58 protein-coding genes, 1 pseudogene and 2 riboswitches (1 of these 61 running past the window's edge) are annotated in these 57,671 nt (G+C 49.3%); of the genes and pseudogenes, 40 read left to right on the top strand and 19 right to left on the bottom strand.

Going from position 1 to position 57,671, the window contains the following annotated elements; all coding sequences use genetic code 11:
- Positions 1 to 1,340 carry the 3' portion of a M23 family metallopeptidase gene (locus TOCE_RS11305; protein ID WP_013276959.1) on the top strand. The gene continues 16 nt to the left of window position 1, outside the view, so only the last 1,340 of its 1,356 coding nucleotides appear in the window; its start codon lies beyond the left edge, outside the window; its stop codon occupies positions 1,338 to 1,340.
- 101 nt (positions 1,341 to 1,441) lie between these two features.
- Here the strand turns inward: TOCE_RS11305 and TOCE_RS11300 are convergent, their stop codons facing one another.
- Positions 1,442 to 1,891 (bottom strand): DUF441 domain-containing protein, encoded by a 450-nt coding sequence (locus TOCE_RS11300; protein WP_013276958.1) that lies wholly within the window; start codon positions 1,889 to 1,891, stop codon positions 1,442 to 1,444.
- A gap of 124 nt (positions 1,892 to 2,015) precedes the next feature.
- On the opposite strand from TOCE_RS11300, the gene TOCE_RS11295 reads away from it, so the two are divergent.
- The 10 genes from TOCE_RS11295 to TOCE_RS11250 all read left to right on the top strand — a co-directional run bounded on the left by TOCE_RS11295 (position 2,016) and on the right by TOCE_RS11250 (position 11,128).
- The gene (locus tag TOCE_RS11295; RefSeq protein WP_013276957.1) at positions 2,016 to 3,083 is read left to right on the top strand and encodes an ABC transporter substrate-binding protein; all 1,068 of its coding nucleotides are present in this window, start codon (positions 2,016 to 2,018) and stop codon (positions 3,081 to 3,083) included.
- A gap of 10 nt (positions 3,084 to 3,093) precedes the next feature.
- Positions 3,094 to 3,858, top strand: a complete 765-nt coding sequence (locus tag TOCE_RS11290) for an ABC transporter permease (protein WP_013276956.1) — start codon at positions 3,094 to 3,096, stop codon at positions 3,856 to 3,858.
- Between the two features lie 15 nt (positions 3,859 to 3,873).
- Positions 3,874 to 4,695 carry an ABC transporter ATP-binding protein gene (locus TOCE_RS11285; protein ID WP_013276955.1) on the top strand — a complete coding sequence of 274 codons (822 nt, stop codon included), beginning with the start codon at positions 3,874 to 3,876 and terminating at the stop codon, positions 4,693 to 4,695.
- Between the two features lie 93 nt (positions 4,696 to 4,788).
- Positions 4,789 to 5,052, top strand: coding sequence for a YqhV family protein (locus tag TOCE_RS11280; protein WP_013276954.1), 264 nt, complete (start codon positions 4,789 to 4,791; stop codon positions 5,050 to 5,052).
- A gap of 60 nt (positions 5,053 to 5,112) precedes the next feature.
- Positions 5,113 to 5,802 (top strand): response regulator YycF, encoded by a 690-nt coding sequence (yycF, locus tag TOCE_RS11275; protein ID WP_013276953.1) that lies wholly within the window; start codon positions 5,113 to 5,115, stop codon positions 5,800 to 5,802.
- 11 nt (positions 5,803 to 5,813) lie between these two features.
- Positions 5,814 to 7,586: a two-component system histidine kinase PnpS gene (gene pnpS, locus TOCE_RS11270; protein WP_013276952.1), complete on the top strand. Its 1,773-nt coding sequence runs from the start codon at positions 5,814 to 5,816 to the stop codon at positions 7,584 to 7,586.
- An 87-nt stretch (positions 7,587 to 7,673) separates the two neighbouring features.
- Positions 7,674 to 8,072, top strand: a complete 399-nt coding sequence (locus TOCE_RS11265; RefSeq protein WP_013276951.1) for a hypothetical protein — start codon at positions 7,674 to 7,676, stop codon at positions 8,070 to 8,072.
- Positions 8,073 to 8,087: 15 nt separating this feature from the next.
- On the top strand, positions 8,088 to 9,386 hold the full coding sequence (locus tag TOCE_RS11260) for a YycH family regulatory protein (protein WP_013276950.1): 1,299 nt from the start codon (positions 8,088 to 8,090) through the stop codon (positions 9,384 to 9,386).
- A gap of 18 nt (positions 9,387 to 9,404) precedes the next feature.
- Entirely contained in the window at positions 9,405 to 10,253 is an 849-nt protein-coding gene (locus TOCE_RS11255; protein WP_013276949.1) for a two-component system regulatory protein YycI, read from the top strand.
- 101 nt (positions 10,254 to 10,354) lie between these two features.
- Complete coding sequence (locus TOCE_RS11250) at positions 10,355 to 11,128, top strand: copper amine oxidase N-terminal domain-containing protein (protein WP_013276948.1); 774 nt, start codon at positions 10,355 to 10,357, stop codon at positions 11,126 to 11,128.
- Between the two features lie 75 nt (positions 11,129 to 11,203).
- On the opposite strand, the gene TOCE_RS12200 is transcribed toward TOCE_RS11250, so the two are convergent.
- The 6 genes and pseudogenes from TOCE_RS12200 to TOCE_RS12990 form a co-directional block, all read right to left on the bottom strand.
- The gene (locus TOCE_RS12200) at positions 11,204 to 11,836 is read right to left on the bottom strand and encodes a hypothetical protein (RefSeq protein WP_013276947.1); all 633 of its coding nucleotides are present in this window, start codon (positions 11,834 to 11,836) and stop codon (positions 11,204 to 11,206) included.
- Positions 11,837 to 12,471: 635 nt separating this feature from the next.
- On the bottom strand, positions 12,472 to 13,515 hold the full coding sequence (locus TOCE_RS11240; protein WP_049817926.1) for an IS1182 family transposase: 1,044 nt from the start codon (positions 13,513 to 13,515) through the stop codon (positions 12,472 to 12,474).
- A 59-nt stretch (positions 13,516 to 13,574) separates the two neighbouring features.
- A complete protein-coding gene (gene istB, locus TOCE_RS11235; RefSeq protein ID WP_013275115.1) occupies positions 13,575 to 14,306 on the bottom strand; it encodes an IS21-like element helper ATPase IstB in 732 nt (243 codons plus the stop codon).
- Positions 14,300 to 15,814, bottom strand: coding sequence for an IS21 family transposase (gene istA, locus TOCE_RS11230; RefSeq protein WP_083768520.1), 1,515 nt, complete (start codon positions 15,812 to 15,814; stop codon positions 14,300 to 14,302). Before istA ends, istB begins: the two co-directional genes overlap by 7 nt.
- A gap of 163 nt (positions 15,815 to 15,977) precedes the next feature.
- A pseudogene (locus TOCE_RS11225) lies at positions 15,978 to 16,415 on the bottom strand (transposase); the annotation flags it as partial.
- A gap of 250 nt (positions 16,416 to 16,665) precedes the next feature.
- Positions 16,666 to 16,791, bottom strand: a complete 126-nt coding sequence (locus TOCE_RS12990; RefSeq protein ID WP_425358485.1) for a helix-turn-helix domain-containing protein — start codon at positions 16,789 to 16,791, stop codon at positions 16,666 to 16,668.
- 217 nt (positions 16,792 to 17,008) lie between these two features.
- Here TOCE_RS12990 and TOCE_RS11220 point away from each other — a divergent pair, with 217 nt between their 5' ends.
- From TOCE_RS11220 to TOCE_RS11160, 12 genes are all read left to right on the top strand, one after another.
- Complete coding sequence (locus TOCE_RS11220; protein ID WP_013276944.1) at positions 17,009 to 18,304, top strand: nickel-dependent lactate racemase family protein; 1,296 nt, start codon at positions 17,009 to 17,011, stop codon at positions 18,302 to 18,304.
- Positions 18,305 to 18,606: 302 nt separating this feature from the next.
- Positions 18,607 to 19,758, top strand: a complete 1,152-nt coding sequence (locus TOCE_RS11215; protein WP_013276942.1) for a DUF362 domain-containing protein — start codon at positions 18,607 to 18,609, stop codon at positions 19,756 to 19,758.
- A 165-nt stretch (positions 19,759 to 19,923) separates the two neighbouring features.
- The gene (gene rlmH, locus TOCE_RS11210; protein ID WP_013276941.1) at positions 19,924 to 20,403 is read left to right on the top strand and encodes a 23S rRNA (pseudouridine(1915)-N(3))-methyltransferase RlmH; all 480 of its coding nucleotides are present in this window, start codon (positions 19,924 to 19,926) and stop codon (positions 20,401 to 20,403) included.
- A 631-nt stretch (positions 20,404 to 21,034) separates the two neighbouring features.
- Positions 21,035 to 21,676: a DUF4932 domain-containing protein gene (locus TOCE_RS11205; protein WP_041423954.1), complete on the top strand. Its 642-nt coding sequence runs from the start codon at positions 21,035 to 21,037 to the stop codon at positions 21,674 to 21,676.
- Positions 21,677 to 21,714: 38 nt separating this feature from the next.
- On the top strand, positions 21,715 to 22,173 hold the full coding sequence (locus TOCE_RS11200) for a hypothetical protein (protein ID WP_013276939.1): 459 nt from the start codon (positions 21,715 to 21,717) through the stop codon (positions 22,171 to 22,173).
- Positions 22,148 to 22,417: a hypothetical protein gene (locus TOCE_RS12345; protein WP_013276938.1), complete on the top strand. Its 270-nt coding sequence runs from the start codon at positions 22,148 to 22,150 to the stop codon at positions 22,415 to 22,417. The genes TOCE_RS11200 and TOCE_RS12345 overlap by 26 nt, the downstream gene beginning before the upstream one ends.
- Positions 22,418 to 22,553: 136 nt before the next feature.
- Positions 22,554 to 23,105: an RNA polymerase sigma factor gene (locus tag TOCE_RS11190; protein WP_013276937.1), complete on the top strand. Its 552-nt coding sequence runs from the start codon at positions 22,554 to 22,556 to the stop codon at positions 23,103 to 23,105.
- Entirely contained in the window at positions 23,102 to 23,584 is a 483-nt protein-coding gene (locus tag TOCE_RS11185; protein ID WP_013276936.1) for a hypothetical protein, read from the top strand. Before TOCE_RS11190 ends, TOCE_RS11185 begins: the two co-directional genes overlap by 4 nt.
- Entirely contained in the window at positions 23,577 to 24,368 is a 792-nt protein-coding gene (locus TOCE_RS11180) for a hypothetical protein (protein ID WP_013276935.1), read from the top strand. The genes TOCE_RS11185 and TOCE_RS11180 overlap by 8 nt, the downstream gene beginning before the upstream one ends.
- Positions 24,365 to 25,279 (top strand): hypothetical protein, encoded by a 915-nt coding sequence (locus TOCE_RS11175; RefSeq protein WP_013276934.1) that lies wholly within the window; start codon positions 24,365 to 24,367, stop codon positions 25,277 to 25,279. Before TOCE_RS11180 ends, TOCE_RS11175 begins: the two co-directional genes overlap by 4 nt.
- A 30-nt stretch (positions 25,280 to 25,309) precedes the next feature.
- A complete protein-coding gene (locus TOCE_RS11170; RefSeq protein ID WP_013276933.1) occupies positions 25,310 to 27,304 on the top strand; it encodes a molybdopterin-containing oxidoreductase family protein in 1,995 nt (664 codons plus the stop codon).
- A gap of 95 nt (positions 27,305 to 27,399) precedes the next feature.
- A riboswitch (cyclic di-GMP riboswitch) is annotated at positions 27,400 to 27,485 on the top strand.
- Positions 27,486 to 27,771: 286 nt separating this feature from the next.
- A complete protein-coding gene (locus TOCE_RS11160; RefSeq protein ID WP_013276932.1) occupies positions 27,772 to 28,284 on the top strand; it encodes a flavin reductase family protein in 513 nt (170 codons plus the stop codon).
- Here the strand turns inward: TOCE_RS11160 and TOCE_RS11155 are convergent.
- Positions 28,281 to 28,697 (bottom strand): EamA family transporter, encoded by a 417-nt coding sequence (locus tag TOCE_RS11155; RefSeq protein WP_013276931.1) that lies wholly within the window; start codon positions 28,695 to 28,697, stop codon positions 28,281 to 28,283. The genes TOCE_RS11160 and TOCE_RS11155 overlap by 4 nt on opposite strands.
- Positions 28,698 to 28,867: 170 nt before the next feature.
- On the opposite strand from TOCE_RS11155, the gene TOCE_RS11150 reads away from it, so the two are divergent.
- A complete protein-coding gene (locus TOCE_RS11150; protein WP_013276930.1) occupies positions 28,868 to 29,539 on the top strand; it encodes a GntR family transcriptional regulator in 672 nt (223 codons plus the stop codon).
- A gap of 24 nt (positions 29,540 to 29,563) precedes the next feature.
- On the opposite strand, the gene TOCE_RS11145 is transcribed toward TOCE_RS11150, so the two are convergent.
- On the bottom strand, positions 29,564 to 29,911 hold the full coding sequence (locus TOCE_RS11145; protein ID WP_013276929.1) for a MerR family transcriptional regulator: 348 nt from the start codon (positions 29,909 to 29,911) through the stop codon (positions 29,564 to 29,566).
- A 169-nt stretch (positions 29,912 to 30,080) separates the two neighbouring features.
- Between TOCE_RS11145 and glnA the strand changes: the two genes are divergently transcribed.
- Positions 30,081 to 31,415, top strand: a complete 1,335-nt coding sequence (gene glnA, locus TOCE_RS11140) for a type I glutamate--ammonia ligase (RefSeq protein ID WP_013276928.1) — start codon at positions 30,081 to 30,083, stop codon at positions 31,413 to 31,415.
- Here the strand turns inward: glnA and pdxR are convergent.
- Positions 31,412 to 32,935, bottom strand: a complete 1,524-nt coding sequence (gene pdxR, locus TOCE_RS11135; RefSeq protein ID WP_013276927.1) for a MocR-like pyridoxine biosynthesis transcription factor PdxR — start codon at positions 32,933 to 32,935, stop codon at positions 31,412 to 31,414. The genes glnA and pdxR overlap by 4 nt on opposite strands.
- Before the next feature lie 161 nt (positions 32,936 to 33,096).
- Here pdxR and pdxS point away from each other — a divergent pair, with 161 nt between their 5' ends.
- From pdxS to spoIIR, 6 genes are all read left to right on the top strand, one after another.
- Positions 33,097 to 33,966 (top strand): pyridoxal 5'-phosphate synthase lyase subunit PdxS, encoded by an 870-nt coding sequence (pdxS, locus tag TOCE_RS11130; protein ID WP_013276926.1) that lies wholly within the window; start codon positions 33,097 to 33,099, stop codon positions 33,964 to 33,966.
- A 470-nt stretch (positions 33,967 to 34,436) separates the two neighbouring features.
- Positions 34,437 to 34,646: a CLC_0170 family protein gene (locus TOCE_RS11125; protein WP_013276925.1), complete on the top strand. Its 210-nt coding sequence runs from the start codon at positions 34,437 to 34,439 to the stop codon at positions 34,644 to 34,646.
- Positions 34,647 to 34,677: 31 nt separating this feature from the next.
- The gene (locus TOCE_RS11120; protein WP_013276924.1) at positions 34,678 to 36,297 is read left to right on the top strand and encodes a spore germination protein; all 1,620 of its coding nucleotides are present in this window, start codon (positions 34,678 to 34,680) and stop codon (positions 36,295 to 36,297) included.
- Positions 36,272 to 37,375, top strand: a complete 1,104-nt coding sequence (locus TOCE_RS11115; protein ID WP_083768513.1) for a GerAB/ArcD/ProY family transporter — start codon at positions 36,272 to 36,274, stop codon at positions 37,373 to 37,375. Before TOCE_RS11120 ends, TOCE_RS11115 begins: the two co-directional genes overlap by 26 nt.
- Complete coding sequence (locus TOCE_RS11110; RefSeq protein WP_013276922.1) at positions 37,372 to 38,508, top strand: Ger(x)C family spore germination protein; 1,137 nt, start codon at positions 37,372 to 37,374, stop codon at positions 38,506 to 38,508. The genes TOCE_RS11115 and TOCE_RS11110 overlap by 4 nt, the downstream gene beginning before the upstream one ends.
- A 48-nt stretch (positions 38,509 to 38,556) precedes the next feature.
- Positions 38,557 to 39,504 carry a stage II sporulation protein R gene (gene spoIIR / locus TOCE_RS11775; protein WP_013276921.1) on the top strand — a complete coding sequence of 316 codons (948 nt, stop codon included), beginning with the start codon at positions 38,557 to 38,559 and terminating at the stop codon, positions 39,502 to 39,504.
- 34 nt (positions 39,505 to 39,538) lie between these two features.
- Here spoIIR and TOCE_RS12340 read toward each other — a convergent pair whose 3' ends face one another.
- Positions 39,539 to 39,706 (bottom strand): hypothetical protein, encoded by a 168-nt coding sequence (locus tag TOCE_RS12340; protein ID WP_013276920.1) that lies wholly within the window; start codon positions 39,704 to 39,706, stop codon positions 39,539 to 39,541.
- Between the two features lie 114 nt (positions 39,707 to 39,820).
- On the opposite strand from TOCE_RS12340, the gene TOCE_RS11100 reads away from it, so the two are divergent.
- The 6 genes from TOCE_RS11100 to TOCE_RS11075 all read left to right on the top strand — a co-directional run bounded on the left by TOCE_RS11100 (position 39,821) and on the right by TOCE_RS11075 (position 46,463).
- Positions 39,821 to 41,329 carry an aminotransferase class I/II-fold pyridoxal phosphate-dependent enzyme gene (locus TOCE_RS11100; protein ID WP_013276919.1) on the top strand — a complete coding sequence of 503 codons (1,509 nt, stop codon included), beginning with the start codon at positions 39,821 to 39,823 and terminating at the stop codon, positions 41,327 to 41,329.
- A 147-nt stretch (positions 41,330 to 41,476) separates the two neighbouring features.
- Positions 41,477 to 41,671: a small, acid-soluble spore protein, alpha/beta type gene (locus tag TOCE_RS11095; protein WP_013276918.1), complete on the top strand. Its 195-nt coding sequence runs from the start codon at positions 41,477 to 41,479 to the stop codon at positions 41,669 to 41,671.
- 152 nt (positions 41,672 to 41,823) lie between these two features.
- A complete protein-coding gene (locus TOCE_RS11090) occupies positions 41,824 to 43,065 on the top strand; it encodes an outer membrane protein assembly factor BamB family protein (protein ID WP_013276917.1) in 1,242 nt (413 codons plus the stop codon).
- A gap of 60 nt (positions 43,066 to 43,125) precedes the next feature.
- Complete coding sequence (gene murI, locus TOCE_RS11085; protein WP_013276916.1) at positions 43,126 to 43,947, top strand: glutamate racemase; 822 nt, start codon at positions 43,126 to 43,128, stop codon at positions 43,945 to 43,947.
- Between the two features lie 142 nt (positions 43,948 to 44,089).
- Positions 44,090 to 45,340, top strand: a complete 1,251-nt coding sequence (locus TOCE_RS11080) for a dicarboxylate/amino acid:cation symporter (protein WP_013276915.1) — start codon at positions 44,090 to 44,092, stop codon at positions 45,338 to 45,340.
- 112 nt (positions 45,341 to 45,452) lie between these two features.
- Positions 45,453 to 46,463, top strand: coding sequence for an asparaginase (locus TOCE_RS11075; RefSeq protein ID WP_013276914.1), 1,011 nt, complete (start codon positions 45,453 to 45,455; stop codon positions 46,461 to 46,463).
- On the opposite strand, the gene TOCE_RS11070 is transcribed toward TOCE_RS11075, so the two are convergent.
- The 8 genes from TOCE_RS11070 to TOCE_RS11035 all read right to left on the bottom strand — a co-directional run bounded on the left by TOCE_RS11070 (position 46,460) and on the right by TOCE_RS11035 (position 53,377).
- Entirely contained in the window at positions 46,460 to 47,062 is a 603-nt protein-coding gene (locus tag TOCE_RS11070; protein ID WP_083768532.1) for an Asp/Glu racemase, read from the bottom strand. The genes TOCE_RS11075 and TOCE_RS11070 overlap by 4 nt on opposite strands.
- 72 nt (positions 47,063 to 47,134) lie before the next feature.
- Positions 47,135 to 47,971 (bottom strand): MetQ/NlpA family ABC transporter substrate-binding protein, encoded by an 837-nt coding sequence (locus TOCE_RS11065; protein WP_013276912.1) that lies wholly within the window; start codon positions 47,969 to 47,971, stop codon positions 47,135 to 47,137.
- 33 nt (positions 47,972 to 48,004) lie between these two features.
- On the bottom strand, positions 48,005 to 48,658 hold the full coding sequence (locus tag TOCE_RS11060; protein ID WP_013276911.1) for a methionine ABC transporter permease: 654 nt from the start codon (positions 48,656 to 48,658) through the stop codon (positions 48,005 to 48,007).
- Complete coding sequence (locus tag TOCE_RS11055; protein WP_013276910.1) at positions 48,651 to 49,685, bottom strand: methionine ABC transporter ATP-binding protein; 1,035 nt, start codon at positions 49,683 to 49,685, stop codon at positions 48,651 to 48,653. Before TOCE_RS11055 ends, TOCE_RS11060 begins: the two co-directional genes overlap by 8 nt.
- 69 nt (positions 49,686 to 49,754) lie before the next feature.
- A riboswitch (SAM riboswitch) is annotated at positions 49,755 to 49,871 on the bottom strand.
- A 63-nt stretch (positions 49,872 to 49,934) separates the two neighbouring features.
- The gene (locus tag TOCE_RS11050) at positions 49,935 to 50,855 is read right to left on the bottom strand and encodes a glycine betaine ABC transporter substrate-binding protein (protein WP_013276909.1); all 921 of its coding nucleotides are present in this window, start codon (positions 50,853 to 50,855) and stop codon (positions 49,935 to 49,937) included.
- Between the two features lie 37 nt (positions 50,856 to 50,892).
- Positions 50,893 to 51,534, bottom strand: coding sequence for an ABC transporter permease (locus TOCE_RS11045; RefSeq protein WP_013276908.1), 642 nt, complete (start codon positions 51,532 to 51,534; stop codon positions 50,893 to 50,895).
- Between the two features lie 24 nt (positions 51,535 to 51,558).
- A complete protein-coding gene (locus TOCE_RS11040; protein ID WP_013276907.1) occupies positions 51,559 to 52,662 on the bottom strand; it encodes a betaine/proline/choline family ABC transporter ATP-binding protein in 1,104 nt (367 codons plus the stop codon).
- 94 nt (positions 52,663 to 52,756) lie between these two features.
- Complete coding sequence (locus tag TOCE_RS11035) at positions 52,757 to 53,377, bottom strand: GntR family transcriptional regulator (RefSeq protein WP_013276906.1); 621 nt, start codon at positions 53,375 to 53,377, stop codon at positions 52,757 to 52,759.
- Between the two features lie 238 nt (positions 53,378 to 53,615).
- Between TOCE_RS11035 and TOCE_RS11030 the strand changes: the two genes are divergently transcribed.
- The 3 genes from TOCE_RS11030 to TOCE_RS11020 all read left to right on the top strand — a co-directional run bounded on the left by TOCE_RS11030 (position 53,616) and on the right by TOCE_RS11020 (position 57,502).
- Positions 53,616 to 53,963 carry a hypothetical protein gene (locus TOCE_RS11030; protein ID WP_013276905.1) on the top strand — a complete coding sequence of 116 codons (348 nt, stop codon included), beginning with the start codon at positions 53,616 to 53,618 and terminating at the stop codon, positions 53,961 to 53,963.
- Positions 53,964 to 54,067: 104 nt separating this feature from the next.
- Positions 54,068 to 55,774 carry an arginine--tRNA ligase gene (gene argS, locus TOCE_RS11025; RefSeq protein WP_013276904.1) on the top strand — a complete coding sequence of 569 codons (1,707 nt, stop codon included), beginning with the start codon at positions 54,068 to 54,070 and terminating at the stop codon, positions 55,772 to 55,774.
- Between the two features lie 306 nt (positions 55,775 to 56,080).
- On the top strand, positions 56,081 to 57,502 hold the full coding sequence (locus TOCE_RS11020) for a sigma-54 interaction domain-containing protein (protein WP_013276903.1): 1,422 nt from the start codon (positions 56,081 to 56,083) through the stop codon (positions 57,500 to 57,502).
- The last annotated feature ends 169 nt before the right edge of the window (positions 57,503 to 57,671 follow it).

Here is a 57,671-nt window from a genome sequence, read left to right as displayed (position 1 = left end):
TGAAAGGGTTAAAGGGCAAGAAACCGCTGGCCGTTGCCTGCGTCCTTGCTGCGGTGGCCTTAATCATCCTGATCACCTCATTAAACGGCAGGGTTTATGCGGTAACCATCGATGGCAAATTTCTGGGCAACGTAAAGAATAAAAAGGTAGTTGAAAATGTAAAGCAAAAGCTTATAGAAAGCTATCGGGAAAAACTTGGTAGCGAAATCCAGCTGGTCCAAAACATAGAAGTAGCGCCGGGAAAATCGGAAAACGGTGATTTGCTCGGCGAAGAGGAGCTTTTAAATAAACTGCAAGAGTTAATTTCGGTAAGGGTAAAAGCCGTTGTTATAATAATCAACGATAAAGCAGTGGCCGCTGTTAAAGACAAGCAAACCGCTGAAGCGGTCCTGCAGGCCGTAAAGGACCACTACATCAGCCAAGTTCCGGGAGAACTGGTCCGCGTAGAGGTGCCCGACCGGGTTAAATTGGCCGAGAAGTACCTGGAGATAAAGCAGGTTATGACTTTGGAAGAAGCCAAAAACCTGATTTTAAACGGGACTACTGAGACCAGGACCCATACCGTCGGGCAGGGGGAGAACCTCTGGAGCATAGCCCAAAAGAAAGGCATTTCCTTCAACGAACTGATTGAGGCTAATCCCCAACTGAAATCCGCCGATAGCATTTCACCGGGTGACGTGATCTATCTGAAGGAAGCAAAACCCTTATTGAACGTCACCGTTGTAAAAAGGGTTACATTCGAAAAACCGATACCCTATGAGACCCGGATAGTGAAAGATAGCTCGCTCTGGGAAGGGAAGCAGGTTGTAAAGCAACCCGGCAAAAACGGCGTAAAGCAGGTTTCGGCCGAACTTGTCTATAAAAACGGGGTCCGGGTGAGCGAGAAGCCTCTCGAAGTAAAGGTAATAAAGGAGCCGGCAGCCAGGATATTGGCTCGAGGTACCAAGTCCGAAGTGGCTTACCGCGGCAGCGGAAGATTTATCTGGCCCGTAACCGGGAGTATCTCCTCGCGATTTGGTAAAAGAGGGGGCGAGTACCATACCGGCCTTGACATAGCCAACGGTACGGGGACGCCGGTGAGAGCTGCCAACGTCGGAACTGTCACCTTCGCCGGATGGAACGGCGGCTACGGTAAGCTGGTCATAGTAAACCACGGCGGAGGTTTTGAAACCTATTACGCCCATCTGAACACCATATCCGTATCGGTGGGGGAAAGGGTTGAAAAAGGTGAGGTTCTGGGCACCGTCGGCAGCACCGGGAGGACCACCGGGCCGCACCTGCACTTTGAAGTGAGGGTGAACGGAACACCCAAAAACCCGCTACTTTATCTTGGAAAATAGGACATGAAGGGCTGCATAATTGCAGCCCTTTTATTGTTTAACCGCTGAGGCCTTTCACCTCAGCGATTTTTTGTGCCACCACCGCGCAAGGGCGATCCCAGTTACATTCTCCTCAGCAGGTTTATGATGAACGCTGCAAGCCCCGCCGCCACCAGGGGGCCGGTGGGTAGGCCTTTGAAAAAAGCGGTGCCCACGATAGAACCCATGAGAAGGCATATCATTATGCCGGGGTTTTCTTTTAAAAGGTCGACGCCGTCCCGCGCCATCACCGCCGATGCTATGCCCACCAGGAAGATAACCAGCCCTTCAAGGGTAAAAATGCTCCTGTATACATCCTTCGCATAGACCTCCCCGGTGGAAAGGGGCAAGAGGATGCCCATGACCAATAATATCACTCCAAGGTCGAGCATTATGTTCTGGGCCTCGGTGGATTTGGGAAGCAGGCCCAGGTATGAAAACAAAAGCAGCACTCCTGATGACACCAGGATGAGCCGGTTTTTACCCAGGTACCCCAGCGCCAGGATTAAAAAAATTATCGATGATGGTTTCAAACCGAGAGCCTCCCCGACACGATCTCCAATAAAGTATATTTGAAGTGTTGTTAAATAATTCACCAAAAGGGTGCCTGAAAAATATTATGGATATAGATTATTTTTTTGGAGGGGGAATAGGCTGATGAGGCGGAAGGGAATTATAAGAGCCCTGTCACTGCTACTTACGCTGCTACTTTTATCGTCCGCAGGTTTGATGCTATCCGGCTGCGGCGATGGGGCCGGGGATGCTTCCACCGGGAGAACTCAGGATTCCTCCGGTGAGGAAGTTATCCGGGTGGCAAAGCAGTTCGGCCTTGTGTACGCGCCCCTTATGGTGGCTGAAAAGAAGGATTTCTTCTCCAAATACGGCCTGAAAGTTGAGTGGGTTACCTTAGGTTCTGGAGGTGCCGTCAGGGAAGCCATGGCCTCGGGGGAGCTGGACGCAGCGTTCATGGGAATACCGCCCTTTCTCATAGGCTGGGATAAGGGAATGCCCGCTAAAATAGCGGCGGGATACACGGTGAGCCCGGTACAGCTCGTAACCTACGATCCGAACATCAAGAGCATAAAGGATTTCAAGCCACAGCACAAAATAGCAGTACCTTCGCCCGGTAGCGTTCAGCACATATTGCTCGCCATGGCCCTGGAAAAGGAGCTGGGCGATCCAAAGGCCTTAGACGATAACCTGGTGGCACTGCCTCACCCCGACGGGACCCAGGCCATGCTGAGCAAAAAGGATGTGGTGGCCCACTTCACGACACCGCCGTACCTTTTCGAAGAACTGGCCCAACCCGGCTACCACGTGGTGCTGGACGGATTTGAAGCTTTCGGCGGAGAATTCAATTTCAACGTGCTGCTGGTGACGAAAGACTACCACGACAAGCATCCGGCCGGTTATGCAGCCTTCATTATGGGCCTGAACGAAGCCATGAACTGGATCAATGAAAACAAGATGGAAGCCGCCGAATTATTAGCTCCGGAATTTAAAATTGAAAAAGAAAAGCTTTACCAATACCTCACCAGTGAAGGTCTCAACTTCACAACGGCACCCTACGGCCTTTTGGGATTTGCCGAATTCATGAAAAAGGCCGGCTATATTTCGAAAGTGCCCAAGGACCTTTCGGAAATAGCCTGGGAAAACGTGCTGGCCGTTGTGGGCAAGAGAGAAGGGGAGCCGTGCCAGCTTGAAAAAATGCAGCTTGCCAGGTAGGAGGATGATTATGAAGAAACTGCTGTCAAAGGCCGCCTTTCTCTTGTCTCTTGCGGTCCTGTGGGAAGCGGTAAGAATCGCTGGCGGTTACTCCGAGCTTCTCCTGCCGAGCCTTTCAAGCGTAATTTCTTCCTTCTGGGCGGAAAGGGCGGAACTTCTCAAGAACGTCCTCTTTTCCCTCAGGATAATAGGCACCGGCCTTTCCACGGCGGTTGTTCTGGCCATGGTGCTCACACTCCTGTGCATGAACGGGAGGCTTTTTCCTGGGGTAATAACCGATATTATGGCGATAATGCACCCTCTGCCGGGAATAGCCATACTTCCCGTAGCCATTTTATGGTTCGGGATAGGGGTCAAAGCGGTGCTGTTCGTAATAGTTTTTTCAGCAGTATGGCCGCTGACCAATCACTTTTACACCGGCTTCCGGTCCATACCTAAAAACCAGCTGGAGATAGGGAGGAACCTCGGGCTATCCGGAATTAAACTGGTGCTGTCCGTGATGCTTCCAGCCTCCTTCCCCCATATCCTCGGCGGGCTTCGCAGCGGGTGGGCCAGGGCGTGGCAGGCCTCGGTGGCGGCGGAGCTCGTATTCGGTGCCGCCGGAGGCCATGGAGGACTGGGATGGTACCTCTACAAAAAAAGGTTCATGATGGAGACACCGGGAGTATTCGCCGGAATGCTGGTGATCATAGTCATAGGATTGATTGTCGAGTACCTCATATTTACAACGGTCGAAAACCGAACCGTAAGAAAATGGAAGATAGTGGCCGATTGAAGGGGGAAAGCGAAATTGAAACCGCTGATCAGAGTAACGGGCCTTACAAAAATATACGGGACTTCCGGGCAGGCCTTTGCCGGGATAAAAGACGTGAGTTTCTCCGTAAAAGAAGGGGAACTGGTGAGTGTGATAGGACGCTCCGGGTGCGGAAAAACCACCTTGCTCAGGTGCATTGCGGGATTTGAAAAGTACGACTGCGGGAAAATTTGCTTGGACGGTAAAAGAGTTTGCGGTCCCGGCCCCGACAGGTTTATGGTATTCCAGGGCCTTGACCAACTGTTCCCGTGGCTCACTTTAAGGGGCAACATCATCTTCGCCATGAAATCGGTACATAAAGGCATGGCGGCAAAGGAGCTGCGGGATAGGGCCGGTTACTACCTGGAACTGGTGGGGCTGTCCCATTGGGCCGATTGCTACCCCTATCAGCTCTCGGGGGGCATGAAGCAGAGGGCCTTCCTGGCCAGAGCTCTTTCGGTCAATCCCAGGGTGCTACTCATGGACGAACCCTTCGGGAGCCTTGACGCCTTCGGCCGCAGGGCCATGCAGGATCTGCTCCTGAAACTGTGGGAAAAAACCGGGGTAACCATCGTATTTGTGACCCACGACATCGACGAGTGCATTAAGCTTTCGGACAGAATCCTGGTAATGGCCTCCGGAGGCCTCAAGGCCACTATCACCAATCCCCTTCCGAGGCCCAGGCAGTGCGAAGATGCCGATTACAGAAACTTTTTTACTGAGGTCAGCCGGGTGATAGGAGAGGAGGCCGATACCGGAAAGGAGCCCGTGAGGGAGCCCGCCATCAGGCTCAAATGGGCTGATGCCACCCTCCGTTGACCCTTTTTGGGAGTATTTCGGCACGCGGGACGGCATATATTAAAAGTACCCGCGTGCTTTTTATATATTAAACGATAAAGGGGAGTTCAGCCCATGGAAAAACTCCTTTTTGCCATGGCTGTCATGAGGTTTATATCCGCTACCATAGAATTCACAGCCGCAATGATATTTCTCAGGCTCAAGAGCGTGGAGGCTGCCCTCAGAATAAACGCCCTGCTGGGCCTTGTCGGTCCCCTGATTTTTACTGCCGTAAGCCTTATAGGTATTTTCGGAATGGCAGGGAAAGTGTCCACTACAAAGTTGCTGATAATCTTCACGGGTGTGTTGTTAGTGCTCATCGGTACCAGGGCTGGATGATAAATTTGAATGAAGGAAAAATTCTATCGATGGCGTATATAGGAACTTAGAGGTGATATTATGGGTCAAAAGATACTGGTGGTGGACGACGAAAAGCCCATAGTCGATATACTGAAATATAATCTTGCCAAGGAAGGATACGAAGTAATCGCCGCTTACGACGGCGAAGAGGCAATCGAGGTAGCCTTTTCCCAAAACCCGAACCTCATACTGCTGGATGTAATGCTGCCCAAGCAGGACGGATTTCAGGTGTGTAAGAAGTTGAGGGAAAAACTCGCCTGTCCCATCATCATGCTGACAGCTAAGGGTGAGGAAGTGGACAAGGTCCTGGGCCTGGAGCTCGGGGCTGACGATTACGTAACCAAGCCCTTCGGCATGAGGGAGCTCATGGCCCGGATTAAGGCAAACTTGAGGAGGCTGACGCTTTCAAATCCCGTTGAAGAACAAAAGCTATTGAAGGTGAAGGACCTGGAAATAGACCTTGCAAGCTTTCAGGTGAGAAAAAAGGGCAATACCTTGGAGCTCACCTTCAGGGAGTTCGAGCTTTTGAAATTCCTGGCCGCCCAGCCGGGGCAGGTTTTTTCAAGGGAAAAGCTATTAGAAGAAGTCTGGGGATACGAATACTACGGCGATATCCGCACCGTCGACGTAACCATCAGGAGGCTCAGGGAAAAGATAGAAGATGACCCATCCAATCCCTCATATATAAAGACGAAGCGAGGGGTGGGATATTATTTTAACAGAAACTAGGGTGATTTTGGTTGTTCAAGAGCATACAAGGTAAGCTTGTTACAATATACATACTGCTTATCCTGCTCGCCATGGAAGTAGTGGGCTTTTACCTGATGCAGTCTCTGGAGAAGTATCACGACAGGAAACTGACAGAGAGCCTGACAATAAACGCCCAGCTCATATCCGACTTTCTGCTGGTGAGGCACCTTGTTTCGGGAGAAAAACTTTCGGATAACGATTCCACCATAGAGGAGTACATAAAACAGGTGGCCCCCACCATAAAATACATAGTAGTGCTGGACGACAAGGCTTCAGTAATTGCCTCCACCGATAAACAGAAGTTTCGCGAGGGTTCGAGGATCCTTGCTCCGGAAATAATACGGGCTACATTTGGAGAGCAGGCGGAGGACATCCGCCAGGACCCGGATACCAAAAAAAGCTACAAATACCTGGCCTATCCCATAAAAAACAACAGCACTGTTGTAGGAATACTCTACCTCATAACCTCCATGGAGGATATCTACGAAACCCTGAACAATATAAAAGCGATCCTTTTCATAGCCACGGCCATAGCCTTGACAATAACCGGCTTTCTGGGTTACGCTCTTTCCCGGACCATAACCGGCCCCATTCAGGAAGTGACAAAAAGGGCGGCGCTACTGGCTGAAGGCAACTTTGACCAGAAGATTGAGGTAAAATCCGATGATGAAATAGGCAAACTCACCGAAATGTTCAACTTTCTCACCTCACGGCTGAAAGCCACCCTTGAGGTGATATCCGAAGAAAAGGAGAAAATGGAAGCCATACTCACCAATATGGCCGACGGAGTCATAGCATTAAACGGTCGGGGCGAGGTGATACACATCAATCCGGCAGCCAGGCGGATGCTGCAGCTGGAAGAGGACCAGCTGGGCCAGGATTTTGCCGAAAAACTCAGGGAAATTTTCAAAATAAACCCGGAAGACTTCCAAAAGACAGAGCAAACCCAACTGGAGGTCCTGGTCAAGGTGCGGGACGGTACCCTGAAAGCCATTTTTGCGCCTCTCGTCGGGGACGGCAGGGTGACGGGTTACATCCTGCTTTTACAGGACATAACAAAACAGCAGCGGCTGGAAGAAATGAGGAAGGAATTCGTTGCCAACGTGTCCCACGAGCTCAGAACACCCCTCACCACGATCAAGAGCTACGCGGAAACCCTGCTGGATGGAGCCCTTGACGATTCATCGGTGGCCCGGCAGTTTTTGAGCGTGATAAACGACGAGGCGGATAGGATGACCAGGCTCGTGAACGACCTTTTAGAACTTTCCCGGTTGGACAACAGGGAAACCAACTGGGACAAGAAGCCCATCAGGATAGACGGGGTATTGACCGCCGTAATATCCAAAATGATGGTAAGTGTCAGAAAAAAGGGCCTCGAGCTTGAATGCGACCTGCCGGAGGATCTGCCAAAAGTTTTTGCCGACAGTGACAAGATGGAGCAGGTATTTCAGAATATCCTCTCCAACGCCATAAAATACACCCCAGAGGGCGGCAGGATTTTCGTAAAAGCCGAAAACCTGGGGAGTCAGGTGCAGGTTTCCATAAGGGATACAGGTATAGGAATACCTAAGGAAGACCTGCCGCGCATTTTCGAGCGCTTTTACCGGGTTGACAAGACCAGGAGCCGGCAGCTGGGGGGCACAGGCCTGGGACTTTCTATAGCCCGGGAGATCGTTCTGGCCCATGAAGGAGAGATAAAGGTAGAAAGCGAGCTGGGGCAGGGTACCGAAGTCATTATCAAACTCCCGGCCATAGTGGTGTAAATTAAACGTAATTTCCGCGTAATATATTTGTAATATTTATGAGCTACACTATGATTAGGAAGAATATACTGTAAAGAGGGAAAGAACATGAAAAGTCTAATCAGGATTACAGCGGTAGCCATATTGATAACCGTTTTTCTTTTATCTTTCGCCGCCGCCAAGGACACACTCGTCCTCAACCAACCCGGGGAAAACACGATAACCATCCGGGACTTTACGGTCGTATCTGGCGAAGCCCTTGCGGATACATCGGTAATAGTGCTGGTGAACGGTGAAAAGAAGGAGAGCATTGAAGTCGGAGCGTCCGGACTGTTTGTGACCCGGGTGGACCTTAAAACCGGCAAAAATGTGATAACCGTAAAGGCGGTTTTCCCCTCTGGGGAAACGAAGGCGATTTCCCGGATCGTGTACAGGATCGACAGTTCTATGAAGCTGGAAAGTATAGATTCTATAATCCAGGTGCTGAAACTGCTCATCCTCAAATAAAGAGGCGGTGCTGGCGTGAACAACAGGGATTTCCTGCTGGGCGTCCTGCTCATAGGACTGGTTAGCATCAGCCTTTTGCTTTCCAGCCTCACCTGGTGGCGGCTCCCCGAAGGGACGGACGCCATAGAGGCGGAAATCACCGCTCTGAAGGCCGTGGACCTATCAAATGTAGTGGCGCCCGACAGGTTTGTGCTGCATTTTGGTCAGAACACCCACAGCCTGATAAACCAGTCTTCTCCTTATTACGAAAAAATCTGGAGTTTCGTAAGAACGGCCCTTTCTGACGAGTGGCACGAAGAAGCTAAGCAAGCCGGCTTTAGCGCCGAAAAATTTCAGCAGAAAAGAGGGCTCGAGCTTTTTTTTGCAACCCCTCTGCCTGTTAATTTTTTAACAAAAGTTCTGAATATAAAAGGGGATGAACAGGCCATCTCCCAGGACCGCCTGGTAGACACCATTGTAATAGTGGAGGACGATGGCCTTTCCGTATTTTTAAAGGAGGCCGGTGGAGGATTTTTCAGGCTTAAAAAGAAAGCGGACAGCTCCGATCTCAGACAGCTCCTTGATGAATTGAGTGCCGAAAATCCGCCCCTTTATGCTTATCTTCCACCCGCCCGGCTAAACCTGAAGCTTGCTGAAGGCATGTACGTGACGCTTTCAGACACCCAAGACCGGCTGCCCGTATTTACCTTTAAACCTGAAAAAAGGCCGGGGCAAAGCTTCATAGCGGAATTTTTCCCCGACTTTTCAATAACCCGGAGGATCGAGGAAAGGGACGGAGCCGTAATATACACCGACGGGAGTCGAGGCCTCAGGATATATCCGGACGGTGCCGTCGAGTACAGCAGGCCGGTACCGGGCGATCAAAAGCACAGGCTGGGCTTTTACGAAGCCCTGAATTTAGCCGTAGATTTCGTTAACGCCCACGGCGGGTGGCCGAGGAGCGCATACCTCTCCGATTATAAAATCTCGAGTGACCAGGCGCCTATGTATACCTTTAATTTCAGAGTACGGGTGAAAGGTCTTCCCCTGGTAGAGCAAAAGGACTACCTGACCGTGACCGTAGAAGGCAATCAGGTATCCGGGTATTACCGCAGACTCGTCAGGGAAGACGGGGTATTGGAAGAAATCCAACCGATATCGCCGATACAGGCTCTCGATGCCGCCATCGTCGCCGGAGGTCAAAAAGAAATAAAATCCTTGCGACTTGTTTATACCTCAAAAGGAAACATCCTTATTCCGGTATGGATCGTGGACACAAAGGACGGGAAGATTTTTATTGATGCGAGAAACGGGATGATCATGAATCTAAACTGACTCGGAGATGGATTTCGTATGGACTGGAGAAAAGCCGTAAGGATCCTGGTCGTATCTTTTCTTGTGCTAAACGTTATGCTGGCGGTAAGCCTGTATATCAGGGCCGTACCGCGGCGAGCCTTTACCCTTGAAGAAAGCCAGCAGCAGAAAATCAAGACTTTTCTCGAAAGCAAGGGAATAATCCTGAAAACCCAAATTCCCCTAGAGGGGGTACCCGTTTCCTTCCTGGAGATTGGCTATCAGCCGGTCCGGGAAGAAAGCATCATCCGGCAGTTTTTCGGCGGAGAAGTGCCACGGGTCGAGGTGATAAGCGGAGGAAAAAAATTTCTGCTGGATAAGCGGCAGCTGGTGGTGATGGATAATGGCACCGTTACGTACCAAGACAAAAGGTCCGAGCAGATTTTTAAAAACCTGGATGAACAAAAGGCCCTTGAGGTGGCAGAAAGCTTTCTAAAAACCCACGGCGTTTTCCCGGAAGACGCAAGGCTGAACACCGTCACATACGACCCCAAGAGAAAAGGGTATCTGATCGAATACGTGAGGGATTACAAAGGATTTTTTATAGCCAACAGTTACATAGACATCATGGTTACACCCTGCGGCGTCACGAATTTTTCTATGAACTGGCTCAAACCCCTGGAGTTCAGGGGAAAGAAGCGGGAGGTAATACCGCCCATAACGGCAATATTGAGGGTGGATGCCGAAAGAAAATCCGGGGAACCGGTGGTAATAGAAAAGGTGGAACAGGGATTTTACTCGCAATTTTACAACGCCGACCGCTGGCAGGCGGCCCCGGTCTGGAAGGTGGAACTGGAAAACGGCGAGATCTATTACGTAAATGCCTATACCGGAGAAATGGAGAGGTAGAGTTAATCGAGTTTGAATATATTTCGTTCTTTGCCGTCATAGTTATAGTGGTCCCCTTCATCTATACACTTTAGAAAAATTTCTTGAGGGAGGTTCTAAAAGTGAATAAGTGCTTATTATCTTTAGTGTTTGCAATATTTCTTATAGTTAGTTTACCAACTAGTATTATGGCGGCTCAACCAATTGATATAATTCTTAATGGCGAGCATCTTCAATTTGATGTTCCACCGGTTCTTGAAAACGGTCGGGTGCTAGTGCCACTCCGAGCTATCTTTGAGGCTTTAGGAGCAACTGTAGAGTGGGATGGCGTTACTAAATCAGTAATGGCAATTAGAGGTAATGAAGCTGTCAAATTAGCCATTGGTAAAAAGACAGCCTATAAAAACGGGGTATCCGTGGAAATCGACGTTCCAGCTAAAGTAGTTAAAGGTAGAATATTGGTACCTGTAAGGTTCGTTTCAGAAACATTTGGTTCAAGTGTACATTGGGATGCGGAAAAAAATAATGTTACAATTACTCATTTAAAAAGTTTATTAGCAAATTCAGCTTCTAATATAAAGAATTTTATTAAGTGGGTTGACGCAATATATAAAGGTGAGCCAAACCCTGAAGCTGCCAATAAATGGATAGCCGAACGAAATAGACAAGTCGAAGGTTCTTGTAAAGCTATCCAGAATCATTATCAGTTCTTCATAAAAGAGTGGGGTACTCAAATACATAATGACACTTTATTGCAGGCAGTTAACAATAATTATCAGCAAGCTATAAAGTATATGGGGTACCATACAGTAGCTAATGCTATTATTTACGATAATCCTGCTGCTCCTGAAGAACTTCAAAAGATAGCTCAGTCTTTCCAGCTATGGTCAAAATAGGACATAAAATGAACACGGTAAAATGATTCTGCACACTAAAAAGGAGCGCACCGAAAAACGGTGCGCTAGATGTTTTTAACGAATGTCTAGATTTATATTCTCATTATAGTAAGTGTTAAATGTGGTTACAGAAATCCAGGGTTGTCCAGATGGATTTGTTTCATTCGTTGCCGTGCAGTTAGAACTTGTAGCATTAACAAAAGTTGTCGGTGTTCCTACCAATGTGGTTATCCATCGGTTATTATTAACATTTGCTGAACCACCTGAAGGTACTAATAAAGTAGATACCCGACGAACTCTTTGCCCTGAACCATCAAATCTAATTCCACTAACGGTAAAATTGTTGGAGTATAAGAGTGTACCACTTGCATTATAAACGTAACATTTAATGTATCCATTTTCGGCAGCAATTAGAAGTCTATAAGTTGAACCTGGATCAAAGGTATACCCTGGTATCCATTGCCAATCACTTCCACCTACATTAATACTGCGATAGATTCCATATTTTGTGCTATAACCATCAGATGGCGCTAAACCAAAACCAAATTCAAAATCAAATGTTGAACCATCACAACCAAGGTATTCATACAATGCAGCACCACTTTCAATATTTATATCATTTAGAGATGGTAACGTGATCGTTGCTTCAATTTTACGATAACCAGTCGAAGAAGTTTTTATTCTGCGATAAGCAAAATCATAAGCCATAGATATTCACTCCTTTTAATTTGATAGTTTTTGATAGTTTAAGAAGATATCCTCAGAAGAAGATTTAGGGGTCATTATCCGTTCTGGATGAGGCTCTACTTGGCGGTGGGCTCCACCTTGCAAAATGTTTCCGCAATATTTTCAACGCTCGTTCTTTCATCTGGTGTACTGCTAGTTGTGACATCCCAAGTTCTTTAGCCACATCCTGCTCTATGCGTTCCTCAAGGACTGTTGCTGTAATAACTTTCTGTTATTGCGGTGTTAGCAACGAGAGGGTCTCCTGGAGGAAAACCATTTCTTCTACTTCTGCAAGGATGTTATCTGTGGCGGCTACAGTATCCAGCCTTTCAGTTTCATCATTTTTGGCGTCTTGACTGATTAGGTTGTTGAGGATTAGCAGTTCGTGCTCTTTTAGCCGCCTATGCTTCTTCGCTAGCCAGATAGCCTCGTGACGCAAACCGGTAATAAACCAAGCCATAATACGAGCTTTTTTAATATAACTTGTATAGGCGTTAAGTGGAGGGAATCATCATTATCCACCTCCTTCCAGCTTGTATATTTAGCCCTCTCTATATATATAAGAGAAAATAGGGGGTTATTTTAATAACCCCCTCAGCTTGTAGACAAAGCCGCTTTTAGGATGCATAACCTAAAAGCGGCTTTTTGTTGAAGGCGAAGAAAATTTTTAAGAAAAACGAATGTAAAGCGGGGACTGTTGGCGGAAACGTTCCCCGTCTTTTCTTCCATAAAGCCAGCTTTTTTAAATTCATGCATGCGAAAAGAAGCGTGAGGTAATGTCCAACTTTCCTCAAGCCTCGTAGATTTGTATAGCGCATGCCATGCTTTTCCTTCGCATCGGCAAATACCCGCTCGATGGTCTGGCCGCGCATTTTGTATAGTTCTTTACCCCATTGGGTGTGTCTTATATCTTCCGCTATTTCTATGTAATGCTCCCATATATGCCGAGTTATGATTTTTGTGTAATTTTTACTTTTGGTGCACTGTAGGCGCATGGGACATTTACAGCATATTTGGGGGTTGCTCCTATATTCCCGGTATCCCGCCCGGTTGGTGGTGCTGTATTCTAATATTTGGTTGTTGGGGCATATGTAACAATCATAATATTCGTCATAGACGTATTCGCGTTTTTTAAAGTAGCCATCTTTGGTCATCGGCCTCTTGTAGGGCATAACGGGAAGCGCTCCTGCCTCAATGATTTCTCTGCATATCCCGGGGGTTTTGTAGCCTGCATCAACCACTACCGCCTCTATTTTAGAAAATTTATCGTTTACTTCTTGAAATAAATCGGAGAATACCTGGCTGTCATGAACATTTCCAGGTGCTATTTTGACACCAAGGACAAAGTTGTTCCGGTCACAGGCTACAGAAGCTGTGTAGGCAAAGCAGCGCTCTTTTTCCCCTTTTTGAAACATCCCACTTTCAGGATCTGTGGTGCTTACCCTGACTTTTTTAGAGCTATTTTCTCCTTTGTTGTTATCGTCATCATCATCTTCTTCTTCAAAGGGCTTTTTACCGTTTGCTTCCCGTTCGGCGTTGATTTCTTTTAAAAGTTCTTTCTTATATTTTTGAGTCCGTTGCTTAGCGACTTTCTCGATATATTTATTCTTATTGGCACTGGCTTTTATGTGAGTAGCATCGATAAATACTGTTTTTTGCAAGAGGAAATTCCCCATTTTTGCAAAGGTTTTTCCCCAGGCACCGGTGGGGAATTTTTATGTTAACTTAATTGCCTCATGAGTGATTGCCTCATCCGGTAGCTTTGACCATCAAAGATCAATAGGTAACTGTGGTGTATTAGCCGGTCAATCATTGCTGCTGTCATCTGCTCATCGTAGAAAATGCTCGCCCAGCGGCTGAATTCCAGGTTAGTGGTAATTACTACACTGCGACGTTCATAGCAGTCCGAAATCACCTGAAAAAGTAGCTGCGCTCCTTCGCGGTCCAAAGGAACATAGCCCCATTCGTCGCAGATCAGAAGATCTGGTTTGGAAAGCTGTTTCAGTAACCCGGAAAGTTCACCTCCCTTCCGGGCTTCCACCAGCCGGTTTACCAGCGCTGCAGTGCGGAAAAACTTTACGTTGTAGCCTTTTTTACAGGCCTCCACACCGATGGCGGTGGCAAGATGGGTTTTGCCGGTTCCCACGTTGCCGTAAAGGATCAGGTTTTTCTTTTCTTCGAGAAATTTGCAATCTTTTAGGTCCTGCGGTGTAAGCCCCTGCGGGAGTTTGATTTCATCGAATATGTAGCCGGCAAAGGTCTTTATCGTGTAAAAGCCCGCATTTTTCAAAAGCCTGTCCTTTCGACTTGCGTCTCTGTGCTCCAGTTCTAATCTTAGCAGCTTCAGCAGGTATTCTTCATGGCTTTGAGCCTCGATCTTGTCGCAGTTTTCCACTAGATTGCGGCTGAGTTTTAATGCTTTACAGCAGGCGGCGATTTCGTCCTTCAGCATAAATTGGCACCGCCTTTCAGAAAGGCTTTGTCATAGTCTTCTGCATTGAAGCGGAATGCAGTGAGTTCAGGAACCCCTTCCGGAATCTTTACCGGCTCCAACTGCGGGGTTATACCCGTTATCCTGTTATGGATGGCTACGAGGCTGTCTAAATCCTGCACTCCGTAAAGGAGAGCCTCGGCTACAGCGTTCACAGCCTGTTCAAAACTGCTTTTGGTACAAAGCACAGCCAAAGCCTTGAGCGCTTTGCCGCGCTCACTTTTGCTTAAGCCGTCGAGGTATTCCCGGAGTGGGTCCGGCAGCATGCTGTATATTCCCGAATACTTAAGGGCTCCCGGACAGCGGGAAAGCTGGGTAAGATATGGCAGCCAGTCCATGCTTTCTTGCTTGTTGTCCCCGTAAAGCCGCCGGTGGCGCACGATTTCCCGGTGGCTCTCATCCAGCGGTATGACCTCATGGGCTGTTATCTTTACAAGCACCCGGCTGTTGGCGTATTTGGGGGCGGTAGAGTATAGGTGCTTTCCACCGTTCAAGCTGAATTTGGCGTAGGCGTTGGTTTTGACTGTTATGTAACCGGCTACCTCGTAAGGAACGGTAGGCAGCTCAAGCAGAGCCTTACGGTCTTCATTAAAAAGTTCGGCTATGGATGCCTCCTTCCGGTAGTGTTCGCGGTGCATGTCCCGGTCGCACAATCGTAAAAGTTCGCGGTTAAAATCCTCCAGCTTTTCAAACCTGGGGACCGGGACAAGGAAGTTGCGCCGGTGGTATCCCACCTTGTTTTCCACATTACCCTTTTCATGGCCGGAAGCAGGGTTACAGAATACCGCTTCAAAACCATAGTGCTGCTTGAACCTCAGGAAGGCGTCGGTTAGTTTGCGCTCTCCATTTTTCGAGAGTTTCACGATAGTGCTGGCGTTATCAAACCATAGCTTACGGGGTACTCCCCCCAAGTGTTCAAATATGTCCTTAAGTCCCTGAAACAGGCATTCCTGGTTTTCTCCCTTGAAAAGCTGGGTATATCCTACGTTACTGTAGGGAAACGACAGGTTCAGATAAAATCCGTGATGCAGCGTCCCGTTTTCGTAAAAGTCTGCCTCACCGAAATCCACCTGCGCTTCACCCGGGATATGTTCCAGCGGCAGACGACATGAGTTGTCCTGGTACAATTCTTTTTTTCTCATGGCTACGTAGCCTGCTACGGTGCGGTAAGAACAGTTAAACTTATCTTGGTATTTTTCACAGAGCCTGTCATAAATCCTTTTGGCGGTATGCCTCTGCTTTTTGCGAGCTTTTTTATCTTCTTCAAGCCACTGATCTATATCCGCCTTGAAAGGGTCGAGTTTTGGGAAGGTATGTTTAACTTCTTCAACTTTAACCCTGGTGTTCCAGTCTTCTTGATAAATATACTTGCGTATAGTTTTTCGGTCTTTTTGGAATTCCCGGGCTATCTCGCTGATATTTTGCCCTTTCATAAAGAACGCTTTTCTGATATTATCAATATGGGTCATTGTGAGCATCCTCCAATCCTCCCTTGCAGTTAAGATTTCCCTAACTACAAGGGTAAAGGTTTTTAGGGGTGCCTGCAATGACCTTTGCAAATTTGGGGATTTTTGAGTTGCAAAAGTGGGGATTTTATTTTGCAACTCTGTCCATTTTAATTATGCAATAAACAATAAATACTGCATCTGTTTTAACAAACCCGCATTCTATTGCTTCCATCAACACCCGCTCGAATATCTTTTCAAATAGATCACTTTCCTTAAACCGCCGTTCATAGTTTTTTCCAAAAGTTGAAAAGTGAGGTATTTTTTCTTGTAATCCATAGCCTAAAAACCAACGGTAAGCTACATTGACTTCTACTTCTCTGATGGTTTGGCGCATGGAGCGGATTCCATACAATGCTTGGAGCATGAGTAGCTTAATTAACACTACCGGGTCAATACTAGGTCTTCCTGTATTTTCGCTATATAGGTCTTTTACTTCATCATAAATGAAATTAAAGTCGATGCTTTCTTCTACTGCCCTAAGGAGATGGTCTTGAGGTACTAAGCTATCGATGCTTACTAATTCTACCTGCTCTATTATTTCTCGATTTTTCTTCGTTAACATTTCATCGCCCCACAATATTTTTGTATCTTCTTTAATTTTACTAAAAAGCTGATGATTTTTGTACTAGCTTTTGCAAAAAAAGACTGTCGACAGTTACTTTGTCGACAGTCTGAGGGGGTTATTTTAATAACCCCCTACCGAAAAATTTTCTGGAGTCAATCTCGGTCACTGCTTTTATGGGAGAAGTACCGGTTTATCTCATCTCTACCCAAGGTGATATTAGGGTGGTAGCGGTGAACGGCTTCAATTATCAAGTAACTAAATCGGAGCAGGCTTCCTCGTAATCCAGTTGACGGCTGTATTTCTTAACAATTGGAATGAAGTGCTTAACGACGTAGGTCATAGCTTCCTCATCACCATTTTTCGCTGTAGCAATCAGTTCTCGGAGTTTCAGCTTTCTTTGTAAGCTTTGTCACCTCCAAAGATGACAAAAAAACCTACCACATTTTGTCAATGGGCAGATTTAAACTTCTAGAATATAGTGGCACCCAGACTATCATAGTATATTAACACCTTTATTTTACTTTAAGGTGCAGTATTGTTAAAACCCGCGCGATAAAATAAAATATAAAAAATATTTGGGAGATGGCTTCATGAAGATAAAAACCTTTAATTTAAAATACGGCAGGGGGATGATGACGCTTAAAATCCCCGCGAAAAATGTCCTTGGCGTCCTAAAAGCCCGGGATGTACCGGCGGTACCCGACGAAAAAGAGGCTGTAGTGGAGGCGGTGCGAAACCCCATCGGTTCACCTCCGCTTTCCGGGCTGGTTAAAAAAGGCGATTCAGTCGTCATAATAGCCAGCGATATAACAAGGAGCGTCAGGAACTCGAGAGTAATCCCCGTTCTGCTGGAGGAGCTCCGGGAATCGGGAATTCCTTACGAAGACATCACCGTAGTGGTGGCAACGGGCACCCATAGAGGTCATACCGAGCAGGAGCTCGAGTACATGTTCGGTCGGGAAGTCCTGGGAAGGGTCCGGGTGGTCGACCACAACTGCAGGGACCGGGAATCGCTGGTCTACCTCGGCACCACTTCTTCGGGAACGCCGGTGTGGGTCAACCGGTTGGTAGCCGGAGCTGATAAAGTGATAATAACCGGCGGCATTGTGTACCATTCGATGGCCGGATTCGGGGGCGGACGAAAGGCCGTCTGCCCGGGTGTTTCGGGCTACGAGACGATTCAACACAATCACAAGCTGATGCTCAACCCGCCAGACAAGGGTGGGGGCATAAACCCCTTTGTTGGACCCGGAAGGGTATCCGATAATCCCATGGCCCAGGACATGGCCGAAATTGCGGCGATGGTAAATCCCACCTTCATGGTCAACGTAATCCTGAACGATGAAGGGAAAATCGCCCGGGTCGTGGCAGGAGATTACAGGGAGGCCTTCAAAGAAGGCTGCCGCTCTGTCCGGGAGTTCTTCAGCATTGAGGTGGAGAAGTGCGCCGACGCTTTGATCCTCTCCTGCGGCGGATTTCCAAAGGATATCGATCTTTACCAGGCCACAAAGGCCGTAGAAAACTGCCAGGGGGTACTGAAGGACGGCGGTGTAATAGTATTGGTAGCGGAGTGCCCCGAGGGAGTGGGCAACGGCGACTTTTACAGGATTATAAAAGACTTCCCCACCCGCCGGATGAGGGAAGAGGAACTCTGGAGGGAATTTACCATAGCCAAGGGCGTAGGCTACATGCTCACCCTGACTCTGGAGAGGTTCCGGGTGGTGCTGGTGTCGAAACTCGACGCCGGAATGGTCTCCGAAATGGGAATGGTGCCCGCAGCCGACGCAAGCCTGGCGCTACAAATTGTACGCAACATGCTCGGGGAAGATTTCAGGGCCTATGTGGTGCCTGCAGCGTCAACCGTTGTCCCCGTTCTTGTCGGATAAAAACGAAATATTTCCCGGGAAATAAGTATTTGTTGAATTATAGAATGTTTTCAGGCGGAATAAAATAAATTTTTAAAAGGGGATGTTAAAAATCCTCTTTTTCTTTTAAGATGGAAACGTATGGTATAATAAAAGCAGAATGACGGGAGTGGACTTGAGAAATTCAAAAGCCGTGGAAGTATACGGTGGAATTAAACTTACAGATAATAAAGGGAGAATCTCTGGCAAACACCGAAAATCGGTGGAAGAACCGAATTTCGGTGCTAAGCTGAAATCCAGAATCACACGGGGAGGTTCGAATAATGAAGAGTAAAATCTATTTTGCCGATGCCAGAGTTAAAAGCTATGACTACAAGTACAGCTTTGTGGCCAAGTTTGAACAAATACTGCAGATGGTGGACTTCAATTCGTTCATCGAAAAGGGAGATTACGTAGCTATAAAGACCCATTTCGGGTCTCAGGGAGCCCACCGCATAGTACGGCCTATCTTTTTGAGGAAAGTAGTTGAAAGGGTAAAAGAAGCAGGCGGGCAGCCCTTTGTCACCGATACGGTGAGGATACCGGGCCTCGAGTACCTGGAAGTGGCCAATATGGAAGGCATCAACCATCTCTCGGTAGGGGCCCCGGTGGTGCTGGCCGACGGAATTTTCGGCAGGGACCAGATCAGGGTCAAGGCGGGACCAATCCTGGGAGAGATAGGGGTGGCATCAGCCATATACTACGCCCCGGCTATGATCGTCGTATCCCACTGCAAGGGGCATATCGGTTCCGGCTTCGGAGGAGCCATAAAGAACCTGGCGATGGGCTGCATAAGCTGCAAGGATCACCACGGTAAGGCCGAGAGGGGCAGGATCCACTTTTATGAAGGCAAGCACCTGGAATGGATAAAAGCCCGGTGCATCCGGTGCGGACAGTGCGTGGACGTCTGCCCGCACAAGTCATTGCAGCTTGTTGACGACAGCATCGTCATAGATAAAACCGTTTGCGTCAAGTGCGGCAGGTGCGCCAGAGTCTGTCCGGAAAAGGCCCTGGTGGTGCCCATCGATGAAGAGACCTTCCAGAGGGGCCTCGCCGAATCGGCTTACGCGGTGGTCTCCACCTTCGAAAAGGGCAGGATCCTTTACATAAACTTCATCACCGAGGTCCAGCCCGAGTGCGACTGCATGCCCATGGCCGACACCCCGCTGGTGCAGGATCAGGGCGTGCTGGTGTCCCACGACATAGTGGCGATAGACCAGGCGTCCCTGGATATCATAAACGGCGCCGATCCCCTTCCCGGATCAAAGGCGGCGGATAAAAACGTGAAAAAGGGCGAAAATATACTCAAAGCCGTGACCGGGAAGGATGCGCAGCTTCATATAGACGCGGCCTACGAGCTTGGAATGGGAAGCAAGGAGTACGAACTGATACGGGTGACCGAAAAAGAGGTTCCGGAAGAAGAGAAGAAAGACTAGGATAAAGCATCATTAGAATTCATTGGTGCCGGTGATTCCATTATAGCGGTTGGAATGCCCCGAACATCTCCGTTAAAGCGGAGATGTTTTTTTTGCGGCAATTTTTGTGGTATAGTGTTTTGTAGATTAATATAGGGCTAAAAATCCAGAAGAAAGGCAAGGGCTATGAACATCACAATAATAGCTGTAGGAAAAATTAAAGAAAGCTATTTAAGGGAAGGCATAAAAGAATATGAAAAAAGGCTCAAACCTTACTGCACCCTCCGGATAATAGAAGTAGACGAAGAAAGGGCGCCGGACAATCCATCACCGGCGCAAAAAGAAAGGGTGCTGAAAAGGGAAGGGGAGCTAATTTTGGCTAAAATCCCCCGGCAAGGCTTTAAAATCGCCCTTTGCATCGAGGGAGAGAGATTTTCGTCGGAAGGGATGGCAGAGAAAGTTAAAGACCTTGTCCTTTACGGTATTTCGGATATAACCTTCGTAATAGGCGGCTCTTTAGGTCTTTCTGATGAGGTTAAGAAAACCTGCGACATGAGACTTTCTTTTTCCGATTTTACCCTTCCTCACCAACTCATGCGCCTTCTGCTTTTGGAGCAGATTTATCGCTGGTTCAAAATAATCCGGGGGGAAACCTACCACAAATGACAATCGGTGACGGTTTATTAGCCTATCACGTGACATCCCATATAGATTCATAAGCCATAAAAATTATTATGAGCGAAATTAACATGAATTTTTTGTTACTTTATGTTCAAAAAGTAGCCCATCTTTTTATAAAAATAATAATCTCAAAATAGATGAAAATACCATTATCAAGACTGAAGAACCGTAAGTTAACGTTCCACATTTTTATATGGATTATAACGATATTGGAATTATTTTTGTTTTGATGGATTTGAATTGATTAGGATAGGGCATATACCGGACTTTTTTAATAATGCGAGCAGCTGGTATTATTTTATTCACGGAAGAAAGAAGTAAAAATTGATGTTTATTTTATGAATAAGTGTGCAAGGGATCTTTTCTTGTCCCACTTTTTTTAATTTAATAAATTGTAAATCATACATTTTAAAGTATAATAGTTTATCAAATGTAATTTTTAGTTAGGGAGGAGGCTTTATGTCAAAAAAAGAAAGCATTTATTTTTGTGGGGATTTTGGTGCTTTTGGTTATTCTTGCAGCTATATTTAATGATTCATTAGTCAAAAAGGCCAATGAGAATTAAGGGTTAACCAAACTTGAACCCGTAAAAATTACAAAGGGTAAATTGAATATAATGATAGACCCCCGCATAGAATTGCTTTCATCGGTTCAGCTAAATTCGGGATATTCACGTTTAACGAAACTGGATTTTAGTTATAAAAGAAATATGGGAAAATATTTCGATAAATTCAAAAATCACGAAGCCGTCAGGATGTTTAGCAGATTGAGACGGAACGGATTTGCTTATGATGTACCCCCTGCGCTTATGCTCCATCTTACGAATCCGCCGGAGCTCAAAAAGGTTTTTCCTTACATGGATACCATAAGATATAGTGGAGCGAATGACAATGAAATGGATCTATTTGTTTTGGAACTCCAAAAATATGCGTTAGAAACCGATTTTCAAAAGTTTTATAATAATAATATGGGTTTTTATAATAGATTGGTCAAGAAAGTATCGGATGACATTAAGGATTTTGACGTTGTAAATGATTTGGAAGAGTATTTTGGAATTAAAAAGAATAGCTATAACATAATTCTTGCACCCTTGTTTCATGCCGGCGGCTATGGACCACAAATTAAGAAAGATGACGGAACCTTTGATGTCTATGCTATTATCGGTCCTGTTATCCCGAGCTCATTGAAGTTTTCAAAGAGCTTTCTCAGAAAAATCTTGGGGAAGATTTTTATTCGATTAAATTTGAGGGACCTATAAATTTCGGTTTTTTTGAGAAGTACAAAAAAGTTTTAATAGTGCCTACTAACGAAAAAAATGATTTAATCGAAAGCAAGATTTTGAATTACGTAAAAGAGATAAAAAATATGTTTAATCTTATTGAGGATGCCGAAATATTAACCGATACCGAGGCTCTAAATATGGACCTATCCGATTATAATATTATAGTTTACGGTACAATTGATGGGAATCTATGGCTTTCAAAATATAAATCCGAATTTCCTTTTAGGATAGAATCCGGGAGGATAATTGCTGATACCGAATATAGTGGGAAGCATCTGAGGTTTATTTCGGCCCTTCCCAATCCTCAGAATCACGATAGGGCACTTATAATATATACTGCATTGAAGGCAGAGGATGTTTTAAATATTAATGAACTTTTCCATGGTCCAACCGATTATGTGATAGCAGATGGGAAGAAGGTATTAAAATCAGGAGATTATATAAAAAATGATGGAAAATGGACTTTTGAATAATTGGGGAATGGCTTGCCGCCCACGCGACCGCACGAAAAACCGGTCCATGGTGCAGCCGGCGCTGCTGCCCGGGCCGCTTTTAAAGGCTGAAGGGGTTTTTATCACCCAGCAGGTGGGTGGGCTGAATGATAGGGAAATTAATGAACTGTTAGGGGCTCCGGAATCTCCCTTCATCGATTGGAATTTGGAAAAAGCTGCAGGACAATTGAAAAGAGGAGTTTCAAATAATGCTTCAGGCGGTTAAAATATCGCGTGCGCGATTGCGGTAAATTTAAATGGCGCCGGTTGGTGAAGCACTCTTTCGGGAGTGCTTAAATTTTTGAAGGGTATCGGGAAGATTTTTCGTCTATATTATTGACGAAAGGGAAAGGAGGGGAGCGATGCTGTCCGATGAACAGCTGGCAAAAAGATGCCTTGCCGGCGATCAGGAAGCATTAGAAGAACTGTTGGAACGGTACAAGGGCTACGTCTTTGCAATAATATTTAATTTCGTGAGCGACAGCGCTGAGGCCGAAGATATAGCCCAGGAGGTATTCTTACAGGTTTACCGCTCCCTTCCCCGGTGCCGTTTCGATAATTTCAAGTCCTGGATCGGGAGAATCGCCGTGAACAAGGCCATAGACCACCGGAGAAAGGCGGAGCATCTTTCGCGAATTGTGCCGGAAGAAAAGGCCGGAGAATCGGTACTGCGAACGGAGCAGGCCCCTTCGCCGGAAGAACTGTACCTGGCGAAGGAAGACTGGCAGAGAGTGCAGCATGTGGCGGGGGAGCTGCCGGAGATTTACGGGAGGACTCTGGCAAAATATTATTTCGAAGGCAAGAGCTGCCGGGAGATCGCAGTGGAGGAAGGAATCAGCGTTAAGACGGTTGAGTCCCGCTTGAGTCGGGCGAGAGCCCTGTTTAAGAAAAGGTGGGGGAGGGAAAAAGGGTGAGGCACTACAGCAAAGAGGAATGGATGCTTTTTAAAAACGGCTGCGGGACCCCGGAAAAGCTTCGCAACATGGAAGAGCATCTTTACCGGTGTGACTGCTGTTTGGAATTGTTTCTTTCCGAGATCGGCGACGATGAGATGCGCGATGCGAGCCGAAAAATATCGCCGGATTTCGATAAAAAGGTGTTGGCCGCCGCAAAAAAGGAATTCTTGGAGTTTGGCCGGAAACGGGTTTTGCGAACGCCGGGATTTAATAAATTGATCGCCTATTACACGGCCTGCGCCATGATCACCATTATGCTGATGACCGCCGGATTGTCCCTGAAGGTGGCGGAGAAGCTAGGGATGCTGGCGAACACAGCCTGGGGAAATAGAATTGAACAGGGCGTCAGCCTGAACTGGCCGACAAAAGTTGCAAAAAAGGCCAATGAGTGGATAATAAACTTTGAAACGGGAAAGGGAGGTTTTGGTATTGAATAAAAAGAGCAGGTTTGCTGCATTTTTGCTGTCCTTCATACCGGGACTGGGCCATTTTTATCTTGGATTCAGCGCTAGGGGATTTATATTCCTGGGGCTTTATCTGGGGGCTCTCTTTGGCGGCATGGGGTTAGCCGTGATTACCGGAGAAAATGAATTTTTCATGCTTTTACCCTTTGCGCTGCTGGTGATCTGGTTTATCTCCATGGTTGACGCCATATCGCTGGTGGATCTGCCAGCAACGGAAGAATACCTTAAGGGCGCCGAAGGTGAGGGAGCTGTCGAAAATCCCGCCCGGAGCGCGCCGAGGTGCGTTTCCAACCGGACTGTAATCGCCGCCGCCCTGTCGCTGGTACCGGGCGCAGGGCACATGTATCTCGGTTTTATGAGGTACGGGGCCGAACTGATGGGGACCTTCTTCATGGCCCTCTTCCTGATGGGATGGCTGAACATGTCTTTTTTCCTTTTCTTGCTGCCGATCATCTGGTTTTACAGCCTCTTCGACGCCATCCACCGGGCGGAGGGGAATGTCCCCCCGGATAACCTGGAAGATTCTCCGCTCTCGTGGATAAACCGCAACCCACGGCTCACGGGTGCCGGCCTCATACTGCTGGGGTGCCTGGCGGTTCTGGATAGGATAATTTTCCCGCTCATCGAATGGCGGATGCGCAGCTACTTTTACACGGGGCTGGTTTCTTTCATATTGATTTTCGCCGGAATAAAGTTGATAACGACTGGTGGCGCGGGATTAAAAACTAAAGAAAAAGGGGGAGATTCGGAGCCGTGAGAAAGTGGAAGGTAGGTTCCATATCATTGGGCACACTACTGGTAGCCGCGGGGGTGACTCTGCTTGCGTCCGAGATCTTCGGCAGGGACGCTGCGTTCAATGCCGTCAAATGGTGGCCGCTGGTGCCGATAGTGCTGGGAGCGGAAGTGCTCCTGTACTCCTTTTTGAATAAGGGGGAACCGGTAGATTTCGACTTTTTCAGCATACTGGTAATCTGCTTCGCAGGACTTTTCACCCTGGGCCTTTACGGTCTGTGGGAGACGGGGATTATTCCGGCCATTAATCAGACGATATCGTCCCAAAATTTTGTCCTGGCGGCGGAGCCGGAAAAGATGCAAATCGACGGTACAGTTGCTAAAATAATAATAGAAGGTCCGGCCTGCGAACTAACCCTCCGACCGGTCAGCGAAAAGGCTGTCACGGTTTTCGGGTCCGCCAGCGTGGTGGCGGATTCCAGGGAGAGGGCCGAAGAACTTTTATCGGCCAGCGATGTAGTCTTTGACAGGTCCGGCGAAATCCTCCGGATCTCCTTCGACACTCCTCGCCGGCACAAAAGCTTCGGATTTTACGCCGAAATGACCAGTTATACCCTCCACGTGCCTGAAAATATAGATGTGGAAGTGATTAACCGCGGTTCGCTAAAGATTCGGCTCGACAAAATCAACAGCAACTGGCTGATAGAAAACTCCGGGCATGTGGATGTAATTGTTAAAGACAGCGCCGATGTGAAAGTAAAGGCCATGGTCGATAGTAAATATTTGTTGGGGGGTAATACGGACTGGAAGGTGATTGGCGAAAGCGAAAAAGATACGTTCCTGCAGAAAAGCCTTTTCGGAGAAGTAATATTCGGGAAGGGCGAGCATACGGTAAACGTCATCGGCGGGAAAGTGACCGTAAACAGTGTCGAGTGAGGTTCAAAATAATACAGGGGGAATGCAAAAATGAAAGTTTACCGCACTGCGTGCCCGCGGGACTGCATCGACTGCTGCTCCCTCCTGGCTTACGTGGATGAAAACGGAAGGCTGACCGGGGTTAAGGGAGACCCGGACCATCCGGTTACCCGGGGTTACCTCTGTCCCAAGGGAAATTCCTACGTGGAATTGGTCTACCACCCGGAGCGGCTCCGTTATCCCCTTATGAAAAAGAACGGTGAATTCAAGCGGGTAACCTGGGATGAAGCCCTGAATTTCATAGCCGCGAGGCTTACCGAGGTCGTGGATACATACGGCCCTCTGGCAGTGCTTCACTACCACTACAGCGGGTCGGAAGTCACAACAAAACACCTTGACACCAGGTTTTTCAACGCCCTGGGCGGTATTACCAGGGTCTCGGGAGACTTATGCTTGAGCGCCGGCCTGGTTGCACAGATTTACGACTTCGGAGGTCTTTTACAAAACAGCATAGAAGACCTGCCCAACGCCAGAGGCTGCGTCCTCTGGGGCAGAAACGTGAAATCAACGAATGTCCACTCCATGCCCTTTATTTTGGAGTGCAGGGAAAGGGGAGGGAAGATCGCCGTAGTAAACCCGCTCACCACCGGAATGGAGGGCATGGCCGAACTGGTGATAAGTCCGAAGCCGGGTACCGATGCAGCCCTGGCCCTGGGGGCGTGCCGGTACCTCGTAGAATGGGGTAAAATCGACCGCGAATTCATAGAAAAATACACTTATGGGTTTGAAGAATTCCGGAGGACCCTGGAAAACTACCCGCTCGGGAGGGTTTCGGAGATCACCGGGGTGGATGTTGATGATATAGTGCGCCTTGCTCTTTTCTACGCGGAAAATACCCCCGTCACCACCCTGCTCGGATTTGGACTGCAGAGGTACAGGGGAGGCGGCAACGCCGTAAGAGCTGTCGACGCCCTGGCGGCAGTTACGGGCAACATCGGAAAGCCGGGGGCCGGGGTATCCTACTGTATCGATACATACTGGTACGTAGGAAGTTTCGTGAAGGGAGCGGCACCGGTCGGGACCGGGCGGCTCATGGACCTGTCCAGCATGGCCCGCGGAATTTTGAAGGCCCAGGACCCGCCCGTTAAAATAGCGTTCATAACAAACGCAAACCCCGTCGTAAACGTGCCGGACACGGCCATGACGAGAAAGGCCCTGAACAATATCGAAACCGTTGTCGTTATAGACATGTTCATGACAGACACGGCAAAAGAGGCCGACGTGGTGCTGCCGTGCACCACCTTTTTCGAGGAGGAAAACGTCAAGGTAAGCTCCTGGAGCCCCTGGATTTTTTACTGCCCCAAAGTCATCGAGCCCGTCGGGGAGGCAAGGCCCGACGAGGAGATCTTCATTGAGCTTGCAAGGAGAATCGGACTTGAGGATTTCCCCTGGAAGAGCCGGGAGGAATTTTTGGAATACGCCACCGGGGCTTTTGGAAAATTCGGGGTGGACCTTTCCGTTCTAAGAGAAAAGGGGCATATAAAAAACTCCTTCGTGCCGGATGTGGCCTGGCAGGATAAAAAATTCCGCACGCCGTCGGGCAAATTCGAATTTTATTCAGAAAAAGCCCTGGCCGAAGGCCAGCCTCCCACGGCCACCTACGTGGCTCCTGCTTGCGAGGACGACGGCTACCCGTACCACTTCATAACCCCCCATTCCCGGTACCGTATACACTCTCAATTCCAAGTGGCCGAATATATTAGAAAATTAAATCCCTTTCCAAAAGTGTATATCAGTGCCGAAGAGGGGATCCGGCTGGGATTAAAAGAAGGGCAGGAAGTAGAAATTTACAACGACATGGGTAGCATAAGAGCCAGGGTGTATTTCGAACGCGGCATGAGAAAGGACACCGTCAGTCTGGAGTCGGGCTGGAACGTGGAAAGCGGTGCATGTCCCAATTTCCTCATACCTTCCCGCACCACCGAAATGGGGGCGTGCGCTGCGCTATACGATGTTAAGGTGGGCATAAGGGCCGTAAGCCCTTAACAAGTGATCAGAAAGGTGCTAAAGGCTTTTTGGTTGAACAATTCATTATTGACAAAATATAAAATATATGGGATAATTAACCTGAAATGAACAAGTATACCAAAGTGCAAACCAGCCGAAAAGCTGGAGTGCCAAGCTGCGGATATAAAGCTTTTAATGCTATGGTAGCCGGGCTGCCGATGGTGCTTTTAAAGCAAATCCACATCCCCCTTCGGCAGCTCGGGGATTTTTTGTCTTTCGAGGGAAATTCAATATATGGGCCGACCCGACATGATTTCCAGTCGGGTTTTTATATGCCCGATGACAAAGATCGGCTATGTGATAACTTAAAACAGTAACACCGTAAACCGCAACGTATTATTTGTATTATTTTCAAAAAAATGCTACAATCTATATAGAAAGCCCGCATTAAGCTTTTGCGGGGGCGTTATTAAATCAAAACTTGAATTTACTGGAGGGAATGAGCTGTGTATAAAGACGTTCGTATCGAAGAAGTAGCCGAAAAAGTCCTGGAACAGCTGAAAAAGGGCGCTTTTTTGACCGTAAAAAGCGGCGACACGATAAACACAATGACGATTGCCTGGGGGACCCTTGGCTACGTGTGGCACAGGCCGGTTTTCATGGCAATGGTCAGGCCTTCCAGATATACCTTCGACCTAATAGAAAAGGCCTCGAGTTTCACCGTCAGTTTTCCCCTGAACGATCGGATGAAGGACGCACTGAAAATATGCGGCACCAAATCGGGAAGAGACGTAGACAAGTTCAAGGAATGCGGCCTTTCACTCCTGCCGGGCAAGACGGTGGACACCCCGGTAATAGACGGGTGCGATATACACTTTGAATGCGGCATCATTTACAAATCTCCCCTTCACCCCGAGCAGATTCCGGCCGAGGTAAAGGCATTATACTACGGCACCGGGGATTATCACGTCCTGTATTTTGGGGAGATACTGGCTGTCAGGATGAGGGATGAGGACTAACCCCTTATCAATATAATTCCCAGAATGACCAGCAGGGTGCCGAAAAATTTTTTAAGCGTCAGGCTCTCGCGCAGGAAGAGAAAGGCCAGAGCAACCGTGACCAGCGGAAAAGCAGAACTTATGGGGACGACCTTTGAAGCTTCGCTGTACTTGAGGGCGTAATAATAGGCCAGCTGTCCGAGCAATGATGCCATTAAACCCTCCCCGGCGATAAAGAGGAAGGATCTAGTTTCTATTGAGAGGTTTTTAAAACTGCCCGAAAGCAAACCGGTAGCGAGCAGGACGGCGCTTATCGTAAAGGAACGCAGCGACAGGGCCAGGAAGGGCGGCAGCTTTGCAAGACCCATTTTGCCCAGAATTGGTGCGGCTCCCCAGAATAAAGCCGTGAGTAGAGCAAATATATAGGATTTCATGTCGTATCCTCCTTATAGATATGTTCATGGGATGTTTATGTGCCGGCACGACCGCCAGCACATGCCTTTATAATTATACCATTTTGGGCCCTGGAAAATCCCTGCTTTCAAAATCAAAAAACCTATAGTAAAATAAACATAGAAGGCGTGGAGCGAGGAGGGCAAATTTTATGTTCAGCCAAACCCAGGAAGGGGGGTCTTCCCTCCGAAACAAAATATACCAGCACCTGAAAAACGCCATTCTCAACGGTGTGTATAAGCCCGGTGAAAGCCTTATAGAGTTGAAGATAGCTAGGGAACTGGGCGTGAGCCGCACGCCGGTGAGGGAGGCTATAAGGCAGCTGGAGCTGGAAGGGCTGGTATCGAGCATCCCTAACAAGGGGGTAATAGTTGAGGGTATTACCGAACAGGACGTGGAAGACATATACACTATTAGAAAAATGATCGAGGGACTGGCTGCCCGGTGGGCCGCTGAAAAGATAACCCCGGAGCAGCTCAAAGAACTTAAGGACGTGCTTGACCTTATGGAATTTTACACGGGAAAAGGAGAAATAGATAAAGTTTCGGAACTGGATACCCGGTTCCACGACATCATCTTTAGAGCGTGCAAGAGCAGGCCCCTGGAATCGGTTCTCACCAATTTTCACCATTTTATCCAAAGAGCCCGGCTGGTATCCATCAAAAGCAGCGGCAGGGCGCCGATTTCGCTGGAAGAGCATAAAGAAATTTACAACGCTTTGGCGGTGCGAGACCCCAATGCGGCGGAAAAAGCCATGATAAGACACGTAGAAAAGGCAAAGTCTAACCTTCACCCTTATCTGGCAGGTCATAAGGTTTATTAAATCCTTGCAAAAAAAGCAAGGATTTTATTTTTCTTCCAGCAGCTTCATCAACACTGCCCTGTTGGAAACTGGGTAAAGTGAAGAGAGCTTCACTTGGGCGGGATTAATGTCGGAAAGGGAAATTTCCTCCAGCTTCTGCTCGAAGACCAGGATTTTCTCCTTTATGGTTTTGAGGTCAAAACCGCTGTCCTTCATCTGCTTTATCCGGATGAGCCTTATTACATCGTTTTCCGTGTAACGCCTCTGCCCGCCGCTGGTGCGAACCGGATTGACGAGCCCCATGCTCTCGTAGTACCTGATCTGCCTGGCGGAGAGCCCCGTCTTTTTCTCAACGGTGCCTATCGGGTAAAGTCCCTTTTCCGCAGAAGCCATGGATTTTACCTCCCCATTTTTAACGTTATTCTAACAAAAACTAATACAACAGTCAACGGTCATGTAAGGTTTTTTTGGATAAATACGAAAAACCTTACAAACATTTGACATGGACATTCCGGCTGTGGTACTATTTCAGTAAAATAAAGAACGCGGAGGAGGAGCTTTAATGCCGAAATACACCAAGAGCGATATCCTGAGAAAAGCCCAGGAGCTGGATGTCAAGTTTGTGCGCCTTCAGTTTACCGACATCCTTGGTATAATTAAGAACGTGACTATTACCGTAGAGCGGCTGGAGGAAGCTCTTGACGGAAAGATCATGTTCGATGGTTCTTCCATAGAAGGATTTACCAGGATTCAGGAGTCAGACATGTACCTGATGCCCGATTACGACACCTTCACCATACTGCCCTGGAAGCCCAGGAAAGGCGCTGAAGCCAGGCTCATGTGCGACATCTATACTCACGACGGCGAACCCTTCATCGGCTGCCCCAGGGGGATATTAAAGAAAGTGTGCGAGGAAGCCAGGGAAATGGGTTACGAATTTTTAGTGGGCCCTGAGCCGGAGTTCTTCCTCTTCGAGATGGATGAAGACGGCAAACCCACGATAAAGACCAACGATAAAGGCAGTTACTTCGACCTTTCGCCGGTGGACCTGGGCGAAAATGCCCGAAGGGACATAACGCTGGCCCTGGAGGAAATGGGATTTGAGGTGGAGGCATCCCATCACGAAGTGGCGCCGGGGCAGCACGAGATCGACTTTAAATACGCACCGGCACTGAGGACCGCCGATAACATAGTCACCTTCAAGTTCGTCACCAAGGCCATTGCCATGGAACACGGGCTTTACGCCACCTTCATGCCGAAGCCCATATTCGGCGAAAACGGTTCGGGCATGCACCTGAACATGTCGCTGTTTAAAGACGGAGTAAACGCTTTCTACGATGAGAGCAACAAAGAAACCGGCCTTTCGGAAGTGGCCATGTACTTCATCGGAGGCATACTGCACCACGTAAAGGGTTTCACTGCGGTTACCAATCCGACGGTGAATTCCTACAAGCGGCTGGTCCCCGGATACGAGGCACCCGTGTACATCTCCTGGTCCAGCAAAAACCGGAGTGCTCTCGTCAGGATACCGGCAGCCCGGGGAATCGCCACCCGAATAGAGCTCAGGAGTCCGGACCCGGCGGCCAACCCGTATCTGGCGCTGGCCGTAATTCTGGCGGCGGGCCTTGATGGCATTAAGAACAGGATTGACCCAGGTCCCCAGACCTTCGACAATATTTACGAGATGACGCCGGCTGAAAGGATGGCGGCGGGGATAGAAGACCTGCCCGGCAGCCTGAAGGAAGCGCTGGAGTATCTGTCAAAGGATGAAGTGATCAAGGCAGCCCTCGGCCCCCACGTATACGAGCATTTCGTTAAGGCCAAACTTATCGAATGGGATACCTACAGGACCCAGGTTCACCAGTGGGAATTGGATCAGTATCTAGGTATATTTTAAAGCAGCGGCTGGTATCTGTTATTCCTGACGGAGTACACGCCGAATTCTTCTAGCATCTCGCTGACGATCCCGGAAAGCAGTTTTATGCCTTCTTCTAATTTGTCCGCCGGCACTTGAGCTATGCTGAGTCTGAAGCAGGGCGATGGCAGACGGTCGGGGTAAAAAAAGTCCCCGGCCGTTATGATGAGCCCTCTTCTGAGAGCCTTACTGTAGAGGTTCATCGAATAGTATCCGTCGGGAAGTGTAGCCCAGAAAAACAGCCCTCCCTGCGGCTCGGTCCAGGATATCCCGGGGTGCATGTGTTTTTTCAGGGCTTGCCTCATGAGGTCCCACTTTTCCCGGAAAAGGCCTCTTAGCTTTTTCATGTGTTCGCAAAAAGTGCCGTCCCGAAGCATAACGTCCAGTGCCCTCTGGGTCAGGCCTGAAGAAGTGATGTCCGAAAAGTACTTGACTTCAGCTATCTTTTTCGAGAAACGGGCGGGCGCCACGATAAACCCCAGCCTGAGACCGGGCATAAAGTGTTTCGAAAAACTCTTGATATAAAAAACACGGCCGTCCCCGTCCAGGGTCTTTAAAGGTACGGGTTTTTCCACGTAATAAAGGTCGTTCATGTGGTCATCTTCTACTATGAGGAAATCGTATTTGTGAGAAAGAGCCAGGAGCTCTTTCTTTTTTTGTTCTGAATAGGAACGTCCGGTGGGGTTTTGAAAGTTGGGCATAGTATAAAACAGTTTCGGCGGTTTCGAGCGGAGTTTTGCGTGTAAGTCCTCCAGGTCGATACCGTCTTGTGCCATGGGAACCTCCACTATTCTGGCCCCTCTGGACTTAAAAGCGTCGATAGCCCCCGGGTAGGTGGGGCTTTCCACGTACACCACGTCGCCGAAGTCAAGAAAGGCCTTCGATATAATGTCGATGCCCTGCTGGGCTCCCGAAACCACGTGGATGGAGTCCACCGGAGCTTCTATACCGTACTCCCGGGCGAGGTATTCCCCCAGGGACTGCCTAAAGGGGAGGTATCCCGGGCTTTCGCTGTAGACGAAAGCATACCCTCCTTCCCGGTCCAGCACCCGGTTCAGGGCTTCTTTAAAGATTTTCACCGGAAAGTATTCCGGAGAAACCGAAGCGCCGGCAAAATCAAAGTCGATCTTTTGAGACCTGCCGCCTCCGGGCTGCGCGGTGCCCGCCGCAAAGGCGGAGTCTTCCCCCGGGTCGGGGGTTTTGCCGGTGCCGTCGCCCTCCACCTTTATGCCTTCTTCATCGACGGCGCTGCCGGCAGGCCTCACATAAGTGCCGCTCCCTACGCGCGAAACGGCGTAGCCTTCCCTTTCCAGCAATCTGTAGGCGTTTATTATAGTCACGGTATTCACACCGAGCATCGATGCCAGTTTGCGGATGGGGGGAAGCTTTTCGCCGGGTGCCAGCTTTCCCTCCTTAATCAGATGGACCATGTCTTCGTAGACCTGCGCGTATAGGGGCTTAGAGGAGCTGCGGTCTAATTGTATCGATACATATTTATCCATTAAACAACCTCCCGAGTATAACAAAAATTGTATTGACATACAATTGCCGGTAATGGCATAATAAGTACATACAATTTTACCCGTTTCAAAATATTGTTACGATACAATTATACCACAAATGTACCGATCCTGAAACTGATAATTTAAAAGGAGGCAAGATTATGTCACGGGAAAAAAACAACAAAAACCTTGCGGAAATGCTAAAGGGCGGGGTTATAATGGACGTCACCACGCCCGAGCAGGCCAGAATTGCTGAAGAAGCCGGAGCCGTAGCAGTCATGGCTCTGGAGAGGGTGCCGGCGGATATACGGAAACAGGGCGGTGTGGCGCGCATGTCCGACCCCAAGGTGATAAAAGCCATAAAGCAGGCGGTGAGCATTCCGGTCATGGCCAAGTGCCGGATCGGGCATTTTGTGGAGGCCCAGATCCTGGAGGCGCTGGGAGTGGACTTCATCGATGAGAGTGAGGTGTTGACGCCCGCCGACGAGTTCTGCCATATAGACAAGAAAAAATTCAAAGTGCCTTTCGTCTGCGGTGCCAGAAGTCTGGGAGAAGCCCTGCGCCGTATAGCGGAAGGAGCATCCATGATTAGGACCAAGGGCGAGGCGGGCACCGGCAACGTGGTGGAGGCGGTGCGCCACATACGGACGATCATGGGTGAGATAAGGAAGCTCCAGAACATGCCGCGGGAAGAACTGATTACTGCCGCCAAGGAGATGGGAGCACCTTACGAACTGGTGCTCTACGTGGCCGAGCACGGCCGGCTGCCCGTTGTAAATTTTGCCGCGGGAGGAGTGGCCACGCCCGCCGATGCGGCCCTGCTGATGCAGCTCGGGTGCGACGGAGTTTTCGTGGGGTCGGGGATTTTCAAGTCCGAAAATCCGGCCAAAAGGGCTAAGGCCATAGTAAAGGCGGTGGCCCACTACGACGACCCCGAAGTGCTGGCCGAAGTTTCCGAGGACCTGGGGGAAGCCATGCCCGGCCTGGAGATAGAAAGGCTCACGGATCGCTATGCCGAGCGCGGGTGGTAGTATGAGGAAAGAATGCATTAAGTTTTGACCGCCGCAATTGAGGGCGGTATTTTTTTGTCCCAAAACCCCGGTATTAAGGCTCGAGTCACAATTCACAAAAGACTGTGGTTAATGTGGATAAGTTATCCCCAATGGGGATAAATGCCTCGAATTTATGTATTTCGCCGAAGACAGGGCAATCCACTTATCAACACCTGTGGATAACTTTGTGGATAAAGTGGATAAATGAACTAAATTTTTATGCGACAAATCACCCAGGAAGGCCCAACAGGACCTTTGTGAGTCCGATCGCCCGTTAACTGAAGCCGAATCCGCCGCATTTTTGATGCAGCATGATCTCCGGTGGGACTTCCGGGAGCGGATAATCGGTGCCTTTTTTAACGGCCGACGGGGCTTTGGAGAATAAAAACTTGCATTTTGCGGAAAATAAAAAGCAAGAGCGGGAAAATTGAAGAAAAGGGGTATCGGAATTGCAGATATTAAATGCCGTTCTCGAACACGTCAAAGATGCCTTCACGCCCACCACCGCTATAGTCTTCATCGTGAGCGGCCTCTTTTTGATTTTTATAGATTCCCCCAGCATGGAAGAAAAGAAGTTGAGGACCGAGGCCATTATGCTTAAAGCGGCAGGAATCTTTTACATAATAGGCAGCCTGGCACTGTTTATATTTTTAGGATAGGGGTGTTCTATGTACGGGAGGATACCGCGGCATGGGAAAAATATTCGATACGCTTTTTAGAAGGCGAAAAACCGAGATATTCTTCGAAAGGGACACGACTCCCGACAAAAGCAGGAAGCTTTATAAAGACATAGACGAAAATATAAAGATTTTTAACGAGTACCTCGCCGACTGCGACGACCTTATATCCAGGGAATTCGTCGTGGGGAACCCCGGCGGGCTCAAGCACAGGATGGTCCTATTCAACATCGACGGGCTCGCCGACAAAAGGGTCGTGCACGAGGAAATCATGAAGTCGCTCATGCTTTTTGCCAGGCAGGCCCCTTTAGAGTACAGCGTTGGAGACAAGTTTTTTCAGCTCGTCAAGGACGGCCTGCTAACGGTGGCCGAAGTTAAGGAAACGGACAATTTCGGGGAAGCGGTACTGGCGGTACTGTCGGGCGACACCGCCCTTTTTATAGATAAATTAGACCGGGGTCTTATTCTGAACACCAGGGGCTGGGAAAAAAGGTCTGTACAGGAGCCCGCCACGGAAGCCGTCATAAGGGGCCCGCGGGAAGGCTTCACCGAGACCTACCGCGTAAACGTGGCTCTGGTGCGCCGTAGGATAAAGGATCCGAATCTCAAGGTCCAGACCGTAAAGCTGGGAAGGCACACCAGGACCGACGTCGGCGTTCTTTACATCAAAGGAATTGCAAACCCCTCCATCGTCGAGGAAGTCCTGAAGAGGCTCAACTCGATAGACATTTCCAAGGTGATGGAGAGCGGTTACATCGAGCAGATGATAGAGGACAACTGGCTTTCGTTTTTTCCCCAGTTCAGGAGGACGGAAAGGCCTGACGTGGCGGCGGCGTCCCTGATTGAGGGCAACGTGGTCATAATATGCGACAACACCCCCTTCGTACTGATAGCCCCCGCCACCTTTTTCAGCCTCTTCCAGTCGCCGGAAGATTACTACGAAAGGTGGTATATAGCTTCCCTTATCAGGATACTTCGCATGAGCGCTGCTTTTCTTTCCGTTACCGCGCCGGCCCTTTACGTGGCTATGACCGCCTTTCACCCGGGTATGCTGCCCACCGACCTGGCCCTGTCCATAGGCGCCACCAGGGAGGGCGTGCCCTTTTCCGCTACCGTGGAAGCCCTCATCATGATGCTTGCCCTGGAAATACTGAGAGAGGCGGGCATCAGGCTGCCCGGCCCCATCGGCCAGACGATAGGTATCGTGGGAGGTCTCGTAGTAGGAGAAGCTGCCGTCAGGGCGGGCATAGTGAGCCCCATAATGGTAATATTGCTAGCCATAAACGCCATATCATCCTTTGCGATACCCAATTTCAGTTTAGCGGTGGGATTCCGTTTGCTGGCGTTCGTATTTCTTTTTTTGGCTTCGGTAGCTGGCCTGTACGGCATAATTCTTGGATATCTGGGCTTGGTCATCCACCTGGTAACGCTCAAGAGCTTCGGCTCAAATTATCTCTCGCCCCTGGTCTCCTTTAAAATGAAAAAGGCCAGGGATATCTTCGTGAGGCCTCCGTTTCCCTCGCTCAAAGAGAGGCCCGATTACACCAAACCTCTTGACCGGCAGATGATGCGGGATCTGAGGCAGGACCAGGAAGGCAGAGGCGGTGATGAAGATGCTGATGGACGACGATAGGATATCAACAGGACAGGCCATAGCCCTTATCATAAACACGATCTTGGGAATCAGCCTTACGACTCTGCCGGGGGATTTGGCAGAGGCCGCGGGTCCCGACTGCTGGATTTTGGTTATACTGGGCGGCGTGATTGCCCTCATAGCAGCGTTGATAATAGCTGCGGTTATAACCCGATTCAACGGCAAGACCTTCATCGAATATACCTCTTTCGTCCTGGGGAGGCCTGTAGGTTTTCTAGTGGGAGCCTTATACTCCTTTTATTTCGTCATCGTCTGCGCCGTAGTGCTCCGGGTCTTCGCCGAAGTATTAAAAAACTTCGTGTTGGAGTCGACGCCGCGGGAGTTCGTCATAATAACCCTGCTTTTGCTTTCGTTTTATCTGATCCGTCACGGCCTGGAACCCATGGTAAGGTTCATGGTTATAAATACTCCCATCTGGTTAATAACGGCGGCAGCCGCTTTTCTCTTTACTTTTAGCAAGGTTGACTTTTCGGAACTCCTTCCCTTTTTCAGGACCCCTCCTGATAAAATACTTTTCGGGACCGTAAGTGCAGCCATCAGCATGGCCGGTTTCGAGGTGTTAATGGTCGCCGGCCAGGGGCTGAAGACCACCAGGCACGTTTACAAAATTGCAGCGGTATCCATCGCTACCGTTACGGCTTTCTACCTCTATTTAGTTGTGATTGTAGTATCCGTGCTGGGAGTCCACGAGACCGGGAGGCTGCTGTGGCCGACCATGGCCGTTTTAAGAAGCATAACGGTTCCGGGAGGTATTCTGGAGAGGATAGAAGCACCCATCATTATCGTATGGGTTATAATGGTATTTACCACGTTGAGCCCCTATTACTTTTCCGCCGCGATAACTTTTGCAAACATCTTTAAGGCGAAAGAGTTCAAAATTTTCGCTCCGCTGCTTTTTCCGTGGATCTACTTTTTATCCATGATGCCGCAGAACGTGCTGGAGCTGGAAAACTGGGCCAAATTTGCCGGGAATCTCTCCATTGGTTTCGGTTTCATAATACCCTTTATTCTGCTTATAGCAGGTTCTGTAAAGGCAAAGTGGGGGAAATCAGAATGAAATTAAAGAAAATTTTTTTGATAACCGTCGCCGTATTATCCATTTTTTATACCACCGGGTGCTGGGACATGATCGATATCGACAGGCGGTTTTTTGTGGGCAAGATAGGTGTCGACAGGGCTGAAGACGGGGAACAGATGCTGGTCTCCTTCTCTTTTGCGATTGTGAGGAAGATTGCGGGCGGCCAGGGGGGCAGTCAGGGGGGCGGCGGAGGTTCCCCGATAGTTTCCGTCAGCACCGTGGCGGATTCCATCCACGCCGCCGCCCGCCAGGTGGCAATGCGCCTCAGCCGGCGGCTTTTTTTCGAGCACACCAGAGTAATACTCATAGGCGAAGAACTGGCAAGGGACGGCATTGAGGAAATCGTAAACTTCCTGGAGAGAAACTCCGAGATCAACCGGCGAAGCAGGGTCATCGTCGTCAGGGGGAAGGCCAAAGATGTCATGAACTTCAAAAACGAGATCGAGGTGCTGCCGGCGCTCTATATCTCAAACATTTTCGAAAACCAAGACATATGCGGCAGGTTCGTACAGGTGGATGTAGACGAATTCATGAAGGAGGTCCATTCCATGCACGGTAACGCCCTCCTGCCGCGGCTGACGCCGGGGAAGACGGACGTTAAGATAGGCGGGGCGGCGGTCATAAAAAAATACAAGCTGGTGGGATGGCTGGAAGAAAACGAGACTCTGGGCGCCAACTTTGTCCTGGAAGAAATCAGGGGAGCCGATATTATGATTGACATCCAGGGCTACAAATACCCGGTTGTCTTCACGGTTATCCATAATAAGACTGCCAAGGAACTGCTGGAGGCGGGCGATTACCCCAAATTCAGGGTAAAACTGGAAGTAAAAGGGGAGATAGCGGAGACGCCGGATCAGATCGAGCTCGACCCGGAAAAGTTAAAGATAATAGAAAAAATGCTGGAAGAAAGGATAAACCAGCTGGTCTTAGCAAGTATAAAAAAGCTGCAGCAGGAATACCAGGTGGATTTGCTGGGATTCGGCGAGTACCTTTCCAAATACAAGCCTGAGGTATGGGAAGAGTATGAAAAGGACTGGGAGAACATTTTCCCCGAAGCCGAAATAAATGTTGAAACAAAAGTCAAGATAGGAGGAATAGGTGCTTCCAAATAGGGGAATAATCTAGATGAATGAAAACTTATCAATAAAGGGGGAGGACCCATGGGGCTCTTCAGAAAAACTGTTATAGCATCAACCGCTATAATTCTTCTCGCCCTGTTCGCCGCGGTCGTAGGCGGTTCGGGAATCGCCGGAGGTAGATTGGAGGGGGAAAAAGCGGTTTCAGGGATAGATGTGGAGGACCTCTCGTCGAAGATAATCAGGCTGCACGTCGTAGCCAACAGCGATTCCCCGGAAGACCAGGAACTGAAGCTCAGGGTCAGGGATGCGGTTATAAAGGCCCTTGAGAATGACCTCTCGAAAGTCGAGGATATTGACCTCAGCAGGGAGTATATTAAAGCTCACCTGAAGGATATAGAGGAAATCGCAAGGAAGGAGATAAAAAAGAGCGGAAGGGACCACAGCGTAAGGGTGCTTTTCGGCAGGTTCCCGTTTCCCGTGAAGACTTACGGATTTATTACTCTGCCGGCGGGCGAATACGAGGCCCTGCGTATTATAATAGGAAGAGGGGAAGGCAAGAACTGGTGGTGCGTGCTGTTTCCGCCGCTTTGCTTCGTGGATATAACCCACGCGGTTGCCAGGGAAGAGGCAAAGATTAAACTGAGCAGCACTTTGACACCGGAAGAAATGGCGGCCATAGATAATACCCAAAATCGAAAAGACGAACCGGCCACAGAAAGTACCCAAGATCGGGAAAAAGAACCAGTTATAGAAAACAAGCCAACCAGAAAAAACATCCAAAATGGGGAAGGGAAAACGAAAAGAATTATCATCCAAAATCGGGAAGAGGTGACGGCTATAGATAACACTCAAAATCTTGCAGAGGAGTCGCCTGGAGATAACAACCAAAATCTGGATGAAAAGGCGGCCGCAGATGACATCCAAAATCCAAAACACGAGCGGGTAGTGGTGAGATTCAAAGTTGTAGAGTGGTTCCAGGCCGCTTGGAGCAGGATCCAGCAAAACTTCAATCTCGCTTTTAAAAATTGATCGAGGGATAGCTAAAAAGCGCCTTTGGCTGCCATTAACCAAGGCCCCGGCCCAGAGCCGCGGGCTTTTTCTCATACCGGACGGTATCCTTCGCAGCCGGGTACCTGCACCCGTTAAAGGCTTTTATCCGGCGTATAACCTCGGTATCCTCCGTTATACCCAATATGGTGCTTATACATCGTTCTTTAAAAGGATTGTTCATTTTTTCTCTATTTCTTAACAAAAAATTAACATATTGTTTTGCTTTTCTTATTGAATTTCAACAGATTCTGTGCTTTAATTAGTATGTTCGATTAATGAAGGGAGGGTGACTGCGATGAAAAGAGAAGAGCAGCAGGAAACGCCGCTTTTTACCGCACTGAAAAAATACGTACAGGACAGGACCATATCCTTCCATGTACCCGGACACAAGGGCGGCAGGGGAATACCCGAATTCAGGGAATTTGTGGGAGACAATATCCTGGCCATTGACGTCACCGCAGGTATCCTGGAACTAGACAATGTGTGCAATCCGTTAGGTGTCATCAAGAGGGCGGAAGAACTGGCAGCCGACGCTTTCGGCGCCGACCACGCCCACTTCCTGGTAAACGGCACCACTTCGGGCATTCAGGCCATGATACTATCGGTGGCCGGGCCCGGCGACGAGATAATAATCCCGCGCAACGCCCACCGCTCGGTGGTGGGAGCTTTGATACTCAGCGGTGCGAGGCCAGTTTATATAAAGCCGGTTATCGACGACTACCTTGGCATAGCAATGGGCATAACGCCAGAAAGCGTGAGGCGTGCTTTGGTGGAGCACCCCAACGCAAAAGCCGTTTTTGTAATAAATCCCACCTATTACGGGGTTGCCTCGAACCTGAGGGAAATCGTCGAAATCGCTCATTCCTTCGGCAAGCCCGTGCTAGTGGACGAGGCCCACGGAGCTCATTTCGCCTTCCACCCTGATCTGCCGCTTTCGGCCATGGAAGCCGGGGCCGACATGAGCGCCGCCAGCGTCCATAAACTGGTGGGCTCCATGACCCAAAGCTCCATACTCCTGGTCAAGAGCAAGCTGGTGGACGACAAGAGGGTGAAGGCCGCCATGAACCTGACCCAGACTACGAGCCCTTCCTACCCGCTGATGGCTTCGCTGGACGTGGCCCGCAAGCAGATCGCCCTCCAAGGCAGGGAAATGCTGGACAGGACCATAAAACTCTGCGAAGGGGCCCGGCGGGAGATGAACAGGATCGAAGGGATATACGTAGTGGGAAGGGAAGTGGAAGGCACCGAAGGGTGCTTCGCCTACGATCCCACCAAACTTGCCATAAACGTGCGCGAGCTGGGGCTTTCCGGCTTTGAAGTCGAAAAGATCCTCAAGTACGAATACCACATCCAGGTGGAGCTGTCGGACCTTTACAACGTGCTGGCGGTTGGCGCCATTGGCGACAACGAGGAGAGCCTCACAGCCCTCGTCAATGCAATCAGGGATATAGCTCAAAAATACGGGCGCAAGAACGTCATCAAAATAGCTGCCAGCCTGCCGGAAAACCAGGAGCTGGTGGTTTCGCCCAGATTCGCCTTCTACAGCGACAAGAGGGTGGTGCCTCTGGAGGAGTCCGAGGGCGAGATAAGCGCCGAAATGCTGATGGCCTACCCGCCGGGTATCCCAATAGTATGCCCGGGCGAGCGCATAACCGCGGAAATAATAGAATACGCCAAAGCTTTGAAGGCCGAAGGCTGCCACCTGCAGGGCACCGAGGACCCGGAGGCCAACTTCATAAAAGTGCTGGCCGACCGGGAAGGCATGGAAGTTAAGTATTACCGCACGGTCGGACAGGCAAGATGAAAGTCTTAAAGCCTCTCCAGGATTGAGAGGCTTATATCTTATATATTTAGAAAAAAATGGATATTATGCTTGATTTTTTGCAACATAAATTTTTGTGTTAAAATGCAATATAATAGTGTGCGTAAAAAATTTTAAGGAGGGAGTTTTATGGCCCGTCGACGCGGCGTGATGTCTGAGGCCCTCAAGTACGAACTTGCAAAAGAAATGGGGGTGGCGGATATCGTCGCGAGAGAGGGCTGGGGCGGCGTGTCTTCCAGAAACTGCGGCAACCTGGTAAGACTTGCCATTGAGCGAGCCGAGAGGATGCTCATGGAAGACTACGCCAGAAACAACACCCAATAACGGAACTCCCGAAAAAGGCGCACAACCAGGGTTTTTTAACCCTGGTTTTCTATTTTTCACCAAATAATTTATCAATGAATAAGCTAAGAGTATGGGAAAAAACTTGCGTCAAAGGCTGGATGCACGTTTTCCGGCCGGAAGGTGGTGATAGCGTGAGGCTGCCTCAGGTCGATCTGGGCAGCAGGGAACTTAAAAAAAAGAAGCCTTACATCAGGGGCACCGATGTAAGGCGGCTGCAGCAGGGCCTAAAGTGGTTGGGCCTTTACTGCGGCAGGGTGGACGGCGTATTCGGGCCGGAGACCGAGCGCGCCGTTAGGATGTTTCAGCACCATTTTAAAGATAAACCCACCGGTATCGCCGGCGAAAAGTTTTTTAAGATTTTGAGCGAAATTGAAAAAGGCGGTGCCGGCGAATGGCTAACGTACCAGAAGGATTTTTGCCATACCGGTTACGCCCCCGTTCCCCTGTCAAATAATCTAAAAGTCTCGAGAATACGAAAAATACAGGAACCGGTGAGCCTCAGCGCCCGCAGGAATGTGCTTTATATCGCCGCCGGAGGTTACCTTGAAGCCTTGGACCTGCAGAAAAGAAAAGTGCTCTGGAGAAATAAGGATTTCACACCCCTCTCATGCGCTACGGTGACCTCCGACTTTATTCTGATTCCCGCCGGCGAGCTGGTTGTGGTCGACGCCCATTCCGGCAAAATACAAAATAAGATAGACCGGGATCACTTCGCCTCCCCGGTGGCGGTATGCCGGGGTATCATCTACGCAGCTTCAACCGGCGGATCGATTTACGCCTTAGACGGAAGGGGAGAGACGCTCTGGCGCTACAGGACCGGCAGCGCCGTATGTTCGCCCCCGGCCGCGGCCTACGACCTGGTTTATTTCGGCTCTTACGACCGGCACATTTACTGCCTGGACGGAAAGGGCCTGCTCTACTGGAAAGCAAGGACCGCCGAACCGGTCAAGGACCCGACGGCGGTCTTCGAGGGCAGAGTATTTGCGGTAACCCGGGATGCGGGCCTTTACGCCTTAAACGCCCTCACCGGTCAAATCCTGTGGAAGAAAAAGTTTGCGGAGGAAATAATGCCGCCGGCTTTTTGTAAAGACAGCTTGATAACAGTAACCTTAAGCGGCATAATCATGGCCCTGGACCCCAACGACGGGAGGTTGAAGTGGGAAAAAGAAATAAAAGCCGCTCCCACAATGCCGCCCATTGTCTGTAAAGATGCGGTATTTATAGGAACCGACTCCGGTCTCTTTGCGCTGGACCCCGCCGGGCGGGAAGCGAAGACATACTTCGAAGGGGAAAAAATAACTTGTCTTGCTCAGGCCCGGCTGAACCTTTACGTGGCCACCGGGGACTCCTTATGGGAGCTTTCGCCGTTGTAATCATTTTATTTTTGGTGTAAACTGTAAATATATTTACAGGCATGCAAAGAGGTGGGAACGATGGATACAAACGAAAGGCCCATAGGAATTTTTGATTCCGGTATCGGGGGCCTTACCGTAGCGCGGGAAATAATGAACCATTTGCCCGGCGAGAACCTGGTGTACTTCGGAGATACGGCGAGGGTTCCATACGGCTCCAAGTCAAAAGAGACCATAACCCGATTTGCCTTCGAGGGCGTCAATTTTCTCATGAAGCAGGCAGTGAAGATGATAGTTATCGCCTGCAACACGGTGAGCGCTACCTGTCTTGACGAGCTCCAGCAGGCCGTGCCGGTGCCGGTGGTGGGGGTAATAGAGCCCGGTGCCAGGGCGGCCGTAAACGCTACAGTTAACGGCGTAGTGGGAGTTATAGGCACCGAACGGACCATCAACAGCGGGGCGTACATAAAAGCGATTCACCGTCTCAACAGTAGCATAAAGATTTTTTCCCGGGCCTGCCCCATGTTCGTACCCCTGGTGGAAGAGGGATGGCTGGACAACGAAGCCGCAGTTTTTGCCGCCCGCACTTATCTGGGGCCGCTAAAAAAAGAGGGCATAGATACGCTGGTTCTGGCCTGCACCCACTACCCTCTTTTGAAACCCACCCTTAGAAAGGTGATGGGCGATCAAGTTTTTTTGGTGGATTCCGCCATGGAGACGGCCAGGGAAGTGGCCCGCTTGCTCCGGGAGAAATCCCTGGCGAGAACCGGAGGTGGTCCTGCAACTTACCGCTATTTTGTGAGCGACAATCCGGCAAAATTTAAAGAAGTGGGGGAAAGGTTTCTCAATCGCTCCATCGACCCCATAAGCGTCATAGACCCGGAAACGGGAGCGGGTAGATAATAACGACAACTTTAAAGTCTTTTCAATGAAGACCCCCTTAGAAAGGTTTTAAAAATAATTCTCTGGAAATTGAGGATTTTGCTTAAATTGTGATATAATAATTATTATATTATATGAATATTAATGAAGGGGGGTTTTTATTATGGGTTTTAGATCCTGGTACGGCAGGGTAAGCCTTGCCAACAAAATCACCATTGCCATGATTCTCGGCGCACTCATAGGTTTTATTGTGGGGCCCGAAATTGCGGTCCTGGAACCGATCGGAACCATTTTCATCAGGCTCTTAAAAATGGTGGCTTTGCCTGTGATATTCTTCTCCATCACCACGGGGGCCTCTGGTATCGTTAACCTGTCCAGGTTCAAGAAAATAGGGAGTATTTTCCTAATGTACTGGGCCTTATCCACGTTGTTGTCAGCTGCTACGGGTTTGACGTGGGCTGCGATAATCAAACCCGGCGCAGGTATCAAGCTGGCGGAAAAACCCGCTGAATTTGGTCAAGTTGATATCCTGCAGGCGTTTGTCAAATGGATTCCCGACAACGTGGTAGCGGCCTTTGCCAACTACGAAATGATCCAGGTAGTAATTCTCGCTATCCTTGTCGGCATCGCCGCAGCTTTCATGGGCGAGACTGATGCGGGCAGGTTCATGAGGAATTTCTTCCAATCCGGTGCCGAGCTTAGTATGAAATTAACGAGCATGATCATGGAATTCACCCCATACGGCGTCTTCGCCCTGATGGCGGCCATTACCGGGACGACGGGTACCACTGTTCTCGGGTCCCTTGCCAAAATGGTGCTTACCCAGTACATTACCTACGCCACGATCATGTTTGTGATTTACCCGTTGATACTGATCTTCTATCTAAGACTGAACCCGATTCAATACTACAGGAACGTATACCCGGCCATGGTGGTAGCATTCACCACCTGTTCTTCCGCCGCTACGCTTCCGGTTGCCATGGAAGTCAGCAAAAAGCGCCTCGGTGTGCCTGAAGATATGGTGAACCTCATCATGCCCATTGGGGCCGCAATTAACCAGCACGCCATAGCCGCCGAATTGCCGATCTACGTCCTTTGGGTTTCTCAGATGTACGGAATGGAGCTCACACCCGTTACGCTGGTAACGACGATTGTCATGGGAATGATATTGGGGTCCGGAGGCGCCTCGGTGCCCGGCGGAGCTGTGGTGCTGGCGGCGACTCTCCTGCAAACAATGGGCCTGCCCATGACCGTCGTACCCTGGATAGCCGGTATATACAGGCTTATAGACATGCCCAACACCATGCTCAACGTCGTCGGCGATCCCTTGGGTGGTGTGATCGCGGCAAATGCACTGGGCGAACTGGATAGGGATATATTCTACGGGAAGAAAAGAGTAGATGAGACAAAATAAAGTCAGGTCACCTTTGCGGTTTAAAGATAGCGAAATAATAAAAAAAAAGCCGCCGGTTACATCCGGCGGCTTAATTGCGGTATAATAGATTACAAAAAGGAGGTAATCGGGCTTGAACGGACAAAAGAAAAAGATTGCGTTTCTTGCCACGGGCGGCACCATCGCATCGGTCCCCGGCCCCGAGGGTCTTAGGCCCGCCTTCACCGAAAGGGAAATGCTGGAGCTGGTGCCGGGCCTTTCTTCACTTGCCGACATCGAGGGCAGGCTGATAATGAACATAGACAGCTCCAACATGCAGCCCGAAGACTGGGTTACCATTGCCCGGGAAGTCGAAAGAACGCTTTTTGAATTCGACGGCGTGGTGGTCTCCCACGGCACCGATACCATGGCCTATACTTCGGCGGCTTTGACATACATGCTTACATACCTGAAGAAACCGGTGGTGCTGACCGGCGCCCAAAAGTCCATAGGCGAGGAAAACAGCGACGCCGGGAAAAACCTGATGGACAGCTTCAGGGTGGCTGCCTCCGGCAGGCCCGGAGTCTTCGTGGTGTTCGACGGCAGGATAATCTTCGGCGACAGGGCTGCAAAGCTGAAGTCCAAGAGCTTCGACGCTTTCCACAGCGTTAACGCCCCTTTAGCCGGCAGGGTCGTGGGGGACATCATCGAATGGGACGAGGAGGCCCTCGCCGCCGAAGCAAGGCGCATTTCAGAGGTTTGGGATTTGCTGGCGCAAAAAGCCGGAAGGAGCCGGGAAAAAGCAGCCGGTGGGCCGGTGGCCCTCTGCGGCGAGCCGGACCCGAGGGTGCTTCTCATCAAGCTATACCCGGGCATAGAGCCCGAAGTGCTGCTCGTAGCAAAAGAAAAGGGATACCATTCGGTGCTGATCGAGAGCTTCGGAGCCGGCGGCGTAACCTTCCGCAATCCCCGCAACCTGCTGCCTGCCATCCGGGAGCTCATCGATTCGGGTATTACCGTTGCAGTCACCACCCAGGTGCCCTTCGAAGGGGTGGACCTCACGCTGTACGAGGTCGGAAGGAAAGCACTAGAGGCTGGGGCAATATCTACTGGAACCGATACCCGGGAAGCCGCCCTGGTTAAATTAATGCTGAAGTGTATTTAACCTGCAAAAACCGGATCTCTTAGCATTTCCTCCGCCGGGTCGATGACGGGCGCGCTAAATATTTCTTCAAGCTTTTCTTTCAAATAGGGCAGATGGGTGCAGCCCAGAACCAGCCCCTCCGGGTTGAAGCCTTTGAATACCAGATCCGCAAGATCGAATTTTTTAACGATAGTTTCCGGGCGTTCAAGGTTTTCAATTGCAACGATTACCGGCAGCAAGGAAACGCCGATGATCTGAATTGCCGGGTTATTCTCGTAAAGGATTTTTTCAATGGTCTGGAGGCACCGGCCGTTGGCTGCCCAGACCACCAGCCTCCTGTACCTTGACGCCAGGTTGCGGTATACTTGAAGCGGTGTTACAATATTGACAGCTGAACATTCATGCTTTACAAGTTCGAGGTCTATTGCCGCCGAAAGGGAATTGCAGTAAATCATTACATTTTTTATATCAAGTTTTTGGAAATCGCCTATGATGGCGATCACTTTTCGAGTAAGAGCATCAGCATTCAGAAACTGGAGCATGCTTTGTTCTTCGGGGTTTGAAGCGGCAGGTTTCCCCACCGCTTCAAACCCCCTTTTTCTTATGAAATCGACCCCCATCTTTGTATCTAGCGGGGTGCCGGCGATAACGCCGAAGGCGCTGTAAAGCACCGACAATGAAATCACCCCGCCTCAAAAAGCGGGCACGACGGCGCCCTGGTACTTCTCCTCGATAAATTTTTTGACTTCCGGTGAATTCAGGGCTTCGGCCAATTTTTTGAGTTCGGGCCTCGATTCATCACCCTTGCGTACCGCCAGTATGTTGACATAGGGGGAATCCGCCGATTCGATAAAGAGCGCGTCTTTAGTGGGTACAAGTCCCGCTTCCAGGGCGTAGTTGGTGTTTATAACCGCCGCATCCACATCCGGCAGTACCCTCGGAAGAGTGGCGGCTTCGAGTTCGGAGATCCTGATATTTTTAGGATTTTCGGCGATGTCGGCTACCGTGGCTTTGATGCCGGCATCCGGCTTCAGCTTTATTAATCCGGCCGACTGCAGGAGCAGCAGGGCTCTCCCGCCGTTGGTAGCGTCGTTGGGTATGGCAATGGTAGCTCCTTCTTTTAACTCGGCGAGGTTTTTAATCTTCTGCGAGTATATTCCCATGGGCTCTATATGCACTTTAGCAATATACGTTAAATCCAGGTTATGCTCGTTTGAAAAGTCCTCAAGATACGGAATGTGCTGGAAGAAGTTTCCGTCCAGCTCTTTTTCCGCCAGCTTGAGGTTGGGCTGCACATAATCCGTAAACTCCACGATCTCCAGGGTGATCCCCTCTTTTTCGAGAATGGGTTTTACCACATTTAGAATCTCAGCATGGGGTACCGGTGAAGCGCCTACTTTTATTGTGGTTTTTGCATCGCCCCCCTGACTTTGGGACTGTCCGGGAGCGGTCCCCTGTTTCGCACCGCAACCCGCCACCAGGGCTGCTATTAGGCCCAGTATTAAAACCGTTGCCAGAATCTTTTTCATGCCAATCTCCTCCCTGTTTGAAAATTATAGGATTTACCGGTTTTTAGAAAGCCTTTTTACAAACAAATCTCCCGCAACCTGGATAAGCTGTACCATAACAACCAGAATCGCTACGGTGTAAAGCATGATATCGAGCATAAACCGCTGATATCCGTATCTGACTGCCAGGTCTCCCAGTCCACCACCTCCTATTACGCCTGCCATGGCGGAATATCCCACCAGATTTATGGTGGTTATGGTAATTCCCGCGGCTATTGAAGGCAGGGCCTCCGGAATCAGCACCCTTGTTATTATCTGAAAGGGTGAAGCCCCCATAGCCTGGGCCGCTTCAATGACGCCGCGGTCTACCTCTCTCAATGCCGTTTCGATGAGCCTGCCCATGAAGGGAATGGCCGCCACCGAAAGGGGAACGATGGCCGCGGTGGTCCCTATGGCCTTTCCTACCAGCCAACGCGTGAAAGGTATGAGCACTATCAAAAGTATTACAAAGGGCACGGAGCGAAAGATATTAACGACGGTGCCCAGGATTTTGTTTAAAAGGCCGTTTTGCAGTATCTGGCCCCTGTCGGTCACCATCAGCAGGACGCCCAGCGGAATCCCGAAGAACGTTGCTATGAGCACCGACACCGCCACCATGTATACGGTCTGCCATGTGGCTAAAAGCAGCAGATTGAGAGTTTCAGACATTTTCAACCACCTCCACGTCGAGCCTCAGCTCTTTCAGGTATTTTAGAGCCTCGCCTACTCCGCCGTTCTTCCCCCGCAGCTCCATCACGAGAGTGCCGTAGGGGGTACCCTGGATGTGGTCGATATTTCCGTAGAGTATATTCGCGTCTACGTCAAATTTTCTTACGATATCGGATATGACGGGCTGAGCAGTGATTTCCCCGAAAAAGCCGACTTTGACAATCTTCCCTTCCAGGTGCCCGTGGTTCAGGTTCCTGATCCTATCTTTTAAATCTTCGGGAAGTTGAGATAAAGTGATGGATTTCAGAAAATTGCGGGCGGTTTCCGTCTTGGGGTTTGAAAATACTTCGAGAAGGGGCCCCTGTTCCACCACGCGGCTTTTTTCGATTACTGCCACTTTGTTGCAGATTTGTTTGATGACGTTCATCTCGTGAGTTATCAGCACAATTGTGATTCCCAGCTGCCTGTTGATATCTTTCAAAAGGTTCAAAATGGATAGAGTCGTCTCCGGGTCCAGGGCGGAAGTCGCCTCATCGCAAAGCAGGACCTTTGGATCGTTGGCCAGGGCCCGGGCTATGCCCACCCGCTGTTTCTGACCGCCTGATAGCTGGGACGGGTAGCTTTCCGCCTTATCGGAAAGCCCCACCAGTTTTAAAAGATTTTCCACTTTTTTGTTGATCGTCTCCCTGTCAAGGCCCGCAATCTCCAGGGGGAAGGCCACATTGCCCCGGACGGTCCTGGATGACAACAGGTTAAAATGCTGGAATATCATGCCTATTTTTTTCCGCATTTCCTTCAATTCGTTGGGGGAAAGCCTGGTCATCTCAACGCCGTCTATCTCTATCGAGCCGGACGTGGGTTTTTCGAGCATATTGATGCATCTTAGCAGGGTACTCTTGCCGGCGCCGCTGAGGCCTATAACACCGAAAATATCGCCTCTTTCTATGTCCAGGTTGACGTTGTCCAGCGCCCTGACATTCCCCGAAGCCGAGCGGTAAACTTTTGTCAGATTTCTGATGCGGATCAATAAAGACCCTCCTTTCCCAAAATGAAAATAAAAAACCCCCTTCTGACAGCGCGAAGAGGGTTGAAAATCCTCTTATCTGCCAGAACTTAACGTTCTGCTGGAATTAGCACCGCTGCAGCCGGAAAAATTAGGCTGCCGGTTGCCGGGTTTCATCGGGCCAGTCCCTCCACCTGCTCTTGATAAGAGTTTTTTATTCACTTTTGTTGATAAAAATATTAACATGGTTTTTTTGTCCTGTCAATGCTTTCTTTAAATCAATCCTTTTTCTTTTAAAAATTCCTTTGCTACTTCTGCCGCCTCCTTACCTTCTCCATCGACCAGGTAATTTAACTTCTGCATTTCTTCGTCGGAAATCTGGCTGGCCAGTTGGTTAAGAATATCTTTCAACTGGGGATATTTTTCCAGAACATCCTGCCTGATAACCGGTGCAGCGTAATAGGGAGGGAAGAAATGTTTATCGTCTTGAAGTATTTTTAGATTGTGGCGGACCAGTAGACCGTCGGTGGCAAAAGCATCGATCACTTGAACTTCATCGTTGGCTATCGCCGTATATCTTAGCCCTATATCCATGGATTTTGTTTCCTTAAATTTAAAACCGTATTTTTCTTTTAACCCCGGATAACCGTCGGGTCTTTCCATAAATTCCATTGTACCCCCAAGTACCAGCTGATCGCTAATCTTCTCGAGGTCCGAAAAGGTTTCAATTTTATGTTCTCTTGCAAAATCTTCCTTAACAGCCAGCGTAAAAGTGTTGTTAAAGCCCAAGGGCTCCAGCCAAACTATATTCCACCTGTCTTTGAATTCTTTCGCGACCGTTTCATAAGCCTTGTCAGGATCGGTTATGGCTTCCATCCCGAGGATATTTACCAGACCCGTTCCGGTGTACTCAACATAAACATCTATTCCGTTATTAGCACCGCCCCTTTTTAGTGCTTCAAAACATACGCTGGTGCCGCCGAGATTCATTTTCCTTACTACCTTAAGGTCGGTATGGGCTTCGATCAAATCAGCTACCATATTACCCACGATGATCTGTTCGGTAAAATTCTTTGACCCAACTACGATGGTATCGCCGGAAGCCCCCCGTCTCGCTCCACCACCCAAACCGCAAGATGCGATCAAAACCGTAATTAAAACAGCCGAAATTCCCATCAGTAAATTTCTCTTCATAAAATCGCCTCCCCACTCATTTATAAAAGATTGAATTTTATCTTATTCCCTTTGGGGTGACCGCTTTTTCCAAAAAATAGAAAATTTTATCTATCGCCAGGGCTAAAATCATCGCCGGCACGGCACCTGCCACGATCATACGGCTATTGACCATAGATATTCCTCTGTATATAAGCTGGCCGAGGCCGCCCGCACCAATCAATGCCGCCAAAGTGGTGAAACCTACAGCCATTACGACTGCAATTCTGACGCCTGCCATGATAACGGGTAAAGCCATCGGTATCCGTACCATAGTCATCAACTGCTGTTCGGTCATGCCCATACCCAAGCCGGCCTCAACGATGGCTTTATCTATACCAGTGAGGCCCGTATAAGTGTTCTTTACAATCGGCAGCAAAGCATATGCGGAGACCATGACTATCGAGGGAGTCGATCCGATTCCAAAAATCGGCACCAGGAACCCCAGAAATGCCAGGCTCGGTATCGCCTGAACCGCGTTGGCTAATCCCAGGATAAAAGACGAAATTGATGGGAACCTTGTCATCAGAATGCCCAGCGGTACCCCTATGGCTATGGCAACCACTATAGCTATAAAAGACAGTTGAATGTGCTGTCCGGTCAAAACTATAATATCGTCCATTCTTTCGAGCATGAAGTTTATATATTCTGCTACCGGCATCTTAGTTTCACCCTCTCTATTCCTTTAATTCCCACCCAATACATTCACAAAGGTGCTTCGGGTTATCAAGCCCTTGAGTACGTTATTTTCATCCACTACGGGGACATAACCTATATTTTTCTGTGACATCAGCCTCAACACGTCTAAAATCGAATCATCGGGTTTTACTGTGAAAACATTACGAGTATAAATTTCCTCCAGCTTTTTAGCTTTATCCCTACCGGCTCTTATGTCTTCGGCTGTAACTATACCTAGAAGCCGGTTCTCCTTATCAACTACGAGAATACTATCAACACCGCTCTCACTCATGATCTCGACAGCCTGCGCCAGAGTTCTGGAAGGTAAGGTTTTAACAGGGTTGGTGATCATTATATCTCCTGCCATTACGTATTCGGGCTGTTTCCATATGCGCTTTTTGCCTATAAGATTTTCCACAAAATCATCGGCAGGGTTTCTCAATATTGCTTCGGGTGTGTCAAACTGCACCACCGTACCTTCCTTCATTATACAGATCCTATCGGCCAGTTTTAATGCTTCGTCTATATCATGGGTTACGAAAACGATGGTTTTATGAAGTTTTTGCTGTAACTCGTAAAGCTCATCCTGCAGCTGGGTTCGCGCAATGGGGTCGATAGCGCTGAAAGGTTCATCCATTAAAATAATATCCGGGTCTGCGGCTAAAGCCCGGGCAACACCTATCCTCTGTTTTTGGCCGCCCGACAGTTCCGTTGGGTACCTGTCCATAAACTTTTCCGGGGGCATGCCTACGAGATCCAAAAGTTCCTTTACCCTTTCGGCCCTCTTTTCCCTGGGCCATTTTTTAAGCAGCGGTACCAATTCTATATTCTGCCTCACCGTCATATGAGGAAAAAGACCTATCTGTTGAATGACATAACCGATATTCCGCCGGAGTTCAATGACATCCATTTCGGATATGTCTTTGTCATTTATGTAGATTCTACCGGAAGTGGGTTCGATCAATCTATTTATCATCTTTAAACAGGTGGTCTTCCCGCAGCCGCTGGGTCCTATTAATACGACAAATTCGCTGTCTTTTATCTCCAGATTTATTTCCTTGATTATCTCGGTATCCCCGTACTTTTTAGTGATATTTTCAAATCGGATCATCCTATCCCCACCCCTTCCGTTTAGTGACAACTTATATTATACTATATGAGTTGTCACGCAGTCAAATATGCGCCAAATAATAACACCCCATATTTTATGGGGTGTTTAAGAATTCATCGGTTTTCTTTAGGACATCCTCATCTCCCACCAGCACCAGAAAATCTCCTCCTTTTATTTGGAAATGGGGTCCCGGTGAGAGAAACAGCTCTTCTCCTCTTCTAACGGCTATAATTGTGGCGCCGGTATTTTCCCAAAATTTCAATTCTGATATGGTTTTTCCCACCGCCCTGCTTTCTTCATTCACCCGAACCTCCGCCGGGTTAAAGGCGTTGATATTTCTCAGCCTGTTGGCATACTCAATGGTCTTTAATAAAATTAGCTCGAACCTTTCGTCCAGCCGCCTTCGAGCTTCCAGGAGCTCGGTTAACTCATTTCTAAGGGATTCCAGAGTTTGCTTTTCGTTGAAACGGTCTACGTATTTATACGCGGCCTCCCTCGATTTTACTATTATACCTCTACCCTGCTCCGAAGAAACCACTCCCATATCCTCCAGCAGAGAAACAGCCCGCCGTATAGTTTCGGGGGAAACGTTGTAAAGCCCGGCCAGATTCGACCTCCCGTATAGCTTTTCACCCTCGCTGAATTCCCCCTGGACAATCCTCCTGGCTATATCAAGGGCGATATATTCGTATCTGGGTCTTACCACTTCATTCATTTAAAATACCTCCGGCTTTATTTTATGTTGCGTTTCAGCTCTGATAAGGGCTTTTTCCTCACAAACTCTTGCAAGCAAGCTCGATGGTCTCGGTCATACAAAGTGATTTTCATGATCGATTACCTCGAGTATTATAACATATACATAAAGTGAAATTAAATAGCCTATGAATAAACAAAATACACAGGTCCCCAATCCCCCTTCCCTGCATAATATAGATTAAGAGGGGGGATTTTTTATGAACTGGGCCTGGCTCAGGTTTATCGGGAACATCCTCACCAACGAAGCGGTTATGGAACCCCTCATAGCGGCCGTTATCGGCTACGGCATAAGCGTGTACAATAAAAACCGGCGGTACCGCATCATAATGGACCTGACGGCGGACATCGTGGACTACATTGAAGAACACTACAAGGAATGGGGCCTCAAGGGCAGTGCCAAGATGGATAAGTTCATAGAGATATTTAACAACGAATTTAAAAAACATCTAGGGCGAAAGCCGAAAAAAGAGGAACTGGAGACGGCCATGATAAGGGCCGAAGCCCTGGTGCAGAGGGCCAGAAGGGACTCCCATACCAGGAAGTAACCCGTGAGGGCCCGTCCACTCTTTTTGTTGCATAAAATTCCGCAAAAATATATAATAGTAGTATGCGGCGGCGATAACTATTCTGACAATTTAGGAGGTTTTTTATGAAGGACGTCAAGGCACAGATACAGGATAAGCTGAAGGAACTGACGGTGTCCGCTCTCAAGAAGGCCGTTGACGACGGGGTCATAAACCTCACTAAAATACCGGAATTCAACATAGAGGTGCCTCAGGCTGAAGCCCACGGCGATTTTGCGGCCAATGTGGCGATGACGGCGGCGAGGGAGGCGAAAATGCCGCCCAGAAAGATCGCAGAGATAATAAAGGAGCGAATGGAAATCTCCGGTACCGGCATAGAGAGGATCGAAGTGGCTGGATCGGGATTTATAAATTTTTACCTTTCCCCCACCTGGGCCCACGGTGTAATCCCGGTAATTCTAAGCGAAGGCGACGCTTACGGTCGCCAGGATATCGGGAAGGGCAAAAAGGTGCAGGTGGAGTTCGTCAGCGCCAACCCAACTGGCCCCATGCACATGGGCAACGCCAGGGGAGCCGCGCTGGGGGACGCCCTGGCGTCGGTGCTGGAAATGGCCGGCTACGACGTCACCAGGGAATTTTATATAAACGATGCCGGAAACCAGATTGAAAACTTCGGGCTCTCGCTGGAGGCAAGATACCTGGAGCTTCTGGGCTTAGAAGGTCGAATTCCCGAAGGGGGATACCACGGGGAGGACATAAAAGACCACATGCGGGAACTGATAGAGAAGGAAGGCGACCGCTTCCTCCACGTGGACCCGGCCGAAAGGAGAGCCTATTTTATAGAGTATGCCCTGAAAAAGAACATAGATCGCATGAAACGGGACCTTGAAAACTTCGGCGTCCACTTTGACGTATGGTTTTCCGAAAGGAGCCTTCACGATGAAGGCAAGGTGCAAGAGGTCATCAGGCTCCTTACGGAACGGGGATATACCTACGAAAAGGACGGAGCATTGTGGTTTAAAGCGACGGAATTCGGAGTGCCCAAGGACGAGGTGCTCGTAAGGCAGAACGGAATACCCACGTATTTCGCTTCGGACATAGCTTACCACAAGGATAAATTCGACCGGGGGTTTGAATGGGTCATAGACATCTGGGGAGCCGACCATCACGGTCACGTGGCCAGGATGAAGGGAGCCCTGGCGGCTCTCGGTTACGACCCGGAAAAACTCACCATTATAATAATGCAGCTGGTTCGGCTTTACAGGAACGGCGAAATCGCGCGCATGTCCAAACGCACCGGTCGGGCGGTGACGCTGGCGGACCTGGTGGAAGAAGTAGGGAAGGATGCTGCCCGGTTCTTCTTCAACCTGAGGGGTGCCGATACCCACCTGGATTTCGACCTGGACCTGGCGGTCAAGCAGTCGGAGGAAAACCCGGTATACTACGTCCAGTACGCCCACGCGCGCATTTCTAGCATCTTCAGGCAGGCCGCCGAGCAGGGCGTTGCCGTGCCCGAGGTCCGGGATAGGTCCCCCGAAGACCTTGAGAAGCTCCTTTCCAAGCTGACCGATGAAACCGAGATCCAGCTTATTAAGAAACTCGCTGATTTCCCGGGGGAGATAAGGGTAGCTGCATCCACCCTTTCGCCCTACCGCATAGCCAATTACACGCTGGAACTGGCAGCCGCTTTTCACTCCTTTTACAACGTATGCCGCGTGCTGACCGACGACCCGGACCTGACCGCAGCAAGGCTCATGCTGGTAAAGGCGGTGCAGCAGGTCCTGAGGAACGCCTTCAGGATCCTGGGCATTTCCGCCCCAGATCGGATGTAGGAGAATAAAACACTTCAGCGCCCCTGAGCGGAGGGTAGCATCCGGCACCCGAGAATTCTCCCTGCCGCTCCAGGGCTCGGTGCTGCGCTACGCCGGGCACCGCAGGAATGCGGCATCCTTGCCGCGTCCCGCTCTCCGCGCCTCCTGCGCTCCGGCCCGGCTTCGCTCGCCCCTCGCCGGGAGCGGCAACGGTCGAATTCTAAGGTGGCCTTGATGTTACCCATCCGCCCGGGACTGAAGGTTGGTAGCATAAATTTAGTATGCAGTATTATCCTTATTGCGAACTAATTGGAAGGGAGGGGGAAATTGAGCGAACTTGAAGTCGTAAAAGCCCAGCTGGAGCTCCTGCTTTCCCACGTGGAAGAAGGGGTCCACATAGTGGACCACAGGGGCGTCACCGTATATTACAACAGAGCCGCTTCAAGGATCGAGGGCCTTTCGCCCTCGGAGGTGCTGGGCCGTCATCTGCTCGACATTTTTCCCTCCCTCTCCGAAGAAAACAGCACGATACTTAAGGTGCTGAAGACCGGAGAGCCGATTTACGATCAGGAACAGACCTTCACCAACTACAAAGGAAGAAAGATTACCACCATAAACACAACCCTGCCGGTAAAGGTGAACGGAAAGGTGACGGGCGCTATGGAGATTTCCAGGGATGTGACCTCGGTAAGGGACATGTCCGAGCGGATAACGGACCTTCAGGCTATCCTGTACGGCCGGCAGGAAAATGCGGACATCAAGGAAAACGGCACCTCCGGTTACACCTTTGACGATATAGTTGGCAGGAGCGAGGCCATCGTCGAACTGAAAAAGCTGGCTATAAAGGCGGCAAAGAGTTCCATACCCGTGCTGGTCTGGGGAGAGACCGGCACCGGCAAGGAACTCTTCGTCCAGGCCATACACAACGAGAGCCCCAGGAAAAACAAACCCTTTATCTCCCAGAACTGTGCGGCACTGCCGGGGGCCCTGCTGGAGGGCACCCTGTTCGGGACGATAAAGGGAGGATTCGCCGGAGCAGAAGACCGGCCCGGCCTATTCGAACTGGCCGACGGGGGCACCATATTTCTGGACGAAATAGACACCATGCCCCTGGAGCTTCAGGCGAAGCTGTTAAGGGTGCTGCAGGAAGGGGCCATACGCCGCCTGGGCGACACCAAAGTGCGCTTTGTCGATACCCGGGTTATAACGTCCTGCAGCGAGGACCCGGTGGAAGCCGTTCGGAAGCAAAAACTCAGGGAGGACCTGTTTTACCGGATAAACGTGGTCTCCCTCAGGATCCCGCCGCTGAGGGAGCGCAGGGAGGATATACCCCTTCTGGTGGATCACTTCATAAAAAAGTACTCCCAAAAGGAAGATAGAGAAGTCAGGGTTTCCGACGAAGTAATGAAGATTTTCCTCGATTACCCCTGGCCCGGCAACGTAAGAGAGCTGGAGAACGCCATAGAAGGCGCGCTGGTCCTAATGGAGGGAAACGAAATAAAGCCTGTTCACCTTCCGATCCAGATAAAGGTCCATTTTTCACCCCAAAAGGGGCGTATCGCCTGTTACGAGGACCTGAACCTGAACGACGCCCTGGAGAGGGTGGAGGCGGACCTGATCAAAAAAGCCCTGGAAAAGTCAGAGGGCAACATCTCCAAAGCCGCCCGGATGCTGGGCGTACCGCGACAGACCCTGCAGTACAAACTGCGAAAGCTAAAAGTGGAGGAAGACGGCTTTTCCAGGAATTAGCTTAGCTGGAAATGGTTAAAATAAGATAAGGTTGAGCAGGAATTTGACGATTTTACAAGAATATATAAATAGTGTTAAACCATATGTATGTAAAAAGGTCAAATTGAGTCTCGAAAATACCTGGAGAGGATATAGATCGTGTTTTTCCAAATCAAGGTTTATTTGAAAG

The organism is Thermosediminibacter oceani DSM 16646 (genome assembly GCF_000144645.1).
In the GTDB taxonomy this organism is placed as follows: Bacteria; Bacillota; Thermosediminibacteria; order Thermosediminibacterales; family Thermosediminibacteraceae; genus Thermosediminibacter; species Thermosediminibacter oceani.
This window is presented reverse-complemented; position numbering and strand designations above follow the sequence as displayed.

Coding starts and splice junctions, on each gene's coding strand:
- spoIIR (WP_013276921.1), top strand. CDS start 38,557: ATGGGGCTCTTCAGAAAAACTGTTATAGCATCAACCGCTATAATTCTT.
- rlmH (WP_013276941.1), top strand. CDS start 19,924: ATGAACATCACAATAATAGCTGTAGGAAAAATTAAAGAAAGCTATTTA.
- TOCE_RS11220 (WP_013276944.1), top strand. CDS start 17,009: ATGAAGATAAAAACCTTTAATTTAAAATACGGCAGGGGGATGATGACG.
- TOCE_RS11050 (WP_013276909.1), bottom strand. CDS start 50,855: ATGAAGAGAAATTTACTGATGGGAATTTCGGCTGTTTTAATTACGGTT.
- TOCE_RS11120 (WP_013276924.1), top strand. CDS start 34,678: ATGGGAAAAATATTCGATACGCTTTTTAGAAGGCGAAAAACCGAGATA.
- TOCE_RS11150 (WP_013276930.1), top strand. CDS start 28,868: ATGTTCAGCCAAACCCAGGAAGGGGGGTCTTCCCTCCGAAACAAAATA.
- TOCE_RS11080 (WP_013276915.1), top strand. CDS start 44,090: ATGGGTTTTAGATCCTGGTACGGCAGGGTAAGCCTTGCCAACAAAATC.
- TOCE_RS11070 (WP_083768532.1), bottom strand. CDS start 47,062: ATGGGGGTCGATTTCATAAGAAAAAGGGGGTTTGAAGCGGTGGGGAAA.
- TOCE_RS11215 (WP_013276942.1), top strand. CDS start 18,607: ATGAAGAGTAAAATCTATTTTGCCGATGCCAGAGTTAAAAGCTATGAC.
- TOCE_RS11110 (WP_013276922.1), top strand. CDS start 37,372: ATGAAATTAAAGAAAATTTTTTTGATAACCGTCGCCGTATTATCCATT.
- TOCE_RS11060 (WP_013276911.1), bottom strand. CDS start 48,658: ATGTCTGAAACTCTCAATCTGCTGCTTTTAGCCACATGGCAGACCGTA.
- istA (WP_083768520.1), bottom strand. CDS start 15,814: ATGACCCATATTGATAATATCAGAAAAGCGTTCTTTATGAAAGGGCAA.
- argS (WP_013276904.1), top strand. CDS start 54,068: ATGAAGGACGTCAAGGCACAGATACAGGATAAGCTGAAGGAACTGACG.
- murI (WP_013276916.1), top strand. CDS start 43,126: ATGGATACAAACGAAAGGCCCATAGGAATTTTTGATTCCGGTATCGGG.
- TOCE_RS11265 (WP_013276951.1), top strand. CDS start 7,674: ATGAAAAGTCTAATCAGGATTACAGCGGTAGCCATATTGATAACCGTT.
- TOCE_RS11205 (WP_041423954.1), top strand. CDS start 21,035: ATGATAGACCCCCGCATAGAATTGCTTTCATCGGTTCAGCTAAATTCG.
- TOCE_RS11035 (WP_013276906.1), bottom strand. CDS start 53,377: ATGAATGAAGTGGTAAGACCCAGATACGAATATATCGCCCTTGATATA.
- pdxS (WP_013276926.1), top strand. CDS start 33,097: ATGTCACGGGAAAAAAACAACAAAAACCTTGCGGAAATGCTAAAGGGC.
- TOCE_RS11290 (WP_013276956.1), top strand. CDS start 3,094: ATGAAGAAACTGCTGTCAAAGGCCGCCTTTCTCTTGTCTCTTGCGGTC.
- glnA (WP_013276928.1), top strand. CDS start 30,081: ATGCCGAAATACACCAAGAGCGATATCCTGAGAAAAGCCCAGGAGCTG.
- TOCE_RS11255 (WP_013276949.1), top strand. CDS start 9,405: ATGGACTGGAGAAAAGCCGTAAGGATCCTGGTCGTATCTTTTCTTGTG.
- TOCE_RS11280 (WP_013276954.1), top strand. CDS start 4,789: ATGGAAAAACTCCTTTTTGCCATGGCTGTCATGAGGTTTATATCCGCT.
- TOCE_RS11145 (WP_013276929.1), bottom strand. CDS start 29,911: ATGGCTTCTGCGGAAAAGGGACTTTACCCGATAGGCACCGTTGAGAAA.
- TOCE_RS12345 (WP_013276938.1), top strand. CDS start 22,148: ATGATGGAAAATGGACTTTTGAATAATTGGGGAATGGCTTGCCGCCCA.
- TOCE_RS11045 (WP_013276908.1), bottom strand. CDS start 51,534: ATGCCGGTAGCAGAATATATAAACTTCATGCTCGAAAGAATGGACGAT.
- TOCE_RS11190 (WP_013276937.1), top strand. CDS start 22,554: ATGCTGTCCGATGAACAGCTGGCAAAAAGATGCCTTGCCGGCGATCAG.
- TOCE_RS11170 (WP_013276933.1), top strand. CDS start 25,310: ATGAAAGTTTACCGCACTGCGTGCCCGCGGGACTGCATCGACTGCTGC.
- pdxR (WP_013276927.1), bottom strand. CDS start 32,935: ATGGATAAATATGTATCGATACAATTAGACCGCAGCTCCTCTAAGCCC.
- yycF (WP_013276953.1), top strand. CDS start 5,113: ATGGGTCAAAAGATACTGGTGGTGGACGACGAAAAGCCCATAGTCGAT.
- TOCE_RS11065 (WP_013276912.1), bottom strand. CDS start 47,971: ATGAAAAAGATTCTGGCAACGGTTTTAATACTGGGCCTAATAGCAGCC.
- TOCE_RS11155 (WP_013276931.1), bottom strand. CDS start 28,697: ATGAAATCCTATATATTTGCTCTACTCACGGCTTTATTCTGGGGAGCC.
- TOCE_RS12340 (WP_013276920.1), bottom strand. CDS start 39,706: ATGAACAATCCTTTTAAAGAACGATGTATAAGCACCATATTGGGTATA.
- TOCE_RS12200 (WP_013276947.1), bottom strand. CDS start 11,836: ATGGCTTATGATTTTGCTTATCGCAGAATAAAAACTTCTTCGACTGGT.
- TOCE_RS11295 (WP_013276957.1), top strand. CDS start 2,016: ATGAGGCGGAAGGGAATTATAAGAGCCCTGTCACTGCTACTTACGCTG.
- istB (WP_013275115.1), bottom strand. CDS start 14,306: ATGCTGAAGGACGAAATCGCCGCCTGCTGTAAAGCATTAAAACTCAGC.
- TOCE_RS11115 (WP_083768513.1), top strand. CDS start 36,272: ATGAAGATGCTGATGGACGACGATAGGATATCAACAGGACAGGCCATA.
- TOCE_RS11095 (WP_013276918.1), top strand. CDS start 41,477: ATGGCCCGTCGACGCGGCGTGATGTCTGAGGCCCTCAAGTACGAACTT.
- TOCE_RS11030 (WP_013276905.1), top strand. CDS start 53,616: ATGAACTGGGCCTGGCTCAGGTTTATCGGGAACATCCTCACCAACGAA.
- TOCE_RS11040 (WP_013276907.1), bottom strand. CDS start 52,662: ATGATCCGATTTGAAAATATCACTAAAAAGTACGGGGATACCGAGATA.
- TOCE_RS11100 (WP_013276919.1), top strand. CDS start 39,821: ATGAAAAGAGAAGAGCAGCAGGAAACGCCGCTTTTTACCGCACTGAAA.